Consider the following 57,671-nt stretch of genomic DNA (forward strand, 5'->3'; position numbering starts at 1 on the left):
TTTTTTATCTGGATACCCTTCCCGAACCATCACCTTTCATAAGGTTCTCCACTTCGGCAACAGTAACCAGATTGTAATCACCATAAATGGTATGTTTCAGGCATGAAGCAGCAACCGCAAATTCAAGAGCTTTTTGATCGTCTTTAGGATAAGTGATTAGTCCGTAAACCAGTCCTCCCATAAATGAATCACCACCACCTACACGGTCTACAATATGGCTAATATCATACCGTTTTGATTGATATAGCTTGTCTGAATATAGACAACCTCCCCATGTATTATGATTGGCATTGATAGAACCTCTTAGAGTAATAATTACTTTCTTGGCTCTGGGGAATCTTTTCATCATTTGGGTACATACGGATTCGAATTCTGCTGCATTAACTTCTCCGCCTGTGTGAGCTACGTCAAATCCTTCGGGTTTGATACCGAATACTTTTTCTGCGTCTTCTTCATTTCCTAGTATGATGTCGCATCCTTCTACGAGTGCGGGCATTACCTGATCGGCTGTTTTTCCGTATTTCCAAAGATTTTTACGGTAGTTTAGATCGGTTGATACGGTTACTCCCATTTCATTGGCTATTTTGATGGCTTCTAGGCAGGCGTCTGCTGCTCCTTGTGATAGGGCGGGTGTTATTCCTGTCCAGTGAAACCATTGGGCGTCTTTGAAGATTTCTCTCCAGTTGATCATTCCGGGTTGGATTTCGGCTATGGCTGATCCTGCTCTGTCATAGACTACTTTGGAGGCTCTGGCTACGGCTCCTGTTTCGAGGAAGTAGATGCCTACTCGGTCTCCGCCTCTTTGTATGTTATTTACTCCTACGTTGTATTTTCGAAGGTCTGATATGCACCATTCTGCTATGTCATTTTTGGGTAGACGGGTTACAAAATCGGTGGGTATGCCGTAATTGGATAGGGATACGGCTACGTTGGCTTCGCCGCCTCCGAAGGTGGCATTTAGGTTATTGGATTGTATAAAGCGCTGATAGCCGGGAGATGATAGTCTTAGCATGATTTCTCCGAAAGTCACTACTTTTTTCATATTGTTTGATGGGTTAAGGTCATGGACCTTTTATGGGTTATTATTTTTTTGTTAGAAGGTTGTGAACTTAGAAGTTAAAGAAGTTCTTAGCATTGTAATAAGATACATCTTCTACTAATTGTCCTAAAAATGGTAATTCAGAAGAAGGAAGTAAGCCTTGTTCTACATCATTACCTATCAGGTTACAAAGTATTCTTCTAAAGTATTCATGTCTTGGATATGACAAGAAACTGCGAGAATCGGTTAGCATACCAACAAAACGGCTTAATAATCCAAGGTTAGATAATGAATTCATTTGGGCTTCCATGCCTGTTTTTTGATCTAAGAACCACCATCCTGAACCGAATTGTATTTTTCCGGCTACCGATCCATCTTGGAAATTACCAATCATAGTGGCAATTAAATCATTATCGCGTGGATTAAGATTGTATATAATGGTCTTAGCTAGTTTGTTATCTGTATCTAGTCTATTGAAGAATTTTGACATGTTTTTAGCAATCGTAAAGTCTCCGATAGAATCAAAACCGGTGTCTGCTCCCAGTTGGTTAAACAGACGGGTATTGTTGTTACGAATAGCACCATAATGGAATTGTTGTGTCCATCCTTTCTCCCAGTCCATGATAGCCCCTTCAACTAACATCGCAGATTTGAACTTGATTATTTCAGCACCTGTAAGCTCTTTTCCTGAATATACTTTGTTGAAGATTGCATCTATTTCACTTTGAGTATAGTCTTCTGCATAAAATTCCTCTATTCCATGGTCTGATAATTTACATCCTACACTAGCAAAGAAATCGTGACGTTTGCGTAATGCTAAAATCAAATCAGTAAAGTTGCTGATTGTGATTCCTGATACCTCAGATAGTTTTTCTACATAGGCTCTGAAGTTAGCAGCTACTTCTACTGCCATTGCTTTGTCAGGACGCCATGTTGGAAGTACTTTAACCGGGAAGCCTTCTTTTTTGAGTGCGATATGATATTCTAAGCTGTCAATCGGGTCGTCAGTGGTACAAACAGCTTCTACATTGTAGTGCTTCATCAACCCACGAGCTGAAAACTCAGGAGTACGCAATTTAGCAGTACATATATCATATATTTCTTTAGCAGTCTCTGGTTTCAAGATTTTTTCTACACCAAAAGCTGTTTTTAATTCAAGGTGAGTCCAGTGATAGAGTGGATTACGCATTGTATAAGGTACTGTTTCAGCCCATTTTTCGAATTTCTCCCAATCACTAGTATCTTTTCCTGTACAAAAGCGTTCGTCTATACCATTAGTACGCATAGCACGCCATTTGTAGTGGTCTCCAGCCAACCATATTTCGCCTAGGTTATCGAATTTGTAGTCTTCAGCAATAAGCTTAGGGTCTAAGTGGCAGTGATAATCAATAATAGGTAAGCTTTTTGCATGTTCATGATACAACGCTTGTGCGGTTTCTGTTTCCAGTACAAAATTTTTGTCTAAAAAGTTTTTCATGATATTTAGTCCTTTTAAGTAGTTAAAAGTATTTGATGATATGTTTTCTAGTTATAGCAGCTTATAATTTATTTATTTGCTGAAATGTTCAAACGATTTGATATCTTATTTGATGACAATATGTATTTGATTATTTAGTCGGTTTAGTACTTCATCAATACATTTCAAGAAATCAGCCTTAGTTACAACAGGTTCAGAATCTAGTTCCCATGTTGGCATAAAGTAATATTCAACAGTATTGTTCTGAGGAGTAAGAACAAGTACATGGTTTAGTTCGTCTGTTGTAATTTCTTTTATCTGCTTGGTTCTTGCAAAAACAGCCAAACCTTGCATGTCATTATTAAGACTTTGTTTTCCGAAAGTTGCAATATATGACCATTCGCTGTTTTTATCATTACTAACAATAAGCTCCGAATTTTTATCTTTGATAATTCCCGTAGCTATATTCGGTACGGCTTTGTCAACAAGTAATTCCATGTGTGAAGCTCTACTTCCTGCATCAATTGAGATTAATGAAGTTAGATTGCACTTTACTCCATTAGCACTCCATCCGTAATAAATGGTTTTTACTTGTGAGCGAATTTTTCCGTCTGCGGGTATATAGCAAGTAGTACTATCTTTAGTATCTACACGCACAGCTTTGGTTCCATCCCAACTGGCTATAGATCCTATACCTAAAGCTTTTCCTACTTTCATATTGTCCATTCCCCAAGGCGCCATATTGTGATAATTGTCAAAACCATCTACTCCCACAGCAGGAAGTACAATACCTGTAGTCTTTTTTCCGAATACATCAATTGCATTGCGATTATCTAGATAAAAACGAAAAGCAACCTTATCGCTTTCCCATCCCGGACCTTCGTATTTTATATAATATGAGTGGTCGGTGAAACTACCGGGAAGTGTGATTTTATTGGGTTTTACCCAAGAGTGTACGCCCACATACTTGTTGCCTTCAAAATTTCCACCTATTTTATGCGCCAATTCGGCATAGGTACGTTTTGGGTATAAGTTGCTTGAGCCTCTTTGTATTTTGATAGTTTGTTTCTCTCCTGCATTTAATTTACTAATAGGTAGAATTGCTAGTTCTTTATTATTTATATCAGTACAGATCTCAACAGGAACAATACTATTGTCTGGAAGAATTCCAATATAATTGCCTAGAGGAAGTTTTAAATCAGATACGGGAACTTCCAAAGTATAATCTACAATAGACATTGAACCTTTATTCTCAATGATCAAATCTTTTGTTTGCGAGAATGCTTTGTTGACTGATAGGCTAGATGACAATAGCAGAGTGGTAATCATCAATACACCTTGATGAGAAAAACGAAAAATATTCATATTCGTAAGTTTATTCATGGTATGTTAAACTAAAGTATATCAGATCTAAAGTGTAAACTCTATTGGCGAACAAAGGTAGAATAACTCAAATATAAGAGAATGTCATTTTTGACCTTGTTCATGCATTTTTTGACCTGATTCAGATTTATTAAGGTTTTATTACCCTCTTATTACAAATATATTGATGAGCCTGTTAGGATATGGGGGATATTTTGACTTTGATTAATTATACCCCGTAGATTTAAGGCGTCAAAGTCTCTTGTTGCTCTGGTAATCGTAAACACAATGGTTATTATAGTTGAATAATATCTCATTAAGTATTTACCGATACTCGGCTAAAGGGACGATGTTTTTCAGTGTAATAGAGAAATAATTTGACGAAAGTAAGAAAATTTACTTAAGTATAAGCGAATTGAGCCGTTTTACAAGTCTTTTTTTATATTCTTATATTCACTTGGGGTCATATTGAATATTTTTTTGAAACATTGGGTGAAATATTTAGTGTCGGATATTCCGATCATAAAGGATACTTCTTTTATGGTATATTGTTGAGATTCTATTAAGCGTGCTGCATACTTAATTTTAATATCCCTAATAAATTCAACAGGGGCAAGACCTGTAAGGCTTTTTAGTTTTTTAAAGAAGACAGTACGGCTCATAGCTAATTCGGCTACAAGATTGTCTATAAGAAAATCGCTGTTATCGATGTTTTTTTCAATAACCTCTTTAATCTTCTTGATGAATAACTCATCTTGTTGAGTGATTTGATGCTCGGTCTCTAATTTTTCTGTTGGTAAAGTAGAACTAGAGGCAGAAGACTGTTTGCCTATTGAATAAAAATCGTATAATCTTTTACGTTGTTCTATTATATTATCGATTCTCGCTCTAAGGTATTTTACGCTAAAAGGCTTTGTTATATAATCGTCTGCACCATAATCGAGTCCTGATAACTTACTTTCAATATCGGTTTTAGCTGTAAGTAATATGAAGGGAATATGACTGGTCTCTGCATTTTTTCTAATGTTTTGGAGTAATTCTACACCATCCATCTCAGGCATCATAATATCGCTGAGAATAAATTCGGGCAGATTGGTTATTGCACTGTTGTAACCTTCTTTTCCGTTGGCGGCTTCTAATATATCATAATGAGCCTCTAAAATAGTTCTTATAAACTGTCTCAAATCAGAGTCGTCTTCTACTATAAGTACCGTTTCTCTTTGTGGTGGTTCTTCGGTTAATTCAATCGTATTATTGCTGTTGTTTTCTTCTGTATTTTTATCAGAAGAGATAGGTGCTTGCTCTTTCTCAATCTCATTATATACACAGATAATATTGTCATCGTTTTCAAAATGTTGTATACCTGTCAAAAATTTAATTGTAAAACAAGTGCCTTTATCAACTTCACTCGAAACCGAAATACTAGCATGATGTTTGTCTACAACTTCTTTTACAATGGATAAGCCGATACCCGTGCTTGGTTTATTCTTATCGAGATTGAAGGAGGCAAAACGAGTGAACAGTTTATTGAGAATCTCTTTGGTCATTCCTCTTCCTTCATCTTTTATTTGAAGTAATACGGTGTTGTCTTTAGATACATCGGAAATAAGTATGTCGATGTTTTTACCCGCAGGAGTGTGTTTTAAGGCATTCGAAAGTAGGTTGAACATGAGTTTTTCGATACTGTCTCTATCTACCCATATTTTAGTATTGCCTGCCCTGTTTTCTACATTTAGCTTTATCTTTTGTTCGGCTGCAGCTTCATAGAAATTATCGCAAATAGATGCTATATAAGAGCCTATGTTTGTTTGTTGAATATTGAGTTTTTTCTTTTGTATTTTTCTGAAATCTAGAATTTGATTTACCATATCGAGCATTCTATTGGCATTTTTTAATACCAATTGAAGTTGAGTTTTCACCTCCGAAGGCGTCTTTTTATCTTCAATAATATTCTCCACAGGAGATACTATCATTGTAAGAGGAGTGCGTATTTCGTGCGAAATATCAGTGAAGAAACGAGTCTTCATTTCGGTTTGCTCTTGTTCTAATTTGACTCTGTCTCTTAGACGATAATAAAGAAATATTGCTCGTAAAATAATGAAAAGGGCGGTTATAAAGAGAATGAAATATAAGAAATAAGCCCAACCTGTTTGCCAGAAAGAAGGCGTAATCTTTATTTCTAAAACATGTTCATTGTCAGTCCATATACCATCGCTGTTAGTAGATTTTACTCGGAATGTGTATTCACCGGGCGATAAGTTTGTATAGTTGGCTATGCGTTGATCTTTTGTTATTATCCAATCTTCGTCAAAACCATCCAGTTTATATGCATACATAATTCGCTTAGGTTCAATGTAATCTAAGGCAGCAAACTCTATACTTATAAAATTCTGTTTGTGATTTAGAACTAGTGATTTAGCATCGTCAATATTGATGCCCAAAGGAGAGTCTTCTCCAATGGATTGACTTTTGTTTGATATCTGTAGGTTTGTAAGTGCTACATAGGGTCTAAAAGTATTATCATTGATCTTATCGGGATTTATGGAGATAAAACCCTTTGAGAATCCAAAATATATGATTCCTGATTTAGCCTCGTAACGAGCTCCTTCTGAAAAATTCTGTCCTTCAATCAATCGATTGATCTCACTATATGTCTCGAATGATGTTTTAACGGGATCAAACTTTGTTAGATTTCCTTCTGTTGTAATCCACAACTTACCTCGGTAATCTTCGGTAATGGAAAGAATTACATCAGATGGTAATCCGTTCTTAGCAGTGAAAGATACAAATTGCTCTGGAAAACCATTCTCATTTACTTTTGTTACTTTGTTCAGTCCACCACCAAATGTAGCCAAATATGTCTCTCCTGTTTTAGTCGTACAGATGTCATATATGTCGTTTCCACTCAGGCTATTATTGTCATTGGGGATTCTGCTGTATGATTTATAGTCAATAGAACTAACTGACTCGAAGTTAGGCGAGAACATAATCAGTCCGAAGGTTGTTCCAACACATATATTACCATATTTGTCTGATGAAATTATTCGAATCTGATAACCTAGTTGATTTGGATAATTTTTCAGATTGTTTTTATAATTGATAAATCGTCCCTCTTCATTGGGATCAATCAGATTGAGTCCCCCTCCATAGGTTCCGACCCATATTCGCTTTTTTACATCCTGAAATAGACTGTATATACTGTTGTGACTAAGGCTGTAAAGGTCGTTAGGCGAGTTTTTATATTGAGTTATCTTATACTGTTTAGAGTCTTTTATGGGAGAGAGTTTGTATATACCCTCGCCTTTGGTGCCTACCCATATGTTTTTTTCGTCATCTTCTAGCATAGCATAACATATACCGTCTATTGATTCCCCATACTCTATTTTGCCATTCTTACATAAATAGCCAATTTGGGTACGAGTTGAATCGTAGACAAAGAGCTTTCCTCCTTTAGCTGATACCCATAAATTTTGGTTGCTATCTTCAAAAATACAGCGAACATCATTGTTAATGGTTGAGTGAGTATTGTTATCAACAATGGTCGATTTGAATACATCGTTGTTGAATATTATCTTTTCTAAACCATGAGACCGGGTACTTAGCCAGAGGTTTCCTTGCTTGTCTGAAAACCCAGCATGAAGCATGTCTGAAAATCGCCATGTTGGAGAAGACGGTTCGTTATAAAAAGGCACTAATGCTTCTCTTATAGGGTCGTATAATGCAAATCCACCCCCTCGAGGATGTACCCAAATACGATTCTCATTGTCTTCGAAAATGAAGAAATTGGGAGGAAAGACAATCGAGCTGAAATTCTCTGTTTTAGTAGCCAGATGTTTTATAGTCTGTGTTTTGATGTCGAATCGTGATACTCCCTGATAATTTAATTCGAACCATATATTGTTTGATTTGTCGATGTAGCACGATACTATATCATTGACAGGCATAGCCGCTAAATTCTTTGTCGTGAATTTTTTGAGATCTTCTTTTTTAGAATCGTATATGAAAAAGCCATCGCTATTTGTGGCTATTAAGATCTGATTATTATCAATGTTTTCTAATTGCTTTATCCTTGAAGGAGAATGTGTTTCGAAGAGGCTGAATTGCCCATCTTTTTTGTTGTAAATCCATATTCGTCCATTATCCGAGCCAAACCAAATCTGATTGTTAATCTCCATGGCTGAATAGAAACTCTGCATGGGTTTGTTTTCGTTGTATTCTTTTTCTGCAAAATGACTGCTGATCGTTTTGCCATCTTCCGAAACACTATATAGTCCATTATCTGTAAGTAGCCATGATGTTTTATTTTTATCTTCATGAATACTATATACCTGATTGGCTTGTATGCTTTTATTCTGGATATTAAATATTTGAACATCGAATGCTGAACCTGTGATAGAAACGCAGCCCATTTTTTCGGAAAGAAGCCAAACTTTTCCCGATGGCATGGGAAGAATTGATGTAGTTGTAAAATTGAAATCTTTGTATTCTTCCAAAGATCTGATTCCCATGAAACGCTCAGTTTTAGGATCGAATCGATGTGCTTCTCTGTCATAAGACAGTGTCCAGATATAACCATATTGATCTTCGTAGATGTAATCGATACGGTTACTTCTCATGTGATATGCATCCCCTGCCTGAATCTTATAGGTGTAGAACTTATAGCCATCAAATTTGCTGAGCCCATCCCACGTAGAAAACCACATAAAACCTTTCTTATCCTGAAGAATATCCATAACGGTATGCTGAGGAAGTCCATCATCTGCTCCATAATGTTCGAAATAACATTTTGGCTGCGAGAATAAGGTTATGTTGATCGTAAAAAAGAAGATCAACGTAAGAAAACGTAGGTTTATCATTTGATTGGTATAGACTATTCACAAATATAACTTTGTTTCTCGAAAAACGGAGAATAGATCGACTAATAAATCAATTTGACCCCGCTTCTAAGAGTATTTATCCCCCTGTTTTATTGACTTTTTGGATGGGTTTAGAGAAGTGGTTCTCTTATAATGTTACGCAAAAGGTGCTCTAGTTGCCTCCTCAGACATTTCTATATTGTACGTGAGTGTGCTTCTTATCAATTATTCGGATAGGTTATTTTGATGCTTTTGCAGGGCAATATCAGATTTCCCACCCCTTCTAGTCAAAATATCCCCTATGTTCGTAAATAATATAAATTAACATTGCAGTTGAATCGAACTACTTAACTGTTAATCTAAACTAAAGTGTTAACCTAATTAAACATATTTGAATAACCATGCAAAAAACAAGTATTAAAATTTTGGTTCTGGTTTGTACTCTGTTCTGTTTTCTATACGGGCAAAATATATATGCTCAACAGAAGATGGTAAGCGGTACGGTAACAGATACCAAAGGAGAAGCATTAATCGGTGTTTCTGTGGCTGTAAAAGGCGTAAGCACAGGTACAATTACCGATCTTGATGGAAAGTATACTCTTTCTGTGGCTACGGGGGCAAAAACTCTTGTAGCTTCTTATATTGGAATGATATCAAAAGAAGTACCTATTGCAGGTGCAGTTGTTGATATAGTTATGGAAGATAATCACTCGGAATTGGATGAGGTTGTGGTTATCGGTTATGGAACAGTAAAGAAGAGGGATTTAACAGGATCTGTTGCTTCTATTTCTGAAAAATCATTGAAAGATTTACCTATTGCTTCGGCTGCTGAAGCTCTTACCGGTCGTTTGGCAGGGGTAAGTGTTGTAGCTGCAGAAGGATCTCCGGATGCTGATATACGTATCAGAGTACGTGGTGGTACATCTATCTCTCAGGATAATGCACCACTATATGTGGTTGATGGAATCATCGTAAGTACTATCACAGATATTCCTCCTTCTGATATAGCTTCCATCGATGTATTGAAGGATGCTGCTTCTACTGCTATTTATGGAGCAAATGGAGCGAATGGGGTTATTCTTATCACAACCAAAAGCGGAAGAGAAGGAAAAATTTCTGTCACATTCAATGCTTCTTACGGAGCAAAAAAGACAAACGATTTTATCGAAGTTCTTAGCCCTTATGAGTATGTATATTATCAACATGAGCTAGATCAAACTACTTCGTTTCAGAAACTATATGGACGATTCCAAGATCTGGATATTTATAAATCTGATCCCGGAATCAATTGGCAAGACAAGGTGTTTGGAAATACAGGTACGCAACAATATTATAATGTTGGTGTATCGGGCGGTAACAAAGCGGCTTTGTATAGCTTGAGCCTTACTCGTAACGATGAGGATTATATTATGATAAATTCGGGCTATAAGCGCGATAATGTAAACTTTAAAGTAAGCAGTCAGATAAAGGATAATCTGAGTATGAATTTTAATGTCCGCGTTACGAATGAGGTTATCACAGGACCTAGTGTTTCAGCAGGTTCAGGCTCTAATACAAAGTTACGTAATGCCGTAAAATATAGTCCAACGAAAGGATTGGCAGGATTAGACCCTTCTAATAGCGATGACGATGATCAGGCAGGTATTAATAGCGCACTGAATAATCCGGTTGACGATATTACTAATGAATATAAGAAAGTAAACAAATTCAATAACACTTACATCGCGGGTATTAATTGGGACATTATCAAGAAATTGAGGTTCTCGAGTACCTTTAGTTATGCGTTTTTGAAAAACAATACAGATAATGTTTGGACTAGCGGAACGGGTGTTTCTAAAACCTATGCAGGGCAACCTGTAGCCAGAATAACAGATGACAAGGGGCATGACTGGCGTTTAATTAATACTCTATCTTATAACTTCAATCTGAATAAAATTCATCAGTTTGATGTTTTGGCAGGGCAGGAGCTTAGCGAAAGAGTGATGAATCGAAAGATTGTAGAAGCAAGATATTTTCCTGTAGATTTTTCCGCAAAAGAAGTATTGGCTGCGATGAATAATGGTCAAGCCGAACCTATAGTAACTAGTCTTGGAGAACCACAAAGAATGTCTTCGTTTTTCGGTCGTGTTAACTATAACTTGAAAGATAAATATTTGATGACTTTTACTGCACGTCAAGATGGTATTAGTGTATTTGGTCCCGGTTTATTTTGGGGATTCTTTCCGGGGGGAGCATTGGCGTGGAGAGCGTCTGAAGAAGAGTTTCTTCGCACTCAAAATTCATGGTTAGATAATCTTAAAGTTAGATTGAGTTATGGAGCTGTAGGTAATGCACGTGTCGATCCGTTTTGGAGACAAGAATATACTTCATCAAGCTCTAGTGTTTTCTATCCTAATGAAAAGGCGACAAGTATATTGACCCCATCGGCGACTCTAAAAAGTAATGGCTTAACTTGGGAGACTACTTATTCGAGCAACTTCGGTATTGATTTTGGAATACTCAAAAACAGAATCTCAGGTTCGATCGATTTATACAATAATATTACGAAGAATCTGATTGTAAGGTCTCCAATTCCAACAACATCGGGATATGATGGGCAATATCAGAATATTGGACAAACTTCTAACAGAGGTCTTGAGTTATCGGTGAATGCTTACATCATAGATAATAAAGACTTTACATTGTCGGGAACATTCAATATTGCATTCAATAAAAACAAGGTTGATAAGTTTTCGAATGGTAATACTAAATCTAAATTATACGGATCGGGCTGGAATGGTCAAGCAGAGCCTACTTACGATTTCTTGATCGAAGAAGGAAGTCCTCTAGGTCAGATGTATGGCTATGTTACTGACGGAATGTACAGTTTTGATGATTTTACTTGGGATCAAAGCAAAAACGTATGGGTTATTAATGAAGGCGTTGCTGATAACAGTTCCTTAATTAGTAATGGTAGTTATTTCGGACCCGGAGCATTGAAGCTAAAGAAAATAGCTGATGATGGTACTGATAAAATAACTGAAAACGATAGAAAGGTTATAGGAAATGCGCTTCCTAAACATACAGGTGGTTTTGGTTTTAATTCTACTTATAAAGGATTCGATGCCTCTGTATTTTTCAATTGGTCGTATGGTAATGATATTTATAATGCTAACAAATTAGATAATACTTCATTTTTACTAACACGTAAAAATCAGAATTTATCTTCTATTATGGCTCTAGAAAATCGTTTTACAACGATTGACCCTTCAACAGGAAATAATATCTATTCGGGAAAGAATGCCAATCCTGCTCTTTTACAAGAACTGAATGCAGGTAAAACAATGTGGCATCCGATGATGACTACTACCACTCTTCATTCATGGGCAATTGAGGACGGATCTTTCCTTAGACTAAATAATTTGACATTTGGTTATACATTACCCAAAAAGATGACTAAAAAGTGGCTGATAGAATCACTACGTATATACGCCACAGGTTATAATCTGTATTGTTGGACAAATTATTCGGGACCAGATCCTGAGGTGAGTACACGCGACAAAGACAGTCCGTTTACTCCGGGGGTAGACTATTCTGCATACCCAAAATCCAAAACATTTGTAGGTGGTATAAACATAACATTCTAAAAAAACGAGTATAATGAGAAAACTAATATATATATACATAGCAGCTTTTTCGTTGGTGTTTTCATCTTGTAACGATTTTCTGGAAACAAGCAGTGATTCGAAGATGACAGACGAAACGATATATACTTCTGTCTATTACTCCGAGTCTGCCGTGAAAGGTATTTATGATCGTATAGCAGATGCACAGATGTATGCACAACGTTTATCAATAAACTGGAGTACCAATAATGATATAGAATTTGTAGGAGCTGATGAGGCTAGTTACAATCAGAATACAAATAGGGGAGTTTCAAACTATTATGCAACTGCTGGAAATTCAACACTTATTTGGACGAGAATCTATCAAATGATCGAACGTTCTAATTTGGTGATTCAAGGCATCGAAAATAGTCCTTTGATGTTAGGTACCGACAAAGAAAAAGCAGCAATGAAAACTTTGCTGGGAGAAGCCAAAACTCTAAGAGCTATGGGATATTATGAACTGGTTAAACACTGGGGTGATGTTCCCTTTAAAACAGAACCAACCAAAAATGACTTATCGAATGTATACCTGCCTAAAACAGATAGAGATTCAATCTGTGAGTTTTTAATAACAGAACTTTTGTCAATAGAAAAAGATGTGCCTTGGGTAGGAGAGAGTGCCGGTTCGGTATCTTATTCTAGTGCCGAAAGAATCAGTAAGGGTTTTGTAAAAGGACTGATCGCTCGTATAGCATTAACTAGGGGAGGGTATTCTTTGAGAGATAAACCGGGATATCCAACAGAAAGAAGATCAGACTATCTCGAATATTATAAGATTGCACATACACAGTGTCAGGAGATAATAAGTGGTGGCAAATATAGATTGAAATCTAACTACGTAGATATTTGGAAAGATGTGTGTGCATTGAAGACCGATGGTGTTAATGGCGAAAACCTTTATGAAGTAGCACTAGGTTTAAGCCAAAGTGGAGAAATAGGATATAGTATTGGTGTGAGATTTTATACTAATACCAAATATGGATATGGCAATAATTCGAATGTTGTAAATACAAGTGCTTACTATTATTACTCTTTCGAACCACAAGATCCTCGTAGAGATGCTACGATTGCTACGGTAGCGTATAGTAATGCGAGCGGCGATCAGAAAGAGGTATTTCAAAGCAACCCGCTATCGTACAACTTTGCGAAGTGGGATCAACGTTGGATGGCTGAAAATACGAAGTGGCTGGATCAAAACAAAGATGCGAACGGTAAATGGGGATATGGTGTAAACTGGATCAATATGAGATATGCTGATGTGTTATTGATGTTTGCCGAAACCGAAAATGAGCTAAACGGACCTACGGATGCTGCCAAAAATGCGCTGAAAGAGGTACGTGCGAGAGCCTTTGCCGGAACAAAAGATGAGTCGAAGAATGTAGCGGATTATGTGAATAACTTATCATCGAAAGAACTATTTTTCAATGCTCTTATAAATGAGCGTGCGTGGGAGTTTGGAGGAGAAGCTATTCGCAAATTTGACCTTATTCGTTGGAATCAGTTAGAGAAAAAAATCTTAGATCAACGCAGTGCATTCCAAGCTATGATTGACGGAGGAACTGCCCGCATATTTGATAAAGAATATACCTCAATACCTCAGAATTTATACTACAAATACAAAGCGGATAGAGAGAATATCGATAAAGACAGTACAAGCTATTACGCAGTAAATACTGAATTGGAAGCCTTAGATGACAATCAATTAAAGGCAAGAGGATATACTAAGGTGAAATGGATGTCGGGATTCTCGGATGAAAATAAAAGAAGCTATAAAGAAAGAATACAACTATTTAGTTCAGGACTCTTCAAAGATAATAATGGTGTATGTGCTAACCGTTATTTATACCCTATTCATAGTAGTGTGATTGGTGATTACCAAGGGATTGTTACGAATTCTTATGGCTATTAACCCATTAAAAGTAAACCGAATGAAAAAGAATTTTTTATTAAAATATATATTAAGTAGCCTATTTACTCTAGGACTCATAGCGAGTTTTACATCTTGCGAGGATGTAAATGACTGGGCAACGGACGATAGCTACAATCGGATATTTAGTCCTGTAACTTTCGAAACCTCAAGAATCGGAGCTACATCTATTGATCTCGTTTTTTCGAGTGTTCCTCATGCAGGATCGTATGTTTTAGAATTTAGTAAGGATAGTTTAGAGTTCAAGACAATAACTAATACTGTTGAAATACCAGTTGAAGATATTGTTCTCGATTCTACATCTGTTTCAAAGTTATACATCACTACAGTAAAAAAGCTCGATCCTGAGATCAGATACTCTGTACGTATGAAGGTAACGTCGAATAACAATTTACCAGAGTCTAGATGGGTAGCTTTAACTTTTAAAACTCCCGGTGAGCAGATTTTAAATGCAGTAGGTGATATTACAGAAAGTTCGGCAACTGTAACATGGGAAGCCGAATCAGAAGTAACTCATATTTTATTATCAGGAGGAGGCCTTAATAAGAAAGAAATAAAACTATCAGCATCAGAGATATCTGAGAGTAAATTCGAATTAAAAGACCTTAAGCAGAATACAGCATACAGTATTGAAATTTATAACGGAGAGAAAAGAAAGGGAGCAAAAACGTTTACTACTGCTCAAAAAATATCGGGTGATGGAAAACAATATGTCATGAAAGGAACTGAAAATATTGTTGACTTCTTAAACGCTATAACAGATACTGAGGTTGTGTTGGTAATTCCTACTACTGCAAAATTTGAGATAGGTGATGCTTGGACACTTCCTGCACACATCAAGTCTCTTACTTTATGGGGACTAGCAGGTGAGGGCAAAGCTTCTATTAACTTCAAAGAAATAAAGCTGGATAATTCGGTGTCAAACTTTAAAATCTGGATACACAACATGGAGGTTTCGGGAACTGATGCTGCGGCCGATTATGTATTAAATGATAATCCGACTACTGCAAGATCAATCTCTGAATTCAAAATGGATAATTGTGATATATCTTCATTTAGAGGTATAATCCGTATGCGTGCAGCATTAACTGTGGGACTGATTGATATAGACAATTGTATAATTACAAATATTGGAAGCTATGGTCTTGTATCTATTGATGCTGCAGCTGTATCAGTAGGAAGTATTAACTTGACAAATAGTACAGTATATAAACTGAACAATACAAATGTTATTACTTGCAAGGCAAAACCGGGAGCAGTAAGCATTGATCGCTGTACATTCTATGATGCACAGGCAAAGGATAAATATATTATAAACTTCGATGGAAAGGCTGCTAATATGGCAGGTCAATTAGCTATAAACAACTGTTTATTTGCTGCATCAGATGCTTCTGTTTCTACACGTGCAACCAATCCTAAGATAGAATCGGCATTTGTTTCTGACTCATACAGAACAACCGATTATACAGTTGCTTCGGGTTATCCATTGAGTGGAGTATCAGATTATAATAATACTTCTACCAATTTATTTACTGATCCATCAACTGGTAATTTCAGGATTAAGGATACTGGTATAGGTGGCGATAAGCAACCTGGAGATCCTCGTTGGTGGTAAGAGAAATAAAGAGCTAATTATAAATTAAGATAAGGAAGTAAGAGTTATAGCTATAACGCAATAGATAAAGTCTGTAATCTTACTTCCCTTATCAAAATAGAAAAAGAATGAACACATTTAAAAAGATTGTAGTTACCCTGACTGCTTGTTTTCTGGTATCAGGTTTACTTAATGCCGGTGACAGATATAATTATTTGTATAAAGATTTACCCTTCGAAATGCCGATGTTAGATCGTCCGGTATTTCCAGCCAATAATATATCAATTGCTGATTTTGGAGGAGTACCCGATGGAGCAACTTTGAATACTGCAGCTTTTGCAAAAGCAATAGAGGCTTTATCAAAAAAAGGAGGAGGAACGCTTACGGTACCTTCGGGTATTTGGTATACAGGTCCTATTGTTTTTCAATCGAATATAAATCTGCATTTGGAAAAAGGTGCTTTAATCCTGTTTTCGTCAGACTTCGACTTGTACCCATTGGTACATACAGTATTCGAAGGACTTGATACTCGTCGTTGTCAGTCTCCCATCTCTGGTCGTAATTTGAAAAATATTGCTATTACAGGCGAAGGTTCTATTAATGGTTCTGGTGATGCTTGGAGACCTTTGAAGAAAAGCAAAGTAACGGATAGTCATTGGCAAAGAGTTGTAAAATCGGGAGGTGTTGTTAAAGACGGTAATTATTGGTTTCCGACAAAAGGTTCTCTAAAAGGGAACGATATGAGCGATATGAATGTTCCTAAAGGAGATCTGTCTGATGAAGAGTGGAATTCGGTAAAAGACTTTTTACGTCCGGTAATGGTTAGTTTCATCGAATGCGAAAACGTTTTACTCGAAGGAGTTCTTTTCGAAAATTCTCCGAGTTGGAATATACATCCATTAATGTGCAAGAATGTGATTGTAGATAATGTATTTGTTCGTAATCCGGGTTATTCTCAGAATGGAGATGGATTGGACTTAGAGTCGTGTACAAATTCTATAATAATAAATAGTACTTTCGATGTAGGAGATGATGCAATCTGTATCAAATCAGGAAAAGATGAGGATGGACGTCGTCGTGGATTAGCTACCGAAAATGTAATTATTGATAACTGTAAAGTATTTCAAGGGCATGGTGGTTTTGTTGTAGGAAGTGAAATGTCGGGAGGAGTTCGTAATATATCGGTTTCAAACTGTCAGTTTTTAGGAACAGATGTCGGCTTAAGATTTAAGAGCCGTAGAGGAAGAGGTGGTGTTGTGGAGAATATTTATGTCAACAATATAAATATGTTCGATATAGCTACCGAATCATTCTTGTTCGATCTGTATTACGGAGGTAAATCAGCATCCGAGGCACTGGAAGATGGAGACGAAACGCCAGCAGAGAATGTTGCTTATGCGGTAGATGAGACGACCCCTGTATTCAGAAACATATATGTGAAGAATCTAACTTCAAGAAATGCAAGACGTGCGATGTATTTCAATGGCTTGCCCGAAATGAACATAACAAACATCAATCTAGAGAATACAACTATAACTGCAACTTATGGAGGCGAATTGTCTGAATCTAATGGAATCACATTTAAGAATGTGAAGATAATAGCTAAGGAAGGACCTGCCTTGATTCTTAACAATGTAAGAAATATGGATGCTACGGGATTGAAATATCCGAATTCATTAAAAGAAGCTGTGAAAATCACAGGTAAACTTACCGAGAATATAAAGTTGCCTAAGAGCCTTAAGCCCGAGAATATTATCAAAGAATAGATAATATAACTCTACAATCTTAAAACAAAGGATTATGAAAAAAATACTATTGTTTTTGTGTTGGATATTACTTTGTTGTACCATTCAAGCCCAGACTCTCGCATTTCCGGGGGCTGAAGGTGGAGGAATGTACACTACCGGAGGACGTGGAGGAAATGTTTATTATGTAAATACTTTGCAAGACACAGTTGTCGGGAATAAAAACACGAGAGAAGGTAGCCTTCGCTGGTGTCTCAAAGGAGAAGAACCGAAGGTTATCTTGTTTAAGGTTGCAGGAGTGATTCATCTGAAATCGAAATTAAATATTTTATCAAATACAACCATTGCTGGGCAAAGTGCGCCCGGTGATGGTATTTGTATTGCTAATTATCCGGTAAAAATAACCGGAGATAACGTCATCATTCGCTTTATGCGCTTTAGAATGGGCGATTTGTCTGGCGTTGAAGACGATGCTTTGTCAGGTAATAAGAATAAAAATGTTATTATAGATCATTGCTCTTTAAGTTGGAGTACCGATGAGTGTGGGTCTTTTTATGATAACGAAAATTTTACCTTACAATGGTCTATCTTATCAGAGAGCTTGAGAGCGTCAGTTCACAGAAAAGGAAGCCATGGTTATGGAGGGATATGGGGTGGTCAGAAAGCATCTTTCCATCACAATCTTTTGGCACATCATGATAGTCGCAATCCACGGATGTGTGGAAGCAGATATACTGCTACTCCCGAATTAGAATTAGTAGACTTCAGAAATAATGTAATTTATAATTGGGGAAGCAATAGCGGATATGCAGGAGAGGGTGGCAGATACAACTTTGTAAATAACTATTACAAAGCATCAGCAACATCTTCTCATCCTAACAGAATATTTTCACCCAATGCCGATGAAGGAGCCAATAAACAAGCTCAAGGTGTCTGGGGGCAATTCTACCTTGCTGGAAATTATATCTGTAATGATAAAGCAACAACCGAAAATAATATACTAGGTCTTCAACCAAATCCGTCAACTAAGAATAAAGAAGAACTTATATCGTTAGTACCATTTGAAGTTCCTTCTGTTGAAACCGACGATGCTGAAAAAGCTTATACAAAAGTATTAACAAAGAGTGGAGCCAGCTACAAAAGGGATAAAACGGATACACGTATTATAACCGAAGTAAGAGATGGATTGACTCCTGTAAGAGCTTCTCGTGATAGTAAGACAAGACCGGGAATGATTGATTCTCAAAACGATGTTGGAGGGTGGGAAGTGTACAGCTTCAATCCGCAAGATGTAGTTTTAGATTCTAACAGAGACGGAGTTCCCGATGGATGGTTAGAGGCTAATTATCCGAATAAAGAGGCAACTGAAATCAATTCAGAAGGATATACTTATCTTGAAGTCTATCTGAATAGTTTAGTTGAAGATATAATAAAATAATAGTTGAGTTCTCAGACTATTATTATTCTGTAATTACAATACATCTATTAGTTCCTATGTGGGGCTAATAGTCCAAATATTTGCTGTTGTTTACCTAACAAATCGAAAGAATTATGAAAAAACAATTTTTGATATTTATTATTCTATTTGCAACTATTTGTAGTGGATCGGCTTTCGCGAAAAAGCCCTATTCGGTATGGATGGTTAATTCTGAAATAAAGAGGAATCCCGAATCGTGGATGCTTGATTTCTCGAAAGAACCTAAGTGGAACTACTGTCATGGTTTAATGCTGCAAGCAATACTTCAAACATGGCAGAAAATAAATAATCAGGAATATTTTGATTATGCCTATTCTTATGCGGATCTGATGATTTCCGAAGATGGACAAATCAAGACATACAAACCCTTAGAATATAATATCGACAGGGTCAACACGGGAAAGATACTATTCCCAATTTATGCAAAAACAAAAGAGGAGCGTTTCAAAAAAGCAATGACATTGATGCGTAACCAGATGAAAACTCATCCACGTACGGCAGACGGCAGTTTTTGGCATAAAAAGATATATCCACATCAGGTGTGGTTGGATGGTCTTTACATGGCTTGTCCATTTCTAGCTGAATATGGTAAGGTCTTTAATGAGCCGGAGTTATTTGATGAGGTTACCTTGCAGATATTGGATGCACATAAATACCTATATGATTCTAAAACGGGATTATATTATCATGGGTGGGACGAAAGTCGCGAACAAAGATGGGCAAATAAAGAAACGGGACTATCTCCAAACTTTTGGTCACGCAGTATAGGCTGGTACATGATGGCAATTGTAGATGTTTTGGATTACTTACCAAAAGACCATCCTCAAAGACCCGAAATAATAAAAATCTTACAAAACGTAAGTGCTGCTGTTGAAAAATACAGAGACCCTAAAACCGGTATGTGGTATCAGGTGACCGATATGGGTTACCGAAAAGGCAATTATGTTGAATCGAGTGGGTCTGCCATGTTTATATATACATGGGTAAAAGGTGCACAAAAGGGATATTTGGATAAATCATATTTACAAAAAGGAAAAAAAGCATACGGACAATTTGTTAAGCGATTTTTGAAGAAAGAAGCTGATGGAGCAATTTCTATAACCGATGGTTGTTCGGTAGCAGGGCTGGGTGGAGAAAAGGTATATCGTGATGGAAGTTTCGAGTATTATATCTTAGAACCTATAAGGGATAATGATCCTAAAGCGGTTGGGCCGTTTATAATGTTGAGCTTATTATTAGGTAAATAAATAAGAAAAAACATTTTGACTACCCTGAGTAGTCAAAATGTCCCCCGTGAAACTGGTAAATATACTTTACTATTGCAACAAGTTAACTTTATAAATCAAAACGTTAGACCTTAATTTCTTAATTTAACCACACCATGCAAAAGACAATTGTGAAGACGTTGTCTGTAATGTGTGCCCTCTTTTTCCTTGTGTCTTGGCAAAGTGCGTATGCACAGCAAAAAGGAATATCGGGTACGGTAACAGACTCAAAAGGAGAAACCTTAATCGGGGTTTCGGTTTCAGTGAAAGGTTCTACTACAGGTACAATAACAGATTTAGACGGGAAGTATTCGTTGTCTGTTCCAAGTACTGCAAAAACTCTGGAAGCCAAGTATATTGGTATGAAAGCTCAGGATATAGCTATCACTGGGTCTGTTATAGATATTGTTATGAGAGAAGATTTCTCTCAATTAGACGAGGTTGTTGTTATCGGCTACGGTACTATGAAGAAGAACGACCTTACGGGTTCGGTTGGTAGTGTCTCGGCAGATAATATTGTAGCAAAAGGTACAACCAGTGTGATGGAAGCTCTGCAAGGACAAGTTGCAGGGGTTGATATTGCTCAAAATTCGAGTAGAGCGGGTGGGCGATTTGATATTCAGATTCGTGGTAAAAGCTCTATGCAAGGAGGAAGCCCTCTTTATGTTGTTGACGGAGTTGTAACCGATGGTATCGATTTCTTAAATCCTGCAGATATTGAGCGTCTTGATGTTTTAAAGGATGCATCTTCTACTGCTATTTTTGGTTCGAGAGCTACTAATGGAGTTGTTATGGTAACAACCAAGCAGGGAAAACCATCTGATACCGGTAAAGTTTCTGTTTCTTACGATGGTTATTATGGTTCGGTGGCAGTTGCTCGTATGCCCGAGTTTATGAGTGGAGATCAGTTCTCTGACTATCGTTTTGCAAGATATACTACAATGACTAATGCTCAACTGAAAAATGCATATGCAACGGGTATACCTGAATATGGCATTACAAGTGGAGATCTAAATAATTTTTGGAATGGAGGTAGTGAGGTAATGAAAGAAATATTCAGAACCAAAAACTATACAGATTGGCCCGATTTGGTTACACAAAACGGACAACAACAAAATCATTTTATAAGTATAAATGGTAATAACAGAAATCTGGCTTATCGTATCGGAGTAGGTTATCAGGATGAAGACGGCGTTTTTGTTAATGATAACTACAAAAGATATAATATTAAAGGTTCTGTAGATAATAAGATTAATGATAAATTTTCGGTTGGCTTTTCTGCAAATATGGCCTTGACCGAGAAAGACTTTGGTAGTAATAATGCTGTTTTGAACAGTTTCAGAACCAATCCATATTTTATTCCTTATGATAAAAATGGTGATTTGGTATTACTTCCCGGAGGAAAAGATATATTTGAGAGTACCGGACAGTTTTCGGGGATCATAAATCCTCTTATCGATATGAAGAATTCGGTTGATAATACAAAGATTTATGATGTATTGGCAAACGTATATGTTCAGTATACCCCAATTAAAGAGATTACTATGAAAAGTAGTTTTCTACCCACTTATAACAAGAGTCGTCAGGGTATTTTTAACGGCGTAAATACTGCTGCTCAGTATGCTAAAAAAGTAAACGCTGCAACACTTACAAATAAAGAACGATTTACTTATACGTGGGATAATCAGATTAATTATCAGAAGACTATAGGTGATCATGATTTCAATGGTATGTACCTTTTCAGTGTTTATGACAATCAATTTAATAGCGATTATATAAGTGTTAATGATATGCCTTTTGATACAGGTTTTCATAATTTGGAATCGGCAGCTAATATCGAAAAAGTAAAGAGCGATTTTCAACGCATAACAATGTTGTCTCATGCTCTGAGATTTAATTATACATACAAAGGAAAATATTTGGCAACAGTATCGAGCCGTTGGGATGGATCTTCTAAATTCTCGGATGGTAATCGCTGGGGTATGTTCCCTTCCATGGCACTGGCATGGAGAGCTTCGGAAGAAGATTTCATGAAATTTGATGCATTAAGCAATCTTAAGGTAAGAGCCAGTTTTGGTTATACCGGAAATAATGGTGGAGTAGGACCTTATGATACACAAGCTTTGGCAAGCACCAAATATTGGTATGATTATGGTGGCGTATTAGCAAATGGATTTGGTCCTAACGGATTGGTTTATACTAATCTTTCGTGGGAAAAATCAAAAGAGTTCAACTTCGGGCTCGATTACGGTTTCTTCGGAGGACGTATCAACGGAACAATTGATTATTATAATAAACTATCTACCGATCTTATTTACAAGCGTACTATGCCTCTCGAAACAGGAGCTTATGGTGGTACCATGTGGGATAATGTAGGAAAGGTTAGAAATAGTGGTATAGAGTTGTCTCTTACAACTACCAATATTGTTACAAAAGATTTGCAATGGTCAACTACTTTCGTATTTGCAGCTAATAAGAATGAAATTGTAGAACTTTATGGTGCAAAGGTTGATGATATAGGTAATAAGCTATTTATTGGTGAGTCTTTAGAATCTCTTTACAACTATAAAATAACTGGGGTTTGGACTGCTTCCGAAGCTTCCGAAGCTGTTAAATATGGACAGTATGAAGGGCAGGCAAAAGTTCTGGATCGTGATGGGAATTATGTTATAGATGAAAAAGATAAAATGATTCTAGGATCGGCTTTACCCGATTGGACAGGTAGTTTTACTTCTAATCTGAACTGGAAAGATTTTGATTTCTCTTTTTCAATCTATACAAAACAAGGTGTTAATGTTGTGAGTCCTTTTATGCAAGAATTTACCGACTATAAAGATCGTGGACGTAATAAATTAAAGATGGATTACTACATTCCCGCAGGCACTCCTATCCTAAATGCTGATGGTACAGTTGGAGTCTCTCCCGGACGTAACAGCCAGGCTTTTCCTTATCCCAATAATAGTGGAGTAAATAATGGAGGTGGTTCATTTTGGAGTATATCTAGTGACGCTGAACCGGGATCTAATAATTATGTAGATGCATCATTTGTGAGGGTTAAGAATATCACTCTAGGATATACACTTCCTCGTAAGATGTTGACAAATATAGGTGTATCTAATCTTAGATTCTATGTAAATGTTCTGAATCCTTTTGTATTTACCGATTATAAAGGGTACGATCCTGAGTGGGCTTCTGCTTCTCTTTCTGATGGTAGTGGCGGACCAAGTTCAATAACTTATCAGTTTGGTGTAAATCTTAAGTTCTAATAATAAAGCAGAGCAAAATGAAAAAGATATATTATATATTACTCCTACTTATTCTACCATTGGCAGGATGTAGTGATTTTTTGGAACAGGATAATAAATCGAATGTTCCGAGAGACGAATTTTATGGAACGGCAGCAGGTTACGAAAGCCTGATAAATACTGTATATTCTTCTTTACGTGCAATATATGGAATAGAGCCTTGGATTTTTTCTGCAGGAACAGATTTGTATGCGGCAGGTCGGAATAAAGTACCCGATGGATTAGGAACCTATAAAGGATTATTGGATTCCGATTCGGATGTTACAAAATTCTATAAAAACTGTTATGCAGGCATTCAGTTGGCAAACACGGCTATTTATTATGCAGATCATACTGCGAAAACAGATAAATTAGAGCAATATAAAGCTGAAGCCCGATTTATTCGTGCCTATTACTATTATTTGATGGTTCAACATTTTGGAGGCGTGTCTCTTGTAACAGATATGATAGACTCTCCGATAGTAGCATTTGAGCGCAATTCGGCAACGGATACATATGCTTTCATAATTTCTGAAATGGAAGATCTCAAAAATACTTTACCAGCCAAAACAACTCTGTTTGGAAAGGTTGATCAAAGGACTGTGAATCATTTTCTAGCTAAAACGTATTTATGTCGTGGTTACGAGGCGTTTGGTACGGTAGCAGATTTCTCTAAAGCTGCCGAATATGCTGATTTAGCAATAGGTGGACAAGCATTATCTATTAGCTTTATTGATTTGTTTTGGCCTACTAACGAAAAGAATAACGAAGTAATATGGTCTGTACAGTACGATGCATCGTCAATATCTGATCCAAGTAACGATGGAAATATGCAGCAAGCATTTTTCGGCACGTATCTGGGTGGAGTTGAAGATGGACACAAGTACACAACATCAACACTTACTCCTACTATTCGTTTACATCAATTGTTCACTAAAGGCGATACTCGTTACGAAGGCACATTTATGGTTCAATTGTATAATAGTTATTATGACTTATATACTAAGACCAGTCTGTTGAACACAACTAAGGTACTGTATTATTATCCGCCCGTGTGGGAAGTTGCAGATACTGCAGCGTGGCGTGCAGCAAACCCTGCTACAAGGGCTAAAACAATTATTATACCCATGCAGGAAAATACACTTACAGTATCAGGCAAGCCTACTACTTATACCGCAGCAATGTCTGGCGATGTATATGGTGTAGCCGTAGTACGTAAGTTTGACGATCCTACTTCTGTATTCAGTACCAAAAGCAGTACGAGAGATGTGGTGTTGGCACGTGTTGGCGAAAGTTATTTGGTTGCCTGCGAAGCTTACTTAAAAGCAGGTAATAAGGCAAAAGCTGTGGAACGAATAAATGCCGTTCGGAATCGTGCTGCTGCATCAGGTTATAATATGAGCATAACAGAATCTGAATTGACCATCGATTTTATTCTGGATGAGAGAGGACGAGAACTTGCAGGTGAATACCATAGATGGATGGATTTGAAGCGTACAGGTAAACTGATTGAATATGCTGTGAAATACAATCCAAATATTATTGGTGCCGAATATTTTAAAGGCGTAGATGGACAAAATAAAATATTACGTCCAATACCTTTATCAGCAATCAATCTGAATCATGCAAAAGTAGAACAGAACCCCGGATACTAATCATTTTAGTGTCTATTAGATAAAAATCGTAAAGGGTAATATATTATTTACCCTTTACGATATTAACCCAATTTTTGATCTTATGAAAAAACTTATTTTACTCTGCCTGTTATTTACTTCATTGGTTATTTTCGCTCAAGGTGAACATGATATTGTTGTAGACCGTAATGGACGAGGACATTTCCGTACCATTCAGCAAGCCATAGATTCAGTTAGGGCATTTGATCCTGCTGGACCTGTAACAATCTATATTCGAGCAGGAGTTTATAAAGAGAAATTGGTTCTTCATTCATATCTTACAAATGTGACACTGTTGGGTGAGGATATGGAAAACACCATCATCACTTATGACGATCATGCTAATATAAATAAGATGGGAACATTCAAAACATATACGTTCCTTATTCGTGGAAATGATATTACAGTGGAGAATCTTACCATCGAAAACTCATCTCTTCAACTAGGGCAAGCTGTAGCTTTGCATGTAGAAGGAGATAGAGTTATATTCCGTAAATGCCGTTTCTTAGGGCATCAGGATACTATTTATGCCGGAAAGCAAGGACAAAGACAATACTTTGAAGATTGTTACATTGAAGGTACTACCGACTTTATTTTTGGACCATCTACATGTTGGTTCGAGCGTTGCGAAATCTATTGCAAGAAGAATTCTTATATCACGGCAGCTAATACTCCTGAGGATATAGAATATGGATATATTTTCAATAATTGTACAGTAAAATTAGCCGAAGGGGTTAACGAAATGTATCTAGGTCGTCCATGGCGTGCTTATGCTATGACACTATTTATGAACACCCAACTACCTAAAGGTATTAAGCCTGAAGGTTGGGATAATTGGAGAAATCCAGAGAATGAAAAAACAGCCCGCTATATGGAGTACAACAACTCGGGAGAAGGTGCGAATACCTCAGGACGAGTAAAGTGGGCAAAAATATTAACGAAGAAAGAAGCAGAGAAATATACAATTGCCAATGCCCTAAAAGGATGCGACAATTGGAATCCGTCAATAAATAATAAACAATAAGGTCTCAGACCTATTTGTTGCTTTGGTAATTCTAATAGTCTGTTGTGACTTTTGGATAGATCATTACATACTTTCATTTACTTAAAAGAATTGAGCCTTTAAAAACGTTTAACTATGAAGAAGACATTCTTACTCATTATATTTTCGCTATCACTATTGGCTTTAGAAGCTAAAGTTTACAATATGCAAACTTTGGGTGCTGATGTGACGGGAAAGAAACTCTGCACAGATTTAATCAATAAAACAATTAAAAAAGCTGCATCGGAAGGTGGAGGAACTATTTATTTCCCTGCCGGAAATTACTTGACAGCTGCCATTCATTTGGAAAGTAATATAACCTTGGATTTGGAGTCGGGTGCTGTACTCAGTTTCTCTGACAGATTCGAAGATTATCTACCTTTCGTAAAAGTACGTTGGGAGGGTGTGTTTATGAATAGTCTGTCACCTCTGATTCATGCCGAGAAGGTCGAAAATATCACTATCAAAGGTCGTGGAAAGATAGACGGACAAGGTTTCAAATGGTGGGACGAGTCAAGACGTTTCATAAATGAGATTAATGCAACTGGAAAAACTTCGTCTACCAACCAATTGCAACAACAATGGCTGGATGCTAATAAAGATATAAAGGTTTCGCCTTATTATGAGAAGACTCTAGAGCGTAAATTCTTCCGTCCTCCTTTTATCCAGTTTTTGGAGTGTAAGAATATCCACATAGAGGGTATTACCATTGTAAACTCACCTTTCTGGACAATCAATCCTATTGGATGCGATGATATTGTGATACATGGTGTAACAATTAATAACCCGTCGAGTAATCCTAAAGGACATAATACGGATGGAATTAATCCCGAATCGTGTCGAAATGTACGTATCTCGGATTGTTTTATAAGTGTAGGTGACGATTGTATTACCATTAAATCGGGACGTGATGAGGATGGTCGCATATACGGCAGACCTTGTGAAAATTTAACCATAACAAATTGTGTAATGCTTGCCGGACATGGAGGTGTTGTTATTGGTAGCGAAATGTCGGGAGGGGTAAAAAAAGTTACTATTTCTAATTGTGTTTTTAACGGAACAGATGCAGGTATCCGCTTAAAATCGTCGAGAGGTCGTGGTGGTATTGTTGAAGAAATAAGAGTTACCAATATTGTGATGAATAATATTCAACGCAATGCTTTTATCTTCGACTTATTCTATGATAAAGATTCTAAGGAAGAGCCTGTTTCTGATCGTACACCTGTATTTCGTAATGTGCATATTAGTGATGTTACGGGGAGCGATGTCAAAAAGGTGGGCTATATAACGGGTATTAGTGAAATGCCAATATCTGAAATTTCATTTTCGAATATAAATATGACTGCAGATGAAGGGTTCACTGCTAAAACAGCAACCAATATTCAATTTCACAATGTCGATTTAGCAGTGAAAAAAGGTGCATCTTTTGCTTTTGATGACTGTAAAAACATTGTTTTGAATAATGTAAGATCGAAAGCTCCATTAAGCAATCAGCCGATTGTTGAATTGACCAATGTCGATAATGTTTTAGTAAATAACTGTTTTCAATTAGTTCCCACTGATATCTTCTGTCAGATAAAGAACAGTAATGTTATATGGGGAAATAATTTTTTGAATAATGTAAAAACACCAAGATTAGATAAATAAAGTTACAGACTTTTCTATTGTCTTAGTCTGTATAATGTCAATTGCCTATTAATATTATGAGATATTGTAAATTATTTATCAGTTCATTGCTTCTTTGTTCTCTTTTCTTAGGGGGAACTCTTAGTGCTCAAATTAAGATTCTAACTATTGGCGACTCAACTATGGCGAACTACGATGAGGACAAGAATAGTGGAGAAAAAGAAATGAGAGGGTGGGGACAAATGCTGCCTTTGTTTCTCGAAGGTAATATTCAATCGGTGAATACTGCTAAAAACGGACGAAGCTCAAAATCATTTTATTATGAGTTTTGGCAGAATCTACGTAATAGTCTAAAGCCGGGCGATTATGTTTTTATACAGTTTGGGCATAATGACGAGAAAGCCAATGGATTGGATACAGACCCGAATGATGAAACCGGGCGCGGTACTGCTGCTTGGGGACAATATCAAGGCTATCTTAAAAGATATATAGACGAATCGCGTGAGAGGGGTGCTATACCTATTCTATTTACTCCTATTGTAAGGCGATTATTCGATGAAAATAATCAAATCACGGGTCAAGGATTGCATAGCTTGACGGAGCTGGCTCCTGACGATTCAACAATGAACTATCCTATGGCGATGCGGTCTCTTGCCCTTGACCTATCGGTTCCTTTAGTGGATATGACACTGCTGACACAGAAGATGGTTTTAGAATATGGTGCAGAAAAGTCGAAAGAGATAATCTACGCTAATAACGATAATACTCATCTTAAAGCAATGGGTGGAATATTGTATGCTAGATTGGCTGTTGAGGATTTAATGAGGCAAGGCATATTGACTGATTACCTAACATTGTCGTCCGATATAAATATAAAACCATCAGAAGGAGACTTCGGATCGCAGTTTTTAGGAAAATCGACGGTGAAGATGTTTACATTACAAGGATTAAATCTTAATCCAAAATCGGGAACAATAAAACTGTCAGTAGAGTCGCCATTCGAATTATTGACCACCAAAAAAGGAAACACTCAAAAGGAATTGTCAATATCGTATACCGATGGTAATTTAAGCAATCCTATTTTTGTTAAATTTAGTCCGAACAAAGTCCAAAAATATAAGGGTGAGTTGATATTATTGGTCGATGATAAAGTACATCAAAAAATAGAGATAAAAGGTGACGGTATTTCCATAAAAGGTGCAAAAAAAGTGCAAACCGACTGGTCTGTAATCCGTCGGGATACCCCATTAATAAAGGATAATATTGAAGTAAGAGCTAAGACTGTAGGTCTAAAGTTCATAGACCATAATAACGAAGAGTTATTAACCACATTGGATAATAAATGGCCTGTAGGAGATATTGATCTGAATGCTTCTCGTTATTTGGAGTTAGCAATAACAGCACCAAAAGGCACATTGTATTTAGACTCATTAAGTTTCGAAATGGGAGCTGTTGGTGGCAAATATATGACTTTTACAGCCTTGGCATCTATAGATCGAAGTTTCTCAGAAAGCGAAGATATTGCAGTGATGGACGATTTACCCAATGAGAAATTCAAAACATATACATTCAATAAAGTCTTGAAGATACCTCAAGGGGACACATTTTATATTCGGTTTTATCCTTGGTGTAAGATGGAGGCGTCAGATAAATATATTAATCTAAAGAATTTTCAGATCAAAGGACTGCTGTTCGATTATAATTAATTAGGAATGAAAAGACTACTAATAGTATCTATCGCTTTTATTTCCCTGTGTTTGTTTTTTGCAGGAACAAAAAGACCTCTCCATATATTTATGGCAGGAGATTCTACTATGGCACTTAAACCTTTGTATAAAAATGTGTGGGATAGTATTGCTGGTGACAGTATTAAGGAAGCTTTTCCCGAACGAGGATGGGGGCAACTGCTACCGGATTTTTTTAATGAAAATGTAGTAATAGAGGATTATGCTCAAAATGGGAGAAGTTCGCGCACCTTTATAGAACAAGGATGGTGGCAGAAAATTATAGACAATGTACAAAAGGGAGATTATGTGGTTATTCAGTTTGGACATAACGATTCGGCAGAAGATCGCCCCGATCGTTATACTCCACCCAAACAATATGCTGAAAATCTTTCACGCTTTGTAGACGAAGTGAAAGCAAAGGGAGGAAAACCCATTATTTGTACTTCGGTTGTAAGGAGACGTTTTGATGCGAAAGGAACGTTTCTTGATTCGCATGGAGAGTATGTAGAATTAGCTCGGCAAGTAGCCAAACATAAAAATGTAGAGATGATAGATATGTATGAAAAGAGTAAGGATTTGTTGATTAATATGGGAAAAGATCAGTCAGCATCATTATTCTTGCATATCGAAGCCGGAGAAAATAAAATCTTTCCGGATGGAAAAATAGATAATACTCATTTCAAAGAAAATGGGGCGCGAATAATGGCATCGTTATTTGTAGAGGGATTAAAAGAGAACCGAATTAAATCTTTGACAAAAGAGCTAAGGTCTCAACCTATTGTATTGCATTAATTGGCGTAATATGCAGATGATGTTATGTCTATAAAATATATCAGTAAATTTTTTTAATTGCTTAAAACAATGAAAATAATCAAAAGAAGCATACTTGGCTTATTGCTATGCTGCGTAATGTCGGGTATGAATGCTCAAAATAGTATTTCTAAAACATGGGTTGCCGATCTGGGTAATGGTTCTTATAAAAATCCGATTTTGTATGCTGATTATTCCGATCCCGATGTTTGTCGGGTTGGTGATGATTACTATATGACAGCATCTAGTTTTAACTGTGTACCGGGATTACCAATACTTCATTCGAAGGATTTAGTGAATTGGACTGTTATTGGTTATGCTATTGATAAACTGACCCCCGATTCTATCTTCTCGAAAGTAGAGCATGGCGGCGGAGTTTGGGCTCCTGCTATCAGATACCATAAAGGTGAATTCTATATTTACTATGGAGATCCCGATCAAGGAATATTTATGACTAAAACAAAAGATCCGGCAGGTACATGGGAACCTCTTGTGATGGTGAAGGAAGGAAAAGGTCTGATAGATTCTTGTCCGATTTTTGACGATAATGGAGATGTGTACTTAGCTCATGCTTATGCAGGTAGTCGTGCAGGGATAAAAAGTCTTTTGGCTGTAACAAAACTTACTCCCGATGGGACGAAAGCTGTAGGCGAATCACGTATTATTTATGACGGACACGATCTAGATCCTACAATTGAAGGACCAAAGTTCTATAAACGTAATGGATATTATTACATATTTGCTCCTGCAGGTGGTGTTGCTACAGGTTGGCAATTGGCGTTGAGGTCGAAAGATATATTTGGGCCTTATGAGCGAAAAGTGGTGATGGATCAGGGAAAAACACCCATTAACGGACCACACCAAGGAGCATGGGTAGATACTCAAACAGGTGAAGATTGGTTTATACATTTTCAGGATGTAGGAGCAGTGGGTAGGATTACGCATCTTCAACCGATGGTCTGGAAAAATGATTGGCCTGTAATTGGTGTAGACAAGGATGGCGATGGTTGTGGTGAACCTGTGCTTACATATAAGAAACCCAACGTGGGTAAAACATATCCTATTGCTACACCTGCCGAAAGTGATGAGTTTTCTACCAATACTTTAGGCTTACAATGGCAATGGCATGGTAACCCTCAATCGTGGTGGCATTTTGCGAATAAAGAGCAAGGCTGTTTGAATTTGTATTCAGTGCCTATTATAGACGATTATAAAAGTTTGTGGGACGTTCCGAATCTTCTCTTGCAAAAGATTCCTGCCCCTGACTTTACTGCTACAATGAAACTGACTCTAAAACCTGAACCTCGATTTACAGGAGAAAGAACAGGATTAGTAGTTATGGGCTTAGATTATGCCTTACTATCCTTTGAGAATACTCCTGATGGATTTGTACTTTCTCAATCGGAATGTATAAATGCAGAAAAAGGAACAAAAGAGTCGGTTAACTCATCTGTAAATCTAAAAGATGCTACTGTTTATTTACGCGTGAAAATGACTTCGGGAAACAAATGTATATTCAGTTACAGCACTGATGGCAAAAAATATATAACATTAGGTAATGAGTTTAAAGCGAAAGAAGGTAAATGGATTGGTGCTAAGATTGGCACATTCTGCTCTCGTCCTATTCCCAAGAACGATGGTGGAAGGGTCGATGTAGACTGGTTTAGGTTGGAAAAATAATCAACATTGATTATTAATTTTTTTTATCTAGTTATGGTTATTAAGAGCGGAGGTTTGTAAAGTAGTTTTACCTCTGCTCTTAATTCATTTAGAAAATAGCTTATGAGACATTTATTTATAGTAGTCATTTTTTTGTTAGTGGGGAGTGTGCTGCCTGCTCAGGTTATAATTGATGGCATACCTCGTGATACATCTTTTACGGTTTACAATACCTATATAAAAGAACGTAAGAAGCGTCCGTATATAAAAATAGTGAGGCCTCACTTGCCTGATAATGTTATTGCAAAGGAAGGAATAATATATTCCAGACCTTCTGCAAACAGATCTTTGCATCTCAATCTTTATCGCCCCGATGATAAAAAGAAATACCCTGCTTTATTGATGATACATGGAGGAGGCTGGAGTTCGGGCGATTTATCGCTGCAAATTCCAATGGCACAACAAATAGCTGCTAAGGGGTATGTTACCATTCCGGTAGAATACAGGTTATCTCCCGAAGCCCTTTATCCGGCAGCGGTGAACGATCTTAAAACAGCTCTTCGCTGGATGCGTGCTAATGCAGATCAATATGGTATTGATACAACCCGAATAGCTATATCAGGCTGCTCGGCAGGGGGACAACTTGCAACCTTATTAGGTGTAACTAATGGGCAGGAGACCAATGAAACAGTAATAGAGGAATATCCAAACCATACAAGTAAGGTACAAGCTGTGATAAACATAGATGGAGTTTCGGATCTTACAACAAAAGAATCTCTTGATGGAGTTTTGGACGCGATCTCGAAAAATAAAGTATCTGCCTCTCTCAAATGGTTTGGAGCTACTTATGAGGAGAATAAAGATCTTTGGATAGAGGCTTCACCCGTTTATTGGGTTACGAAAGAGTCTGCTCCTGTATGTTTTATAAATAGTTCTATACCTAGGTTTCATGGTGGGCGCGATGAGCTGATAGAGAAACTGGCGGAGTATAATATTAGTACCGAAATACATTCTTTACCCGATACACCTCACCCCTTTTGGTTATTCGAACCATGGTTTGAGCCAACAGTAAAGTATATGACCGATTACTTAAATAAAGTATTCTAGGTATTGCGAAGGTGTTTTGCTTAAAAGTCGATGTATCAATAATCTGATGTAATATTTTTCTGTTAAACTTTAAACCAATGCTTGTCTGCTCGGATTTAAATAACGTTCTTTGTGCTTATAAAGAATGATTCTAGATAAGAAGCTGAAACAATGGCAAATTTAAGTAAAGTCTTAGCGGTTGCTGAAACTTCATATATAATAAGAAAGGGATTAGTATACACTCTATCTCAATTACCTATCGTTTCGAAGGTGGTTGAACTGAAAGAATTGGAGGATATTAATTATCAGCTTGGAATATTGAAACCGGATGCTGTACTCATCAATCCGATGTTATTAGGGCATACGCACAAAGGAGATGTAAGACAACATTTAAATATTGAGAAACATATACCTTTGATTGCATTGGTGTACAATATGATAGATGAGCGATTCTATCAGTCCTACGATGCTGTGATCAGAATAAACGATTCGGAATCTAAGATTGAAGAAGTACTCTCGGCATGTCTGAATAAAGATATATCAAAAGTTTCGGATCAGAGCGAATTAAGTGACCGTGAAAAAGAAATATTAATAAGTATTGTAAAGGGAATGAGCAACAAAGAGATTGCCGAACACCACAATATATCAATACATACAGTTATTACACACAGACGAAATGTAGGGCGAAAGTTAGAGATACATAGTGTTTCGGGACTTACAATCTATGCAATATTAAATAAATTAGTGGACATTAAAGACATAAAATTATGAGCAATATAACGGTAAAATATAGTAAGGCAATGAAAATGTCGGATCTTATTGATGCTGATTACAAATTATTGCTTTTGTTGACTCGCCTTAAATTTTCGTTAGGATTTGGTGATAAAAGTGTTGGTGCTGTTTGCGAGCAATACAATTTTGATGCTGAATGTTTTTTGTTCTTGGCAAATATTCAGTCAAACAAGCCTATCATGAATGTGCAAGAAGTCTTTAACAAGCTTCCTCTACAACCCTTTCTGTATTACTTGAAATGCTCTCATGAGTATTTCTTGGAAAGTAGATTGCCTAATATCAGAAGGAAATTGAAGCTGATCTTTTCGGAAGAAGAATCGAGCCTCGAAAAATTGGTGTTAGACTTCTTTGATAATTACAAGAAAGAAGTATATGATCATATGAAGTACGAAGACAATACGGTATTTCCATATGTTCAGTCTTTAATGAATAAGTCGAATGAAGATAAATACTCTATCAATATCTTTGAAGAGCGACACAATAATATAGAAGAAAAGATTGCCGATTTGAAACGTATCTTGCTTAAATATGTATCAGGAGTGAAAGACCAATCTTTAATGACTAATATTTTGCTTGAACTATATATGTCGGAAGAAGAATTAGCATCGCATACTTTTATCGAAGATAGCCTTGTTATCCCTCGTGTGAAAACAATAGAGAAAGGTGTTCTTTAATACATAACACTAAATGGATTTAGATATAAAGAGTCAGTATTTAATAAATACTGACTCTTCTATTTTTTTTAGAAATCAGAATATAGTCCTATACTATTACCTTCTGAGTCAATAAAGACTGAAAAATAACCTCTGTTGTCTGCTTCAATTTTAGTTTTGGGAATAGTTATCTTACCTCCATTTATTTCTACTAAGGATAGAGAAGTCTCCATGTTCTTACAATTCAAGCTAATTAGGACACCATCTTTTGAGGGTTTAAAGTGGTCTGACCATGAGATGGCACCGGGACATACGCCATCTTCTTCGGGAAAGAATGCCATTTTCTCTTTGCCCCAATCGCAGACGGTGAATTGAGTATTGAGTACTGATTGATAAAATTTGATAGCTCTGTCTAGATCTACTGCGGGGATTTCAAAAAATGCAATTAAATTTTTCATAAAATCTGATTTTAGTGAGAAGTTTGATTTTCTCTGTTTGATTTTACAAAAGTAGGATTGTGTATTACTGTAAACTTGTAAAAAAAAGACATTTGCTAAAGTGTCGAAAAATAGTCGGAGTAAGGTGAGCATTTTGCCACAAATTCGGAAGGTGTGCAACCTGAAAAGGCTTTGAACTCTTTTATAAGATGAGGCTGATCGTAATAACCGCATTCAAAAGCCAATTGGGTAAGACTTATCTGAGGGGTTGTTTGTAAAACGTATAACGCTCTTTGAAAGCGGATAATTCGTGTAAATTCTTTAGGCTTGGCACCCACATGCTCAGTAAATATACGCGTGAATTGTTTATAACTGAGACAAGCTGTATCTGATAAGGTAGTGACGTCTATTTGTGGTTGGTTGTTAACGGCTTCAATTGCTGTAGCTATTCGTTTATAGTTGTAGTGATCAAAAGAATGTAGTTGCTTTATAAAATGTCTCTCTATAAGTTCAATAGATAATTTACTGTCTCGAATGTCTTGTATCCGATTAGCTAATTCTTGCAGTGAAATATCTCCAATGTCATTTACTGAAATACAATTATTGAAAAACTCACTCATAGGTAGAGGGAAGAAGGTTCTGGCTCCGAAAGGTTGAAAAACCACAACTATCATATCTACATTTCCGGTTGAGGTAAGTTCTGTAAATTCGGTGGATATCCCTCCGATAAATGATCGGGGCTGTAGCTCTTTGGTAGTCTCCGAAAACATTCTGCTTCCTCTGTGAAAGATGAGGTTGATACAACCAACAGGAATGCTCGTTTCTGATATTACGGAAACAGTATTTACTTTCAATAACCAGTAATACCTGATGTAGGGAGCTAGTGCAGGTGATGGATATATAATATTGAAAGTCTCCATAACAGATTAGAATATAGTAATTAGCAGAACTTCAAAGTTAGAAGATAATTTGTTTTTGTAATTGTATAAAAAGGACATTTAAATTTTAGATAGAAAAAGAGCTTATTTCAATTAGAAATAAGCTCTTTTTGCTTTATGTATTTAAGCTCTTAACTTAAAATCCTCTGATTGCTTTGATTCCAGGAAGAACTTTACCTTCGATAAATTCAAGTAAAGCACCACCACCTGTTGATACATAAGAAACTTGATCAGCAAGACCAAATTTATTTACACATGCAACAGAGTCGCCACCTCCTACAAGAGAGAAAGCACCGTGTTTAGAAGCTTCGGCAATAGCTTTAGCAACTACTTCAGATCCGTGAGCAAAATTGTCGAATTCAAATACTCCAACAGGACCATTCCAAAGAATAGTTTTAGAGTTTTTGATAACTTCCGAAAATTCAGCTTCACCTTTAGGACCAATATCAAAACCAGACCACCCGTCAGGAATTGCATTAGCTTCTGCAAACTGAGTATTAGCGTCGTTGCTGAATTTGTCTCCTAATTTAGCGTCGCTAGAAAGTATTATGTTTACGTTGTTAGCTTTCGCTTTAGCCATAATTTCTTTAGCCAACTCTAGTTTGTCATCTTCACAAAGAGAGTTACCAATTTTTCCACCTTTAGCTTTTTCGAAAGTAAATGCCATACCACCACCGATGATAAGGTTGTTTACTTTAGAAAGTAGGTTTTCGATAATATCGATTTTAGAAGAAACTTTAGATCCTCCGATGATTGCAGTAAATGGACGTGCAGGATCTAGCATGATCTTATCTACAGCATCAATTTCTTTTTGCATCAAAAATCCAAACATTTTATGTTCTGCATCAAAATAATCAGCGATCAATGCTGTTGAAGCATGAGCACGGTGAGCAGTACCAAATGCATCGTTCACATAAACGTCAGCATAAGAAGCTAAAGTTTTAGTGAAATCTTTTTGTTTTTCTTTGATTGCTTTTTTAGCAGCAGCTTTTTCGTCATCCGAAGCATCATCAGCTAAACCTCTTGGTTTGCCTTCTTCTTCAGCATAAAAACGAAGATTTTCTAACAAAAGAGCCTCTCCTGGTTGTAGAGCAGCAGCTTTCATAGCAGCTTCTTCACCAGCACAGTCATTCGCAAATTGAACATCAACACCTAAAAGTTTAGATACGTGTCCAAGAATGTGTTTCAATGAATATTTGTCTTCAACTCCTTTAGGACGACCCAAGTGCGATGCAATGATGGGGCTACCTCCGTCAGCAAGAATTTTTTTCAAAGTAGGAAGAGCTGCACGGATACGTGTGTCATCAGTGATGTTGAAATTAGCATCAAGAGGCACATTAAAGTCAACTCTCACAAATGCCTTTTTACCGGCAAAGTTGAATTTGTCAATTGTTATCATAACTGTTTGTAATTAAAAATATTTGGTTTTTATCGTTTTAGCTTTTCCTAAGTGGGTTTTGAATCCAAAGGGACACAAATATACAAAATTATGTTTGAAGATATTTTTTGTTCTATTACAAAAACATCTAAGTAATGTGAAATATTTAATGTCCTATTTTATAATTATAATTATCTCCGCCTATTATATGAGTGAAAGTGGTAAAAAGGTTTGAGACCTTAATAAAAGTAAAACAAGATTCATTATGTACTGATAATTGGATTTATTGACTATTTTTACGCCTAATCGTTAGAGGGATGGTTATTTATTGTGTCATGTTGTACCTTGGTAGAAACATATAGACATATTTTCTGTAATAATAGATTTTCTAGAAGTTGATCATGCAACTTTTTATGAGGATTTTTATAGGCTTGAAAAGGCACATTCACAATGGATTTGTTGAGTTTGGGAATGATTTGGAAATAGTATGGATGGCTTAATCTTTTTTAACGACAAAATATTCATTCTGACATTTAACATTTATAAATTTGTCACGCTTTTAACGAAAAACAAAAAATAACAATATAATATTTTCTACTTATGGCTCAAGTTGATATTCGAGAATTAAATGAACGTATAGAGAGTAAGAGTGCGTTCGTTAATATGATAATGATGGGTATGGACAAGGTGATTGTCGGACAAAAGCATTTGGTCGAATCACTATTGATCGGACTATTATCTGATGGTCATATATTGTTGGAAGGTGTACCCGGATTGGCAAAAACGCTTGCAATCAAAACACTAGCTTCGTTAATTGAGGCAGATTATCACCGTATTCAGTTTACCCCCGACTTGTTGCCTGCCGATGTTGTCGGTACTATGATATACAGTCAAAAGAACGAAGAGTTTCTTATCAAGAAAGGACCTGTATTTGCTAATTTCGTATTAGCGGATGAGATTAACCGTGCTCCAGCTAAAGTACAAAGTGCTTTACTTGAGGCTATGCAGGAACGTCAGGTAACTATTGGCGAAACTACATTGAAATTACCAAAACCATTCTTAGTAATGGCAACTCAAAACCCGATAGAGCAAGAAGGTACATATCCATTACCAGAGGCTCAGGTAGACCGTTTTATGTTGAAAGTGGTAATTAACTATCCTAAGAAAGAAGAAGAAAAACTAATTCTTCGTCAAAATATCAATGACGCTTACGAAGAAGTAAAACCAGTATTGAAAGCTGATGAAATACTTGAAGCTCGTAAAGTTGTAAAGGATGTATATTTGGATGAAAAAATAGAGAAATATATTGTTGATATTGTATTTGCAACACGTTTCCCTGCTGATAATGGTCTTCCATCGTTGAAGAATATGATTGCATTTGGTGCTTCACCTCGTGCATCTATCAGTTTAGCACTAGCTTCAAGAGCTTATGCATTTATCAAACGTAGAGGATATGTAATTCCCGAAGATGTAAGAGCTGTTGCTCACGATGTATTACGTCACCGTATCGGTCTTACATACGAAGCGGAAGCAAGTAATACTACTTCTGACGAGATTGTTAGCGAAATCCTAAACAAAATAGAAGTTCCTTGATCCTCGGTTGGATAATAACCGATACAAAACGAGTATCCTTTTATTATAGCATTGCAACATATTAAAGTTGCGATGCTGACCAAAGCAATAAAAAGGTCTGTGACCTTAAAGAAAACGTAGGAGATGGAAACAAGTGAATTACTAAAGAAAGTACGTCAGATAGAAATCAAAACTCGGGGATTGTCTCGCAATATTTTTGCTGGACAATATCACTCTGCTTTTAAAGGCAGGGGGATGGCTTTCTCGGAGGTAAGGGAATATAATTATGGAGATGATATTCGCGATATTGATTGGAATGTGACTGCCCGATATAATAAGCCTTTCATCAAAATTTTTGAAGAAGAGCGCGAAATGACGGTAATGTTGCTGGTTGATGTTTCCGGAAGTCTCGACTTTGGAACTCAGAATGCGACTAAACGCGATATCATTACTGAAATTGCGGCGACCTTATCTTTCTCGGCTATTCAGAATAATGATAAGATAGGAGTAATATTCTTTACCAATAAAATAGAGAAGTTTATACCTCCTAAAAAAGGAAAGAAACACATTCTATACATAATTCGTGAACTTCTCGATTTTCAACCCACTCATACACAAACCGATCTTACTATGGCATTGAAGTTTTTGACTAATGCCATAAAAAAGAGATGTACAGCTTTTTTGATCTCCGATTTCCTGGATGTGTTTGATTATCAGAATGCTTTAACTATCGCTAACCGTAAGCACGATCTTGTGGCATTGCAAATATATGATAAGCTTGAAGTTGAACTGCCTTCGGTTGGATTGATGAAGATGGTTGATGCCGAAACTCAGGAAGAAACTTGGGTTGATACCTCTTCTAAAAAAGTAAGAGAGCGTTATAATAGGCATTATCAAAAAATGTTGTTTGAGGTTCAGCAATCTTTCACAAAGAGTAGGGTAGATAACGTTTCTATGAGTACAGATCAGGATTATGTGAAAGGTCTTTTGACTTTATTTCAAAAACGAAACTATATGAGATGATAATTCCCTTTTGCAGTTTTGTGCATTTAAGGTAAAATTATCATTCTTACCAAAGTAATAAAATAGGTCTTAGACCTTAAATTATGTCAGAATATTTATGTTAAGGAAAAAAATATTAATACTAACTATTCTATTAAGTTGTATTTCTATACAGTTTTCAGTTGTTGCTCAACGATCAACAGCTAAAGCAACTGTACAACCTTATGAAATAGCAATAGGACAGCAAGCTACTATTAGTTTAGAAGTTATTGCACCCAAAGGACGGCAAGTGGTAATGCCTGTTTTTGCCGATACTTTGGTAAGTGGAGTAGAGGTACTTGCAATGCTTAAGCCTGATACTATCTATGCACATGAAGTAATGACTATAACTCAAAAGTATATAGTTACTTCGTTCGATTCAGCCTTGTATCACATACCATTTATACCGGTTATAGATGGTAAGGATACGATAGAATCAAATGGATTTGGACTGAAGGTAGTATCGCCTAATCTATCGGAAGCAACATTGAGTTATCTGGAGCAATTAAATACGCAACAGACCGATTCAATAGAGTTTGACAAATTAGGAGTTTATGATATAAAAGCGATCCAAACACCACCTTTCGTTTGGCAGGATTATCTTATCTATATAGGTATAGGTTTACTTATACTCTTAATTTTGGCTGCGATAGGAATCGGTATATATATGTATATACAGAAAAAGAAGAAAGGATACTATTTCAAACCAGTTGTTGTTGAACCTCCACACGTTATAGCTTTGCATGCTTTAGACCATGTGAAAGTAGAGAAACTTTGGCAGCAAGGGAAAGAAAAAGAATACTTTACAGAGGTTACCGATATTTTAAGAAAATATATAGAAGATCGTTTCGGTGTTAGTGCTTTTGAAATGACATCTGATGAGATACTCAATATTGTGAATAATTTCATGATTGCCGATTCTTCTACTGATAGTTTAAAACAGGTATTGAAATTAGCAGATTTAGTGAAGTTCGCTAAATATAAACCATTTCCTGATGAAAACGATTTAAGTTTGGTCAATGCTTATTTGTTTGTAAATCAAACGAAAAAAGAAGAGGTTATAATACCTACTGATCCAAACGAACCTAATCAGGGTAATAATGCCCCACATGAGGAAGAGCCTATAAATTGGCGGATTACCGGCGACAAAGACGGTAAGGAGAATAAATCAACGAATGCTAATAGCTAAAAAATAAGTCCAAAATGGAATTTGCAAACCCTCGATATTTATTTTTGCTTTTATTATTGATCCCACTTATTGTGTGGTACATCCTTAAATTGAGGAAGGCACAAGCGACTATCAAAATGTCGTCTACTGCTGCTTTCAGAGGTATAGGATCATCTTGGAAAGTACATTTGAGACATCTCCCTTTTGTAATAAGGCTTGTTGCAATAGCTTTAGTTATAATAGTTATAGCACGTCCTCAAGCGAGTAACTCGTGGGAAACATCACAATCGGAAGGTATTGATATTGTAATGGCGCTTGATGTGTCGGGATCGATGTTAGCACAAGACTTAAAGCCTAATAGGGTAGAAGCCGCCAAAAAAGTAGCGGCTGAATTTATTTCGGATCGTGAACAAGATAAAATAGGACTTGTGATCTTTGCCGGAGAAAGCTTTACTCAAGCTCCTCTGACTACCGATCATGGTGTTCTTCTGAATCTTCTGCACGAAATAAGACCGGGTATGATAGAAGATGGTACTGCAATTGGGCTAGGATTGGCTAATGCGGTAAACAGACTAAAGGATAGTCAATCGAAATCTAAAGTGGTTATATTATTGACTGATGGTTCTAACAATAGAGGACAGATTGCTCCAATAACAGCTGCCGAACTTGCTCAAAGTTATGGTATACGTGTTTACACAATTGGTGTGGGAACGCAAGGTACTGCACCTGCTCCGGTTATGACTCCTTTTGGTGAACGCATACAGAATGTACCGGTTGATATAGATGAAAAAACGCTATCGGAAATAGCATCTGTTACGGGTGGAGAATATTTCAGAGCAGTAGATAATAAAAGTCTTAAGAATATATATACACAGATTGATGAAATGGAAAAATACTTGATCAGTGTAAACAAAGTTACCCGTAAACAAGAACTGTATCTGCCTTATGCTTTGATGGCTATAGTTTTATTGTTGGGCGAACTTGTATTGCGCCGAACAATATTCCGTAGTATTCCATAAGTACAGTAATGTATATGATATTGAATAGTAATAAAAAGGTCTGAGACCTCACCGAATATAAAATTTAGATATGTTTCGATTTGCTAACCCCGAGTATTTGTATCTGTTGTTTATACTACCTGTTTTGGTAGTAGGATTTATCCTATTGAATATACAGAAACTAAAAGCTGTAAAGAAATTGGGAGACTTAAAGCTGATAAAGCGATTAATGCCCGAACTTTCTTTAAAACGTTCGTATTTGAAATTTTGGCTGATTTTTGCTGTAATTGTTTTTGGCGTAATTGTAGCTGCCCGTCCTCAATTTGGCACTAAAATAGAAAAAGTAGATAAGAAAGGTATCGAATTGGTGATAGCCATTGACGTATCTAATTCGATGTTGGCACGAGATGTAAACCCTGACCGCTTATCTAAGGCTAAACAAATACTTACTCGAATCATTGATGAGAGAAAGAATGATAAAGTGGCTATTGTAGTATTTGCCGGAGAGGCTTATGTACAATTACCGATGACTACGGATATTCAATCAGCAAAAATATTCCTCGAAAATATAGATCCTTCTTTAGTTCCCGTTCAAGGAACTGTAATTGGTAGTGCTATTAATATTGCTATGAATAGTTTTACGAATGATAAAGAAGTCGATAAATCGATAATTCTTATTACTGATGGTGAAGACCATGAGGACAATGGAGTTCAATTGGCAGAACAAGCTGCAGCTGCAGGTATTCAGATCAATGTAGTAGGTGTAGGCTCACCCGAAGGTTCGCCTATTCCGGTATCTCCAACGAGCAATGAAATGAAGAAAGACAATGAAGGTAATATTGTTGTCACTAAATTGAATGAAGATATGTGTAAGCAAATCGCTCAGGCAGGAAAAGGTATGTATGTAAGAGCTGATAACTCGAACAATGCATTGAAAAGCTTACAAGCAGAGCTTGATAAACTGCAAAAGAAAAATGTAGAAGGCAGTGCATACTCTGAATATGATGAGAAGTTTCAATTCTTTGCTTGGTGTATGCTGATTCTGTTATTGGTTGAAATATGTATTTTCGATAAGAAAAATAGAATATTCAGAAACATAAGATTATTTAGATAATAAAGGTCAGCACTTCTGCTTTAGACAGAACTATATGACGAAAAAAAGTTGAAAGTACTTATAAGGTGATTATGAAACAAATAACTCTTACTATATTAATGCTAGCTGTTTCTTTCGGGCTTTTTGCTCAACGTGAGGTAAGAAAGGCTATCAGACAAGGAAACAACTCATATAAAGAGCAATTATACAATGCTGCCGAAGCTAGTTATAAAGCTGCTTTAACTAAAAACGCATCATCAAAAGAGGCTATTTATAATTTGGCAAATACATATTATAAACAAGGCAATATTGATGAGGCGTTGAAAACATATCAACAATACCTGGCTGCTGAAAATACCGATCCTGTAAAGATGAGTACAGCATGGCATAATGTAGGTAATTCTTTTTTGAGAAAAAAGGAATTAAAACAATCAATGGAGGCTTATAAAAAAGCGCTACGATTGAATCCTAATGATGAGGAAACCAGATACAATTTGGCAACGGTTCAAAAGATGATTCAAGATCAGGATAATAAAGACAAAGATAAAGACCAGGATAAGGATAAAAACAAAGATCAGAACAAGGATCAAAATAAGGACCAGAATAAAGATCAAAACAAGGATCAGGATAAAGACAAGGATCAAAAACAAGATCAGAAGAAAGACGATCAAAAACAGGATCAGCAAAATCAAATGTCGCAGGAGAATATTCAGCAACTCTTGAAAGCTATTGAGCAGGACGAAAAAGAAACACAAGAGCGTGTTCAACAACTGAAAGCTGCCGAAAGGAAGAAACAGAACGAAAATAATAAGAAACAAAATAAAGACTGGTAAGATAGATGGGTGTTACACATAATGCGACAGCATCTAAATTTCTTATTCTTATTTTACTATCTATTTTTAGTGGAGGATTAACTGCTGACAATATAAGTTTTGAAGTGAGGACTCCTCCAGTGGTGAATGTAGGCGAAACATTTCGTTTGGAGTATGTTTTAAAAGGAGCAAGGGATGGTCTGAATTTTAGAATACCTAGGTTTAGCGATAATTTTGAAATAAAAAGCGGACCTCATATTTCTAATAATGCCAGTCATTCTGGTACAAATTATGAAGTCTGGAAATCCTATCTCTATATTGTAGAGGCGAAAGAAAAAGGTACTTTTTCTATGCCTGTATCTACTGTCGAAATTGAAGGAGTAGAATACAAGACTGGCGAAGTTCAATTAAAGGTATTGGGTGAGGGCGAAAATTCAGAGCATTTTCAGTATGATATTGATGCTTTTTTGAGAACGCAGGTTTCGAGGACGGAAATATATGAAGATGAGGCTATCGTCTTGTCTTGTCAATTATATACAAAAGTACCTATACTTGAGGTTAAGGATACTGACTATCTGGTACTGGCTGATTTTGAGGTCGGTGGTAAGCCTTTCTATGATCATGAGGGTATTCCTGTTTTTAGGCAGGAAAAATATAATGGAGGGTTATACTCAGTGTCTGATCTGAGGAAAATTGTAATATATCCCAATCGTGTAGGTAAACTAACTATACCCGAAGTTCAGGCTGCATTTACATTTGATAAACGGGCTTTGGATGAGCCTCGAAAAGGTCTTTATCCGGGCGAAAAGAGAGGTGAAGGAGTGGATAAACTGCTAAAGTCTGAACCAATCTCTGTAAGAGTTGTTACATTACCTAAAAATAAGCCCGACGACTTTTCCGATGCAATAGGTAAATTTAAATTACGGTCGGAAATCAAAGGTTCTCAGGTCAAGGTTGGAGAACTTTTTGCGTTAAAGCTAACTATTGAAGGTATTGGTGATTTGGGCTTAGCCTCGGCTCCCATTTTAGACTTACCCAATGGTCTTGAGATATATGATCTGAAAAGTGAGGATTATTCTTTCTTTGGTGATTCGGGGATACAAAGTGATAAAACTTTTGGGTATCTTATCATTGCAAAGGAATCTGGCACGTATAGAATTCCTCCTGCGAGGTTTGTTTATTTAGATCCTGAATCGGGTACTTACAATGTGCTTACATCCTCGGAATATACTATTGCCGTAGACGAACATAAGATTAAAGGAACTGTGGTTGCCAGCCGATATTGAGATATATAATTATATTTGCAGAAATATGACAGATCAGATTAAAAGAGTATTTATATAAAAAGGGATTAGTTAAAGAAATATGATAATGTACAGGCAAAAGATGCAAAGACATTTGTTATTATGGACACTTTTATTCCTTAGTTTAGGACTAAATGCACAGAATGTAAAGTTTACAGCCAATGCTCCCGCTGCGGTTGCTAAAGGAGATCAGTTTAGACTCGTTTATACATTAAAGGGTGGGGAAGGTAGTAATATTAATGCACCATCATCAATCAAAGGATTCGATATCTTGTATGGACCGGCTATATCTACGAGCTCCAGTACGCAGATTATCAACGGTAATGTAACTACCGATTCTTCGGAGTCGTATATCTATACTTTAAATGCTAATTCGGAAGGTACATTTACTATTCCTGCAGCTTCGATAACGGTTAACGGAAAAAGCTATACATCGAATTCGGTTCAGGTCAAAGTATTGCCTCCCGATAAAAATGCACAGGCTCAGCAATCTGGTAACGGTGGAGGAGGTCAAACCTCGGCTGCAACTTCTACAGCTCAGAATATAAATTCTACGGATGCTTTTATCAGAGCAATTGTTTCTAAATCGAAAGTTTCTGAACAAGAGTCGTTTGTGGTGACTTTCCGCTTTTATACTACGCTTGAAGTTAGAGATATTGGAAAAATTGAATTTCCCGAGTTTGACGGCTTTATGGTTGAAGAACAACCTTTAACCCCAACTCGTCAGATGGTTTTTGAACATTATAATGGTCGAAACTATTATGCTGTAGATTTGAGAAGAACTCTTCTCTTTCCACAACGATCGGGTAAGATCACTATACCATCGGGTAAGATAGAGATGGTGTTTAATGTGAAGTCGGGTAAAACTGTTCAAACGTTTTTTGGACCTCAATATGTAATGACTGATGTTAAGAAAACGATGACTACAAGTCCTCTTACTATTGATGTAAGTCCATTACCTGAAGGAAAGCCTGCAAATTTCTCAAACGGAGTAGGAACATTCTCTATGACACCTTCTATTTCGGCTACGGACATAAAAGCGAATGATCCTGTTACGATCAAGCTTGTGATTTCGGGTACGGGAAATATGAAATTAATTAAAACTCCAGAACTAGAACTTCCTAAGGACTTTGAATCGTATGACCCTAAGATAACAAATGATCTGAAATATACAGATAATGGATTGACTGGTACAAAAACGATTGAATATCTATTTATTCCTCGTTATCAAGGTACATTCAAAATACCACCTTTGACATTATCTTACTTTGATATTAAAACGAGATCGTACAAAACAATCTCGACACCCGAATATACTCTTAATGTAGCCAAAGATCCTAATGCTGGAAGTAATTCGGCAACGAGTTTTACTCAATCGGATGTTCAGGTAGAGCAGGATATCAGACACATTAAAACAGGCCAACCAGCTTTAGTTTCTGTAGATAGTTTTGTTTTCGGGTCGCTTAGTTATTGGTTATGGTATATAATACCTTCGTTGTTATTTATAATTTTCTTTATTCTATATCGTAAGCAAATTCAAGAGAATGCAGATATTGCAAGAATGAAAACTAAACGAGCTAACAAAGTTGCAATTAAGCGTCTCAAATTGGCAGGTAAATATCTACAAGCTCATAAGAAAGAACAATTCTATGAGGAGGTATTACGTGCAGCTTGGGGATATTTGAGTGATAAGCTTGTTATTCCGGTGGCAGAATTAAGTAGAGATAATATAGAGCAAGAACTTATTCGATTTGGAGCTTCAGAGGAGCTTATAGCTAAGTTTATTTCTATATTGGATACTTGTGAGTTTGCTCGTTATGCTCCTGTTGAATCAGACACTGCAATGGACGATCTGTATAAGGATGCAGTTGATGCAATTGGCGAAATGGAAAATTCTAGAATAAAAAAGTAAGATTGCTATGAAACAGCTATTAGTATCATTTTTAATCATAATTTCCACATTTGGCATAAGTGCTCAAAATGTGGCTGAACAAGCAGCAAAAGCATATCAGGAGGGAGACTTCAGAGATGCGATAACTCTTCTTGAAGGGGAGATAAAAGCTCAAAAAGAACAAGGTAAGGTCTCATCCGAATTATATTATAATTTGGGGAATGCATATTTTAGAGTGAATGAAGTACCGCAGGCTATACTTAATTATGAGCGGGCTCAGTTATATAGTCCTGGAGATCGAGATATAAAGCATAATATTGAGTATACTCAAACAAAAATAGAAGACAAGATTCTTACAGCAGATAATTTCTTTCTCAAAATGTGGTTTGAAGGGGTAAGAGATCTTCTTCCTTCTAATAGTTGGGCTGTGTTATCAATCGTATTCTTTGTTCTTTTAATAGGTAGTCTATTTCTGTTTTTCTTTAGTGCTAAATTAACTTTAAAGAAAACCGGATTTTATGCAGGAATCGTATTGTTTGGACTTCTTATTTTTACAAATGTATTTGCATATACTCAGAAGAAAAATGTAGAGAATAGGGATACGGCAATTATTATGGCTGGCTCGGCACCGGTAGTTAGTTCGCCTAACACAACATCCAAAGAGTTATTCATTTTGCATGCAGGTACTAAAGTTACTATAACCAAAGTGGATGGTAGCTGGTACGAAATAGAAATTGCAGATGGTAGTGTGGGATGGATACAGGAAGATAAATTAGAAATTATATAATACATGATAGAAACGAACCCGGAGAGTCTGGTTGAACAGATTTTACCTTACGAAAGAGAAACTTTTCTTTGGTTAAATGAATTCCATAATGTCTTTTGGGACAGTTTTATGTGGATGTACAGTGGTAAAGCAACTTGGATTCCTCTCGTATTGGTCGGGTTGGGGATTTTTTTCTATAAAAAAAACTGGAAATTAGGGTTATTGCTTCTATTCAGTATGATTCTATTAGGCACATTGTGCGACCAATTATCGGCAGGAGTAATAAAACCAATATTTGAAAGATTGCGTCCTAGTCATCACCCCGATTTTAAAGATTATGTAACTATTGTAAACAATTATAGAGGGGGGCGATTTGGCTTTATTTCGGCTCATGCAGCCAATGGTTTTGGTATTGCAACCTTTCTTTCTCTTGTTTTTAAATACAGGCGGTTTACAGTCGTTATATTTTCGTGGGCAACAGTAACATGCTATTCACGTATATATTTAGGTGTTCATTTTATATCGGATGTTATAGGCGGCATATTTTTGGGTTTTATAGTAGGCTTTTTAGTGTATCTGTTCTTTCAATACGGGCGGCTAAAATTTCTTAAAGAAACAACCGAGGAAGTAAAGGTGCCTGCCTACTCCCATCTTCGAGCTAATATTGTGTGCTTAACCATAGGTGTAATAGTCATAACACTTTTTATAATAAGCTTTATGAATTTTATGTACGGGTTTCGTTGGTTCTTTTAAAATGATTGCTTAATTTTAAAGCAACAATTTTAGTCTGAACCTTAACATATTTCATCATGACAAAAACCATTGCATACAATGAGCTTCGTAAGATTAAAGACAGTTTGCCCGATGGAAGTATCCATCAAATGGCAAAAGAATTGAACCTAACTGTAGAAACCGTATGGAATTACTTCGGAGGACATAGTTATAAAGACGGCGAAAGTTGTGGGGTACATATCGAATCAGGTCCCAATGGTGGGATTGTGCTACTCGAAGATACCTCTATACTGGATATGGCTTTAGAGATGATTGATAAAGAAAAAAAGTAAATAGATTATGAGCGATAAATTAGTAACACTTGCCATTCATACAAATGAAAAGGCTCAGATTTTGAAATCGGTGCTTGAGAGCGAAAACATCTCAGTGTTGATGGAGGATGTGGGGGATAAAGATTCCAATGCTACCACAGGAGTACGTATTAAAATAAAAGAATCGGATTTACCTAAGGCTTTGAATGTAGTGGAGAGTCGTAACTTATTTAGCTACAGTGAACCCGAAACTTATAGAACCGATGATGGGCGCAAGCGTATTTTGGTTCCTGTCGATTTTTCCGATTACTCATTAAAAGCTTGTCGCATAGCTTTTAATTTAGCCAAAGAAATAAAGGCTAAGGTTAAGATTGTTCACGTATATTTTAATCCATATTATCCTACTGCATTGCCTATGGCAGAAGCATTTGCTTACCAAGGTAAAGAGGAAGCGGATTTTCAGAATATACTAGAGAGAGTAAATAGAGATATTCAGAAATTATGTAGTACTATCGATCAAAAAATAGCTAGTGGCGAATTTCCTCCAATCAATTATTCTTATGTTTTGAAAGAAGGATTGCCGGAAGAAGAAATTGTAGCTTATGCTAAGGATTACAAGCCTTCGTTGATAGTGATGGGTACACGAGGAAAAGATCAGAAAAGTGCTGACCTTATCGGAAGTGTTACCGCAGAAGTAATTGAGATGACCGGAATACCTTTATTGGCAATCCCAGAGAGAACAACTTTTACCGATTTCCGTCAAGTAAAGAATATATCTTTTCTGACTAATTTTAGCCAAAGAGATTTAGTTTCATTTGCGGCTATGATGGAGTTCTTCAATCATGAAGAGGTTAAAATCCACTTGACTCATATTGAGGATAAGAAAACGGATAAATGGACTTTAATAAAATTAGAAGGAATACAATCGTATTTCGAAAAGCAATATAGTAATATCAAGATTGATTATAAACTGATATCAAGTACCGATAGTCTTGTTAGTTTAGAGCAATTTGTTCAAGATGCTAACATTGATGTTATAGCGTTAACTACTGCTAAGAGGAATCTATTTACACGTATGTTCCGTCCTAGTGTATCTCGCAAAATGTTATTTCAATCAGATATTCCGTTATTTGTTTTACGGGGGTAACTACTTATCTGTTTTACACGCATAATCAAATATAGGATCCACCCGTTTATTATCGGGTAGATTCTATATTTGTTGTAAATAGGCATCAGTAATTACTTGATGTGCCGTTGTTAGGTGCTAGCTGATGATTGTGTTTCTCTCTTTCAATATAAAACCGAAAAACTAATAAGCAAGAAGATACCCGAAAAATAATATTTATTTAATAAACTAATGAAGAAGACAATAGCGATGGCAATGACTGGACTGTCTATCGTCTTTGGCAGTTGTGGAGGAAATAATTCCCAGAATACAACTTCTCAAGATGACAATTTTACGTATGAGGTAGACGCATTTGCAGATTTGCAGATATTGCGTTATAAAGTTCCTGAATTCGAATCTTTGAGTTTGGAGCAAAAAGAATTGATATATTATCTAGCTCAGGCAGCAGCCGAAGGTCGTGATATATTGTATGATCAGAATGGAAAGTATAATCTGGCAATCCGTCGTACACTCGAAGCTATATATGCAAATTACAGTGGAGATAAAGCAGATAAGAATTATCAAGAATTCGAAACTTACTTGAAAAGAGTATGGTTTTCGAACGGAATTCATCACCATTATGGAGAGGAAAAGTTTTTACCGGGATTCTCAAAAGAATTTTTTGAAGCAGAAGTCAAAAAACTTCCTGCAGATAAAGTTCCGGTAATGGAAAATCAAACTGTTGAGGATTTCTTTACAATGATAGAGCCGGTGATGTTCGACCCGAATGTGATGGCTAAAAAAGTAAATCAGGCAGATGGTGTAGACTTAATCAAGACATCAGCTAACAATTACTATGGTGATGGAGTTACCCAAGAAGAAGTAGAGGCATTCTATGCTAAAATGAAGAATCCAAACGACTCTACACCCATTATGTATGGAATGAATAGTCGTTTAGTAAAAGAGAACGGCAAATTAGTAGAGAAAGTATGGAAAGTGGGAGGATTGTATTCTCCGGCAATAGAACGTATTGTAGGATGGCTTGAAAAGGCTAAAGGAGTTGCCGAAAACGATGCGCAAAAGACCGTTATCGAAAAGCTTATCTCATTCTATACAACAGGCGATTTGAAAACATTCGATAAATATGCTATTGCTTGGGTTCAAGACTCATTGTCACGTGTGGATTTTGTGAATGGCTTTACCGAAAGCTATGGCGATCCTTTGGGAATGAAAGCTAGTTGGGAATCTACGGTAAACTTTAAGAATACCGAAGCTACAAAACGTACAGAGATAATCAGTACGAATGCACAATGGTTTGAAGACCATTCTCCAGTTGATCCACGTTTCCGCAAAGAAGAGGTGAAAGGTGTAACTGCTAAGGTTATTACTGTTGCCCAATTAGGAGGCGACTGTTATCCTTCTACACCCATTGGTATAAACTTACCCAACTCGAACTGGATACGTAAGGATTATGGCTCTAAATCGGTAACAATCGAAAACATCATGGAGGCGTATGATAAAGCTGCTGAACATAGCGGATTCAGTCAAGAATTTGTATGGTCTCCAGTTGAATTGGACTTACTTCATAAATATGGTTTTATTACTGATGTATTACATACCGATTTACATGAAATACTAGGACATGGTTCAGGACAATTAATGCCGGGAGTTGATCCTGATGCTCTGAAAGCTTATGGTTCTACTATTGAAGAAGCTCGTGCCGACTTATTCGGGTTGTATTATATTGCTGATCCCAAATTGGTAGAGTTAGGTATTATACCAAGTGCAGATGCTTTCAAAGCAGAGTACTATCGCTTTATGATGAACGGATTGATGACTCAGTTGACCCGTATCGAACCTGGAAAAACTATAGAGGAAGCACATATGCGTAATCGTCAGTTAATTGCCAGATGGGTGTATGAAAAAGGAAAAGCTGATAATGTGGTTGAATTTAAACAACGTGACGGAAAGACTTTTGTTGTTGTAAATGACTATGCTAAACTTCGCAACCTATTCGGACAATTATTGGCTGAAATACAGCGTGTGAAATCAGAAGGCGATTTTAATGGTGCTAAGAGTTTAGTTGAGAATTATGCGGTGCAAGTAGATCAAAAACTACTTACTGAGGTGTTAGATAGATACAAAGCTCTTAACTTAAAACCATATAAAGGTTTTGTGAATCCTGTTTTTGAAGCTGTAACGGACAAAGACGGTAAGATTAAAGATGTCAAGATTTCGTATAATGAAGGTTATGTAGAGCAAATGTTGAGATATTCTAAAGACTTCTCTTCACTGCCAACCTATAATTGATAGTGCTATACTTATATAATAGAAAAGAGCTTGCAAAATATTGCAAGCTCTTTTTATAATAACTAAGCTGTATTTTAAACTAGCATTTTATATTCAGTTCATTTAATACCAAACGTATTTGCTCGAATGTAGTAATACGAGTAGGTACTAATGGCAAGCGAAGTTTATTTTCGATATATCCCATCATGTGCAACATCGATTTTACTCCCGCAGGATTTCCATCTATAAATAAAAGCTTGAAGAGTTCGCTAAAGCTATGATGTATAGTGAGTGCACTTTGATAATCACCTTCAAGTGCAAGACGAGTCATACGGCTAAATTCCTTAGGAAAAGCATTTCCTATAACGGATATAACACCAATTGCGCCTAATGTGATAAGAGGAAATGTAATGCCATCGTCTCCAGAAATGACATCAAAATTTTCAGGCTTACGTTTGATTATATCATCCATTTGAGCCATATCTCCCGAAGCCTCTTTGATAGCTACTATATTACTGAACTCATTGGCTAAACGCAGGGTTGTTTCAGCAGTCATATTTACTGCTGTACGTCCGGGTACATTATAAAGTATAACCGGAAGCTTAGATGCTTCTGCTATTGCTTTGTAATGTTGGTATATACCTTCTTGTGAGGGTTTATTGTAATATGGAACGACAGATAGGATAGCGTCAATTCCTTCGAAATTATCGTTTTTCAACTGATCAACAATTGCACGGGTATTATTTCCCCCAACGCCCAAAACAATAGGTATTCTTCCGTTTACTCTATGGATAACGGTTTCTACAATTTTTGTTTTCTCAGCTTCGGTCAGAGTCGCAGTTTCGGCGGTTGTTCCCAGTACAACAAGATAATCGGTGTTGTTTTGTATCTGATAATCAACAAGTCTGATAAGAGCTTCATAATCGACACTCTCATCTTCTTTGAAAGGAGTAATAAAAGCGACTCCTACACCTCTTAGATTAATTCTTGACATAAGTTCAATTCAATCTTTTTTCTTGTTGACCTTCTTTCTGAAAGTTGATGTAAAGATAACACAATTTTAACTAGTGTAAAATACTATAAGTCTCTTTTTCAGTTATAGAAGTGTCAATTTGTAATATTACAATTATAACTATCTATCGTTATTCTATTTATCGAAGCAATAAAAGGATGTAAAACCTTTATTGTATATGTGCCAGATAAATTTTCAATTGTTCGTATGCTTCGAAAAGGCTTTGATCTTCTTCTTTTAGAATTATAAAATCATACAATTTTTCTTCTTTCTTTGTAAAACCCAAGCAGAAATTACTTTTGTTACGTACAAGTAGAGATTTTGTGTAATCATTCGGCTCTAATGATAAATCGAGAAAAGTATCGTATTTCAGATTATCAAATTCAGTAAGTATAACAGGACGAATCAAACGTTTCCAATCAAGATCCTTGTGAGTATCTATAACTCTCACATTAGATGGTAGGGTAGGCAATGATGCCTGTCCTTGTACCGATTTGAGCTTTACTGTCCATGGCATAACGTATTTGCCATGGTTTTGTAGATCCTCGATAATAGGAGCCACCATTTCCCAGTCCTGAATGTCAAATAACACAACAACATTTTGCATTCTCTCAAAATTGAGGAATCTATGTTGTCTCTTGTTGTTCTTTAATTGAGATTGTATACTTCTTTGTAAAAAATAATCCAGCATATATTAAGTATGATTATTTTATCATTTTTAAAAACTCATCCTCTGTGAGGATATTTACACCTAGTTTCTGCGCCTTCTCTAATTTAGCAGGTCCCATATTGGCACCAGCCAACAGATGATTTGTTTTAGCAGAAATAGAACCACTGTTTTTGCCCCCATTTAGGTCTATCAGTGATTTATATTCGTCTCTCGAATGCTTCTCGAATGTTCCGCTTATTACAATTGTCAAGCCACTTAATTTATTGGTATGTTGATCTGTAATACTCTCACATGTTTCGAATTGTATTCCAAACTGACGTAATTTACTAATAATATCTTGATTTTCTTCTTTCTTGAAGAAATCAACTATACTTTGTGCAATGCGTTCGCCTATTTCGTCTACTTCAACAAGTTGTTCAACAGTTGCTTGCATCAATAAGTCTATTGAAGGAAAAGCTTTAGCTACTTTTTTAGCTACCGTTTCTCCCACAAACCGTATTCCTAATGCATAAAGCACTCTTGGATAGGGTATATTTACTGAATCGGCAATACTTTGAATTAGGTTTTTGGCACTCTTTTCAGCCCATCTTTCTAATTCTGCAACTTGTTCCCATTGTAGGGTATATAAGTCTGCAACATTGTGTATCAATCCTGCATTGAAGAGATGTTCCACGGTTTCCGAACCACCTGCAATATCCATTGCCTTACGAGTAAGGTAATGCTCTATTCGTCCTTTAATTTGCGGAGGACATCCCATATAATTAGGACAGTAATAAGCGGCTTCTCCTTCGTCTCTTATCAGAGTTGTTCCACATTCGGGACATTCTGTGATGAATTCGACTTTAGGATTGCCTGCCTCTCTGGCATCAATATCTACACGAGTAATCTTAGGGATTATTTCTCCTCCTTTTTCTACATATACCATATCATTGATATGCAAATCTAGTGCATCAATGGCATCGGCATTATATAGTGATGCTCGTTTAACTGTGGTTCCCGATAGTTTTACGGGATCGAGGTTTGCAACGGGAGTAACTGCTCCAGTTCGTCCGACTTGATATGAAACAGACAATAAGCGTGTAACCTCTTGCTCTGCCTGAAACTTATATGCAATAGCCCATCGGGGCGATTTGGCTGTATATCCTAGATTCTTTTGTTGCAATAAAGAGTTTACTTTCAGAACGATACCATCGGTAGCAACAGGTAAGTTCTTTCTTTCTACATCCCATTTCTTTATAAAAGCAAATACTTCTTCTAAAGTGCTGCATTTAATGGTAGCATCGGATGTCTTGAAACCCCATTCGCGAGCCTTCAGTAGGTTTTCGTAATGACCATTTGCTGGCAAATCTTCACCAAGCATATAATATAAATAAGCATCCAGTTTACGAGATGCTACAATCTTAGAATCTTGTAACTTAAGAGTTCCAGATGTTGCATTTCTCGGATTTGCAAAAAGGTTCTCTTCTTGTTCTGCTCGGTCTTTATTTAAATCCTCAAATACTTGCCAAGGCATTAGTATTTCTCCCCTTATTTCGAATAAAGGAGGATAATCATTGCCTCTTAATGATAAGGGTATACTTCTGATTGTTTTTACATTGGCTGTAATATCGTCTCCTCTAACACCGTCTCCTCTGGTTACTGCTTGAGTTAGTTTTCCATTGGTATAGGTAAGAGAGATAGAAGCTCCATCATATTTTAATTCACAAACAATTTCGAAATCATCGTTCAGGTCTTTTTTTACCCTATTGTAAAACTCCACAACTTCGGCTTCCGAATACGTATTCGAAAGTGAAAGCATTGGATAGATATGCTCTACCTGATTAAATGTTTTAGTAATATCGCTGCCTACCCGTTGTGAAGGAGAGCTTGAGTCTGCATACTCAGGGTGAGCAGTTTCTAGGTCGATAAGTTCTTGCATTTTCTTATCGAAGTCAAAATCTGATATTGTGGGGTTAGACAACACATAATAATTGTAATTATGCTTGTTCAGTTCTTCTCTTAACTGTTCTATTTGCTGCCCGATGGATTCCATTTGTTGATATGCTATTAAGTAACATTAAATATTTATTGCTTTATGATAGAAGCTATACTTTTTTAGGTTATTATACCCTGCGAAAGCAATAATAAGATGTGTGATCTTATTGAGATGTGATACAAAAATACGAAATTAATTAGAAATATTTTATGAGTGCAAATCTTAAACCGTATATGTTACAACATAATCATCAGTAACAATGTATTGTATCTGAAATTGAAGGTTGTTTTCGGTAAATGTTTCAGAAGCTTTGAAGCTTCCTTGCTGCTGAGGTACAAATGAATGAATATGGAAATTGTTCTTTAAGTCTATCTTTTCCTTGCTTAATGCTTTGTACATTGTTTCCTTAGCCGACCAGTGTAGTAGCAGATGTATTATTTCATTTTCGGAGTCGATATATTCCAAATCTGAAATAAAGCGAGAACGAACACGCTTTACTCTGTCGGAAATGTATTCTATATCAATACCTACCAATGGAGATTGAGAAAGTATAACAGCGACATAATCTTTAGTATGCGATATTGATAGATTTATAGATTGATCTTCGAAATATGGTTTTCCGTTAGGATGATAATTTATTGTCTTTTCTTCATTCAAAAGAGTTTTAAGAAGCACTCTTACAGCTATCCGTTCGAATGTTCGGGCAGAAGAAGACACCGTTTGTGTAAAATCGACTAAGTCCTGCTTATTATTGAGTTGAGACAGTAGTAGCTCAGGGGCTTCCTCCATTTTCCAGATTCCCCACTTGTAGTTACTATTTTCTTCTTTATAAATAAGCATTGTTTTAATATTAAATAAGGGTCTCAGACCTATTAGACTTATACCTCGTGTTGTTAGATGCTAGTTTTTACACTTGGCAAATGTACTAAATAAGTAAAAGAAAGCATTTAATTATATATTCTCAAATGATAACTTTCTTCAATGGCTTTATTAATCAAAACAACAAAAAGATTTTAGCTTCTAAAAAAAGAGTCTTTAAGTATTAGATACTCAAAGACTCTTAAACTGATTTCTATGAAAAATCATTTTTTGTGGCTGTATAACCACGGAACTAGTTCTTTATTTTGAAATACATTTACCCAACTACCATGATTAACATCGGGATACTCGGTGTATTTAACTTCATTTCCTGCAGTTTTTAGATTCTCGTACATTTGTTGCGAAAACTGTACGGGAACTACATTGTCTGCCGATCCGTGAAATATCCAAAGAGCTGTATTCTTCGTGTAATATTGTACTTTAGAAACATCTCCACCACCGCATATAGCAAAAGCTGCTGCAAAAGTATTCGGCATACGCCACAGGAGTTCGTATGTGCCCATACCTCCCATCGATAGACCTCCTACATATACTTTACTTTGATCTACTTTTCCAGAGTTCACCCAATTGGTTATTAACG

At 36.4% G+C, this 57,671-nt stretch carries 41 protein-coding genes (1 of these 41 running past the window's edge); 29 read left to right on the top strand and 12 right to left on the bottom strand.

Annotation, left to right across the window (positions count from 1 at the left end; all coding sequences use genetic code 11):
• Positions 1 to 4: 4 nt before the first annotated feature.
• The 4 genes from HGC4_RS09350 to HGC4_RS09365 all read right to left on the bottom strand — a co-directional run bounded on the left by HGC4_RS09350 (position 5) and on the right by HGC4_RS09365 (position 8,713).
• The gene (locus tag HGC4_RS09350; RefSeq protein ID WP_050709868.1) at positions 5 to 1,042 is read right to left on the bottom strand and encodes a sugar kinase; all 1,038 of its coding nucleotides are present in this window, start codon (positions 1,040 to 1,042) and stop codon (positions 5 to 7) included.
• Between the two features lie 67 nt (positions 1,043 to 1,109).
• Positions 1,110 to 2,516 carry a glucuronate isomerase gene (uxaC, locus tag HGC4_RS09355; RefSeq protein WP_050709869.1) on the bottom strand — a complete coding sequence of 469 codons (1,407 nt, stop codon included), beginning with the start codon at positions 2,514 to 2,516 and terminating at the stop codon, positions 1,110 to 1,112.
• 105 nt (positions 2,517 to 2,621) lie between these two features.
• Entirely contained in the window at positions 2,622 to 3,878 is a 1,257-nt protein-coding gene (locus HGC4_RS09360) for a DUF4861 family protein (RefSeq protein WP_050709870.1), read from the bottom strand.
• A 404-nt stretch (positions 3,879 to 4,282) separates the two neighbouring features.
• A complete protein-coding gene (locus tag HGC4_RS09365; protein ID WP_050709871.1) occupies positions 4,283 to 8,713 on the bottom strand; it encodes a hybrid sensor histidine kinase/response regulator transcription factor in 4,431 nt (1,476 codons plus the stop codon).
• A 401-nt stretch (positions 8,714 to 9,114) separates the two neighbouring features.
• On the opposite strand from HGC4_RS09365, the gene HGC4_RS09370 reads away from it, so the two are divergent.
• The 16 genes from HGC4_RS09370 to HGC4_RS09445 all read left to right on the top strand — a co-directional run bounded on the left by HGC4_RS09370 (position 9,115) and on the right by HGC4_RS09445 (position 34,741).
• Positions 9,115 to 12,339, top strand: a complete 3,225-nt coding sequence (locus tag HGC4_RS09370; protein ID WP_050709872.1) for a SusC/RagA family TonB-linked outer membrane protein — start codon at positions 9,115 to 9,117, stop codon at positions 12,337 to 12,339.
• 13 nt (positions 12,340 to 12,352) lie between these two features.
• Positions 12,353 to 14,269 carry a RagB/SusD family nutrient uptake outer membrane protein gene (locus HGC4_RS09375; protein ID WP_050709873.1) on the top strand — a complete coding sequence of 639 codons (1,917 nt, stop codon included), beginning with the start codon at positions 12,353 to 12,355 and terminating at the stop codon, positions 14,267 to 14,269.
• A 19-nt stretch (positions 14,270 to 14,288) separates the two neighbouring features.
• The gene (locus HGC4_RS09380) at positions 14,289 to 15,902 is read left to right on the top strand and encodes a DUF5123 domain-containing protein (protein WP_050709874.1); all 1,614 of its coding nucleotides are present in this window, start codon (positions 14,289 to 14,291) and stop codon (positions 15,900 to 15,902) included.
• A 107-nt stretch (positions 15,903 to 16,009) separates the two neighbouring features.
• Positions 16,010 to 17,647 carry a glycoside hydrolase family 28 protein gene (locus tag HGC4_RS09385; protein ID WP_050709875.1) on the top strand — a complete coding sequence of 546 codons (1,638 nt, stop codon included), beginning with the start codon at positions 16,010 to 16,012 and terminating at the stop codon, positions 17,645 to 17,647.
• Between the two features lie 34 nt (positions 17,648 to 17,681).
• A complete protein-coding gene (locus HGC4_RS09390) occupies positions 17,682 to 19,064 on the top strand; it encodes a pectate lyase family protein (RefSeq protein WP_050709876.1) in 1,383 nt (460 codons plus the stop codon).
• Positions 19,065 to 19,177: 113 nt separating this feature from the next.
• Positions 19,178 to 20,350, top strand: a complete 1,173-nt coding sequence (locus HGC4_RS09395) for a glycoside hydrolase family 88/105 protein (protein ID WP_050709877.1) — start codon at positions 19,178 to 19,180, stop codon at positions 20,348 to 20,350.
• A gap of 134 nt (positions 20,351 to 20,484) precedes the next feature.
• Positions 20,485 to 23,634 carry a SusC/RagA family TonB-linked outer membrane protein gene (locus HGC4_RS09400; protein WP_082204130.1) on the top strand — a complete coding sequence of 1,050 codons (3,150 nt, stop codon included), beginning with the start codon at positions 20,485 to 20,487 and terminating at the stop codon, positions 23,632 to 23,634.
• Between the two features lie 17 nt (positions 23,635 to 23,651).
• Positions 23,652 to 25,307, top strand: a complete 1,656-nt coding sequence (locus HGC4_RS09405; protein ID WP_050709878.1) for a RagB/SusD family nutrient uptake outer membrane protein — start codon at positions 23,652 to 23,654, stop codon at positions 25,305 to 25,307.
• Between the two features lie 82 nt (positions 25,308 to 25,389).
• Positions 25,390 to 26,349 (top strand): pectinesterase family protein, encoded by a 960-nt coding sequence (locus HGC4_RS09410; RefSeq protein ID WP_050709879.1) that lies wholly within the window; start codon positions 25,390 to 25,392, stop codon positions 26,347 to 26,349.
• Positions 26,350 to 26,463: 114 nt separating this feature from the next.
• Positions 26,464 to 28,014 carry a glycoside hydrolase family 28 protein gene (locus HGC4_RS09415; protein ID WP_050709880.1) on the top strand — a complete coding sequence of 517 codons (1,551 nt, stop codon included), beginning with the start codon at positions 26,464 to 26,466 and terminating at the stop codon, positions 28,012 to 28,014.
• 56 nt (positions 28,015 to 28,070) lie between these two features.
• Positions 28,071 to 29,699 carry a rhamnogalacturonan acetylesterase gene (locus HGC4_RS09420; RefSeq protein ID WP_050709881.1) on the top strand — a complete coding sequence of 543 codons (1,629 nt, stop codon included), beginning with the start codon at positions 28,071 to 28,073 and terminating at the stop codon, positions 29,697 to 29,699.
• A gap of 6 nt (positions 29,700 to 29,705) precedes the next feature.
• Positions 29,706 to 30,512 (top strand): rhamnogalacturonan acetylesterase, encoded by an 807-nt coding sequence (locus HGC4_RS09425; protein WP_082204131.1) that lies wholly within the window; start codon positions 29,706 to 29,708, stop codon positions 30,510 to 30,512.
• Between the two features lie 69 nt (positions 30,513 to 30,581).
• Entirely contained in the window at positions 30,582 to 32,210 is a 1,629-nt protein-coding gene (locus HGC4_RS09430) for a glycoside hydrolase family 43 protein (protein ID WP_050709883.1), read from the top strand.
• A 102-nt stretch (positions 32,211 to 32,312) separates the two neighbouring features.
• Entirely contained in the window at positions 32,313 to 33,296 is a 984-nt protein-coding gene (locus HGC4_RS09435) for an alpha/beta hydrolase (RefSeq protein ID WP_050709884.1), read from the top strand.
• A gap of 150 nt (positions 33,297 to 33,446) precedes the next feature.
• Positions 33,447 to 34,046: a LuxR C-terminal-related transcriptional regulator gene (locus HGC4_RS09440; protein WP_050709885.1), complete on the top strand. Its 600-nt coding sequence runs from the start codon at positions 33,447 to 33,449 to the stop codon at positions 34,044 to 34,046.
• A complete protein-coding gene (locus HGC4_RS09445) occupies positions 34,043 to 34,741 on the top strand; it encodes a hemerythrin domain-containing protein (RefSeq protein WP_050709886.1) in 699 nt (232 codons plus the stop codon). Before HGC4_RS09440 ends, HGC4_RS09445 begins: the two co-directional genes overlap by 4 nt.
• 68 nt (positions 34,742 to 34,809) lie before the next feature.
• Here the strand turns inward: HGC4_RS09445 and HGC4_RS09450 are convergent, their stop codons facing one another.
• From HGC4_RS09450 to pgk, 3 genes are all read right to left on the bottom strand, one after another.
• Positions 34,810 to 35,178 (bottom strand): VOC family protein, encoded by a 369-nt coding sequence (locus tag HGC4_RS09450; protein WP_050709887.1) that lies wholly within the window; start codon positions 35,176 to 35,178, stop codon positions 34,810 to 34,812.
• 95 nt (positions 35,179 to 35,273) lie between these two features.
• Complete coding sequence (locus tag HGC4_RS09455; RefSeq protein ID WP_050709888.1) at positions 35,274 to 36,077, bottom strand: helix-turn-helix domain-containing protein; 804 nt, start codon at positions 36,075 to 36,077, stop codon at positions 35,274 to 35,276.
• A 154-nt stretch (positions 36,078 to 36,231) separates the two neighbouring features.
• Positions 36,232 to 37,494: a phosphoglycerate kinase gene (pgk, locus tag HGC4_RS09460; protein ID WP_050709889.1), complete on the bottom strand. Its 1,263-nt coding sequence runs from the start codon at positions 37,492 to 37,494 to the stop codon at positions 36,232 to 36,234.
• A 579-nt stretch (positions 37,495 to 38,073) separates the two neighbouring features.
• On the opposite strand from pgk, the gene HGC4_RS09465 reads away from it, so the two are divergent.
• The 13 genes from HGC4_RS09465 to HGC4_RS09525 all read left to right on the top strand — a co-directional run bounded on the left by HGC4_RS09465 (position 38,074) and on the right by HGC4_RS09525 (position 52,576).
• The gene (locus tag HGC4_RS09465; RefSeq protein ID WP_050709890.1) at positions 38,074 to 39,066 is read left to right on the top strand and encodes an AAA family ATPase; all 993 of its coding nucleotides are present in this window, start codon (positions 38,074 to 38,076) and stop codon (positions 39,064 to 39,066) included.
• A 123-nt stretch (positions 39,067 to 39,189) separates the two neighbouring features.
• Positions 39,190 to 40,068 carry a DUF58 domain-containing protein gene (locus HGC4_RS09470; protein WP_050709891.1) on the top strand — a complete coding sequence of 293 codons (879 nt, stop codon included), beginning with the start codon at positions 39,190 to 39,192 and terminating at the stop codon, positions 40,066 to 40,068.
• A 97-nt stretch (positions 40,069 to 40,165) separates the two neighbouring features.
• Positions 40,166 to 41,275 carry a hypothetical protein gene (locus tag HGC4_RS09475; RefSeq protein WP_050709892.1) on the top strand — a complete coding sequence of 370 codons (1,110 nt, stop codon included), beginning with the start codon at positions 40,166 to 40,168 and terminating at the stop codon, positions 41,273 to 41,275.
• 14 nt (positions 41,276 to 41,289) lie between these two features.
• Positions 41,290 to 42,273, top strand: a complete 984-nt coding sequence (locus tag HGC4_RS09480) for a vWA domain-containing protein (protein WP_050709893.1) — start codon at positions 41,290 to 41,292, stop codon at positions 42,271 to 42,273.
• 70 nt (positions 42,274 to 42,343) lie between these two features.
• Positions 42,344 to 43,366 carry a vWA domain-containing protein gene (locus HGC4_RS09485; protein ID WP_050709894.1) on the top strand — a complete coding sequence of 341 codons (1,023 nt, stop codon included), beginning with the start codon at positions 42,344 to 42,346 and terminating at the stop codon, positions 43,364 to 43,366.
• Positions 43,367 to 43,437: 71 nt separating this feature from the next.
• Positions 43,438 to 44,178 (top strand): tetratricopeptide repeat protein, encoded by a 741-nt coding sequence (locus HGC4_RS09490; protein ID WP_050709895.1) that lies wholly within the window; start codon positions 43,438 to 43,440, stop codon positions 44,176 to 44,178.
• Between the two features lie 5 nt (positions 44,179 to 44,183).
• The gene (locus tag HGC4_RS09495; RefSeq protein ID WP_050709896.1) at positions 44,184 to 45,443 is read left to right on the top strand and encodes a BatD family protein; all 1,260 of its coding nucleotides are present in this window, start codon (positions 44,184 to 44,186) and stop codon (positions 45,441 to 45,443) included.
• A gap of 100 nt (positions 45,444 to 45,543) precedes the next feature.
• Positions 45,544 to 47,373, top strand: a complete 1,830-nt coding sequence (locus HGC4_RS09500) for a BatD family protein (protein ID WP_050709937.1) — start codon at positions 45,544 to 45,546, stop codon at positions 47,371 to 47,373.
• A 7-nt stretch (positions 47,374 to 47,380) separates the two neighbouring features.
• The gene (locus HGC4_RS09505) at positions 47,381 to 48,139 is read left to right on the top strand and encodes an SH3 domain-containing protein (RefSeq protein WP_050709897.1); all 759 of its coding nucleotides are present in this window, start codon (positions 47,381 to 47,383) and stop codon (positions 48,137 to 48,139) included.
• A gap of 3 nt (positions 48,140 to 48,142) precedes the next feature.
• Positions 48,143 to 48,871, top strand: a complete 729-nt coding sequence (locus HGC4_RS09510; protein ID WP_050709898.1) for a phosphatase PAP2 family protein — start codon at positions 48,143 to 48,145, stop codon at positions 48,869 to 48,871.
• 56 nt (positions 48,872 to 48,927) lie between these two features.
• Positions 48,928 to 49,182, top strand: coding sequence for a hypothetical protein (locus HGC4_RS09515; protein WP_050709899.1), 255 nt, complete (start codon positions 48,928 to 48,930; stop codon positions 49,180 to 49,182).
• 7 nt (positions 49,183 to 49,189) lie between these two features.
• Positions 49,190 to 50,308, top strand: coding sequence for a universal stress protein (locus tag HGC4_RS09520; protein WP_050709900.1), 1,119 nt, complete (start codon positions 49,190 to 49,192; stop codon positions 50,306 to 50,308).
• Between the two features lie 210 nt (positions 50,309 to 50,518).
• On the top strand, positions 50,519 to 52,576 hold the full coding sequence (locus HGC4_RS09525) for a dipeptidyl-peptidase 3 family protein (protein ID WP_050709901.1): 2,058 nt from the start codon (positions 50,519 to 50,521) through the stop codon (positions 52,574 to 52,576).
• A 79-nt stretch (positions 52,577 to 52,655) separates the two neighbouring features.
• On the opposite strand, the gene dapA is transcribed toward HGC4_RS09525, so the two are convergent.
• The 5 genes from dapA to HGC4_RS09550 form a co-directional block, all read right to left on the bottom strand.
• On the bottom strand, positions 52,656 to 53,549 hold the full coding sequence (gene dapA, locus HGC4_RS09530) for a 4-hydroxy-tetrahydrodipicolinate synthase (protein ID WP_050709902.1): 894 nt from the start codon (positions 53,547 to 53,549) through the stop codon (positions 52,656 to 52,658).
• Between the two features lie 187 nt (positions 53,550 to 53,736).
• On the bottom strand, positions 53,737 to 54,258 hold the full coding sequence (locus HGC4_RS09535; RefSeq protein ID WP_050709903.1) for a DUF6913 domain-containing protein: 522 nt from the start codon (positions 54,256 to 54,258) through the stop codon (positions 53,737 to 53,739).
• A gap of 13 nt (positions 54,259 to 54,271) precedes the next feature.
• Positions 54,272 to 56,269, bottom strand: a complete 1,998-nt coding sequence (gene ligA, locus HGC4_RS09540; RefSeq protein WP_050709904.1) for an NAD-dependent DNA ligase LigA — start codon at positions 56,267 to 56,269, stop codon at positions 54,272 to 54,274.
• A gap of 165 nt (positions 56,270 to 56,434) precedes the next feature.
• Positions 56,435 to 57,052, bottom strand: coding sequence for a 4'-phosphopantetheinyl transferase family protein (locus HGC4_RS09545; RefSeq protein WP_050709905.1), 618 nt, complete (start codon positions 57,050 to 57,052; stop codon positions 56,435 to 56,437).
• Between the two features lie 242 nt (positions 57,053 to 57,294).
• Positions 57,295 to 57,671, bottom strand: the 3' portion of a protein-coding gene (locus tag HGC4_RS09550) for a carboxylesterase family protein (protein WP_050709906.1). The gene runs 388 nt beyond the window's last position; only the last 377 of its 765 coding nucleotides appear in the window; its start codon lies beyond the right edge, outside the window; it ends in the stop codon at positions 57,295 to 57,297.

Source organism: Dysgonomonas sp. HGC4 (genome assembly GCF_001261715.1).
In the GTDB taxonomy this organism is placed as follows: Bacteria; Bacteroidota; Bacteroidia; order Bacteroidales; family Dysgonomonadaceae; genus Dysgonomonas_A.

Excerpts from the sequence above, each read along its gene's own strand:
- HGC4_RS09395 (WP_050709877.1), top strand. The coding sequence starts at position 19,178 with ATGAAAAAACAATTTTTGATATTTATTATTCTATTTGCAACTATTTGT.
- HGC4_RS09485 (WP_050709894.1), top strand. The coding sequence starts at position 42,344 with ATGTTTCGATTTGCTAACCCCGAGTATTTGTATCTGTTGTTTATACTA.
- HGC4_RS09470 (WP_050709891.1), top strand. The coding sequence starts at position 39,190 with ATGGAAACAAGTGAATTACTAAAGAAAGTACGTCAGATAGAAATCAAA.
- HGC4_RS09410 (WP_050709879.1), top strand. The coding sequence starts at position 25,390 with ATGAAAAAACTTATTTTACTCTGCCTGTTATTTACTTCATTGGTTATT.
- HGC4_RS09420 (WP_050709881.1), top strand. The coding sequence starts at position 28,071 with ATGAGATATTGTAAATTATTTATCAGTTCATTGCTTCTTTGTTCTCTT.
- HGC4_RS09425 (WP_082204131.1), top strand. The coding sequence starts at position 29,706 with ATGAAAAGACTACTAATAGTATCTATCGCTTTTATTTCCCTGTGTTTG.
- uxaC (WP_050709869.1), bottom strand. The coding sequence starts at position 2,516 with ATGAAAAACTTTTTAGACAAAAATTTTGTACTGGAAACAGAAACCGCA.
- HGC4_RS09500 (WP_050709937.1), top strand. The coding sequence starts at position 45,544 with ATGCAAAGACATTTGTTATTATGGACACTTTTATTCCTTAGTTTAGGA.
- HGC4_RS09520 (WP_050709900.1), top strand. The coding sequence starts at position 49,190 with ATGAGCGATAAATTAGTAACACTTGCCATTCATACAAATGAAAAGGCT.
- HGC4_RS09525 (WP_050709901.1), top strand. The coding sequence starts at position 50,519 with ATGAAGAAGACAATAGCGATGGCAATGACTGGACTGTCTATCGTCTTT.
- HGC4_RS09510 (WP_050709898.1), top strand. The coding sequence starts at position 48,143 with ATGATAGAAACGAACCCGGAGAGTCTGGTTGAACAGATTTTACCTTAC.
- HGC4_RS09475 (WP_050709892.1), top strand. The coding sequence starts at position 40,166 with ATGTTAAGGAAAAAAATATTAATACTAACTATTCTATTAAGTTGTATT.
- HGC4_RS09400 (WP_082204130.1), top strand. The coding sequence starts at position 20,485 with ATGCAAAAGACAATTGTGAAGACGTTGTCTGTAATGTGTGCCCTCTTT.
- HGC4_RS09515 (WP_050709899.1), top strand. The coding sequence starts at position 48,928 with ATGACAAAAACCATTGCATACAATGAGCTTCGTAAGATTAAAGACAGT.
- HGC4_RS09445 (WP_050709886.1), top strand. The coding sequence starts at position 34,043 with ATGAGCAATATAACGGTAAAATATAGTAAGGCAATGAAAATGTCGGAT.
- HGC4_RS09380 (WP_050709874.1), top strand. The coding sequence starts at position 14,289 with ATGAAAAAGAATTTTTTATTAAAATATATATTAAGTAGCCTATTTACT.
- ligA (WP_050709904.1), bottom strand. The coding sequence starts at position 56,269 with ATGGAATCCATCGGGCAGCAAATAGAACAGTTAAGAGAAGAACTGAAC.
- dapA (WP_050709902.1), bottom strand. The coding sequence starts at position 53,549 with ATGTCAAGAATTAATCTAAGAGGTGTAGGAGTCGCTTTTATTACTCCT.
- HGC4_RS09385 (WP_050709875.1), top strand. The coding sequence starts at position 16,010 with ATGAACACATTTAAAAAGATTGTAGTTACCCTGACTGCTTGTTTTCTG.
- HGC4_RS09430 (WP_050709883.1), top strand. The coding sequence starts at position 30,582 with ATGAAAATAATCAAAAGAAGCATACTTGGCTTATTGCTATGCTGCGTA.
- HGC4_RS09375 (WP_050709873.1), top strand. The coding sequence starts at position 12,353 with ATGAGAAAACTAATATATATATACATAGCAGCTTTTTCGTTGGTGTTT.
- HGC4_RS09360 (WP_050709870.1), bottom strand. The coding sequence starts at position 3,878 with ATGAATAAACTTACGAATATGAATATTTTTCGTTTTTCTCATCAAGGT.
- HGC4_RS09535 (WP_050709903.1), bottom strand. The coding sequence starts at position 54,258 with ATGCTGGATTATTTTTTACAAAGAAGTATACAATCTCAATTAAAGAAC.
- HGC4_RS09405 (WP_050709878.1), top strand. The coding sequence starts at position 23,652 with ATGAAAAAGATATATTATATATTACTCCTACTTATTCTACCATTGGCA.
- HGC4_RS09495 (WP_050709896.1), top strand. The coding sequence starts at position 44,184 with ATGGGTGTTACACATAATGCGACAGCATCTAAATTTCTTATTCTTATT.
- HGC4_RS09350 (WP_050709868.1), bottom strand. The coding sequence starts at position 1,042 with ATGAAAAAAGTAGTGACTTTCGGAGAAATCATGCTAAGACTATCATCT.
- HGC4_RS09390 (WP_050709876.1), top strand. The coding sequence starts at position 17,682 with ATGAAAAAAATACTATTGTTTTTGTGTTGGATATTACTTTGTTGTACC.
- HGC4_RS09545 (WP_050709905.1), bottom strand. The coding sequence starts at position 57,052 with ATGCTTATTTATAAAGAAGAAAATAGTAACTACAAGTGGGGAATCTGG.
- HGC4_RS09450 (WP_050709887.1), bottom strand. The coding sequence starts at position 35,178 with ATGAAAAATTTAATTGCATTTTTTGAAATCCCCGCAGTAGATCTAGAC.
- HGC4_RS09370 (WP_050709872.1), top strand. The coding sequence starts at position 9,115 with ATGCAAAAAACAAGTATTAAAATTTTGGTTCTGGTTTGTACTCTGTTC.
- HGC4_RS09505 (WP_050709897.1), top strand. The coding sequence starts at position 47,381 with ATGAAACAGCTATTAGTATCATTTTTAATCATAATTTCCACATTTGGC.
- pgk (WP_050709889.1), bottom strand. The coding sequence starts at position 37,494 with ATGATAACAATTGACAAATTCAACTTTGCCGGTAAAAAGGCATTTGTG.
- HGC4_RS09465 (WP_050709890.1), top strand. The coding sequence starts at position 38,074 with ATGGCTCAAGTTGATATTCGAGAATTAAATGAACGTATAGAGAGTAAG.
- HGC4_RS09435 (WP_050709884.1), top strand. The coding sequence starts at position 32,313 with ATGAGACATTTATTTATAGTAGTCATTTTTTTGTTAGTGGGGAGTGTG.
- HGC4_RS09440 (WP_050709885.1), top strand. The coding sequence starts at position 33,447 with ATGGCAAATTTAAGTAAAGTCTTAGCGGTTGCTGAAACTTCATATATA.
- HGC4_RS09480 (WP_050709893.1), top strand. The coding sequence starts at position 41,290 with ATGGAATTTGCAAACCCTCGATATTTATTTTTGCTTTTATTATTGATC.
- HGC4_RS09455 (WP_050709888.1), bottom strand. The coding sequence starts at position 36,077 with ATGGAGACTTTCAATATTATATATCCATCACCTGCACTAGCTCCCTAC.
- HGC4_RS09415 (WP_050709880.1), top strand. The coding sequence starts at position 26,464 with ATGAAGAAGACATTCTTACTCATTATATTTTCGCTATCACTATTGGCT.
- HGC4_RS09365 (WP_050709871.1), bottom strand. The coding sequence starts at position 8,713 with ATGATAAACCTACGTTTTCTTACGTTGATCTTCTTTTTTACGATCAAC.
- HGC4_RS09490 (WP_050709895.1), top strand. The coding sequence starts at position 43,438 with ATGAAACAAATAACTCTTACTATATTAATGCTAGCTGTTTCTTTCGGG.